This window comes from Streptomyces zhihengii, from assembly GCF_016919245.1.
Classification (GTDB): domain Bacteria; phylum Actinomycetota; class Actinomycetes; order Streptomycetales; family Streptomycetaceae; genus Streptomyces; species Streptomyces zhihengii.
The window spans coordinates 712,887-768,404 of the sequence record NZ_JAFEJA010000002.1 but is presented as its reverse complement, the minus strand read 5'-3'; the positions used below and the strand labels follow the sequence as shown (position 1 = coordinate 768,404).

The window sequence follows — 55,518 nt, the reverse complement described above, 5'->3', positions numbered from 1 at the left end:
CGCCCGCGGCGGCGAGCCGGAGCGCGCAGGCGCGGCCGATGCCGCCCGCGGCGCCGGTGACCACGGCGGTGCGCCCGCCGAGGTCGAGCGAGACGGAGTGACCGGCGGTGTCCGGCGCGGCGGCGGACGCGGGGACCGGTGCGGGACCTGATGTGGAGGGCGGGGTCATGTTCCGCACCCTAGGCAGTGATCAACCCCCGACCGATGTGGTCAGCGCCCATACTTCACTGCCGAGTGGTGGGCTGGAACCATGCCGGTCCCTCGTTCATCGCCTGCTTGATCCGGAACAGGGCGAACTCCTGGAGTTCCGGCAGCGCGTCCACCGCGAACCAGCCGACGTCGAGGGACTCCTCGTCGTTGACCCGTGCCTCGCCGCCCACCGCACGGCAGCGGAAGGTGATGTCCATGTACTGGCAGATGTCGCCGTTGGGATACGTCACCGGCCGGGGCAGCGCCTGCACGAGGACGACCCGGTCGGCGACGCAGTGGACGGCGGTCTCCTCGTACACCTCGCGCTCGGCCGTGGACGCGGGCTCCTCGCCGGGCTCGCAGATGCCGCCGACGACGGACCACAGCCCGGTGTCCGCGCGCCGCCCGAGCAGCACACGGCCCTCGTCGTCGAAGACGACGGCGCTGACCCCGGGCAGGTAGAGGAGCTGGTGGCCGGCCAGGGCCCGGATGTCGCGGATGTATTCAGGGGTGCCCATGCCCCGACCCTAACCGGCCGCGCCCGCGCCCCGTCCCGAAGACGGCCGCGACGCTCAGGAGGCCTCCGCGGCGCCTGCCGCGCGCCGCCGCCGGTCGCGCACCGCGTCCGCCGCTGCCTTGCCCAGGGCGCCCGCGGCGAGCAGCAGCAGCGCCGCCTCGGGCAGCACGCCCAGCCGGGTCGCCGGCGTCTGCGAGGAGCGCAGCGGCACCTCGGCGACGAGCGCGTCCGGCGTGAACATCGCGGTCTCCCGCACGATCCGCCCGTCGGGCATGATCACCGCGCTGACCCCGCTGGTCACCGGGACCACCACCGACCTGCTGTGCTCCACCGCCCGCACCCGGGACATGGCGAGCTGCTGGTAGGTCATCTCGCTGCGCCCGAAGGTGGCGTTGTTGCTGGGGACGGAGATCATCTGCGCGCCGTGGGTCACGGTGTCCCGGGCGGCGTCGTCGAAGGCCGCCTCGAAGCAGGTCACCAGGCCGACCCGGGTGCCGGCGAGGTCGAAGACGCCGACCTCGTCGCCCGGTCCGAAGTCGCGGCGGACCCGGTCCACGTCGGAGTTGAAGATCCGCACGAACGACCGCATCGGGATGTACTCGCCGAACGGCTGCACATGGCGCTTGTCGTAGGTGTCCACCGGCCCCCGGCCGGGCTCCCACTCGATCAGAGTGTTGCGCAGCGGCCCGGTGTCCGGGGTGAGGACGGCGCCGACGACGGTCGGGACGCCGATCGCGTCGACGGCCCGGTCGATCACGAGCCGGGCGTCGGCGTTGCGGTAGGGGTCGAGGTCGGAGGAGTTCTCCGGCCACAGCACGAAGTCGGGGCGCGGCTCCCGTCCGGCGGCCACGTCGGCGGCGAGCTGCTCGGTGCGCCGTGCGTGGTTGTCGAGGACGGCACGCCGCTGGGCGTTGAAGTCCAGGCCGAGGCGGGGCACGTTGCCCTGGATCGCGGCCACGGTCGCGGTCCCGTCCTCGGCGGAGTCGTCCACGAGCGGGCGGGCCGCGAGGGCCCCGGCGAGCGGGAGCAGGAGGGAGAGCAGGGCCACCGCGGCGGCGGCCCTCGGCAGCGTGCCGGTACGCCGGAAGGCGACCGCCCGGCGCAGCGTCTCGTACAGCCCGAAGCCGCACAGCGCGACGGCGAAGCCGAGCAGCGGGGTGCCGCCGGCGGCGGCGAGCGGCAGGAAGACGCCGTCGGCCTGTCCGAAGGCGATCTTGCCCCAGGGGAAGCCCCCGAACGGCACCCGGGCGCGGGCGGCCTCGCCGGCGATCCACAGGGCCGCGCCCCACAGCGGCCAGCCGGGCAGCCGGGACACGGCGGAGATGCCGGTGCAGGCCGCGGCGACGAACAGCGCCTCGGCGAAGGCGAGGGCCAGCCACGGGACGGGGCCGACCTCCTCCCCGGTCCACACCAGCAGCGGCAGCATGAAGCCGAGGCCGGTGAGGAGACCGAGGCCCAGCGCCGCCCGCGTCCGGCGCCCGCGCAGGGTCCAGCCGAGCAGGGCGAAGGCGGGGACCGCGAGCCACCACAGCGGCCGCGGCGGGAAGCTCAGGAAGAGCAGCACCCCCGACAGGGCCGCTGCGGCGGGCCGCGCGAACCGGCCGGCCAGGGACCGGGCGGCGCCGGAGGCGGGCCGGGGGGAGTCGACGGGGGCGATGGTGGTGCTCACCTGCCGGAGTCTACGGCGGGACGCTGTGCGCACAGCGGGCGGTCGGCCCCCGGGACCGCGGTGCGGAGCCGGAGGTCCGGTCGGCGGACCGGACCGGGTGCAGGCGGGGTCAGGTCAGCGGACCGGACCGGGCCGAACCGGGACGCGGGCGGGGTCAGGTCAGGTCAGGTCAGCGGACCGGGCCGGGCCGGTGTGCGGGCGGGGTCAGGTCAGCGGACCGGGCCGGTGTGCGGGCGCGGTCAGGCCGGCGGGACCGGGCCGTCAGGTCAGCGGGACCGAACCGGAGTGCAGGCGGCGGATGCGGTCGCGGATCACGCGCACCGCGAGCTCCGCGTCGTCCACGGTGACGGTGAAGGTCTTGCCGTCACCCAGCGTCACCACCAGGCCCTCGCCCCGGCGCACCACCACGGCGGTCCCGCGCTCGGGGCGCCAGCGGCATCCCCAGCCGCCCCACTGGCGGGGGGTCACCTTGGGGTCGAACTCCGCGGCGACCACCTGGTCGAGCGGAATGCGCCGGCGCGGCAGTCCCATGTGACCGCAGCGCACCTCGACCGCCTCGCGGTCGACGGTGACCTCGACGTGCACGAAGGCGAGCGTGCCGTAGAGCATCATCAGGCCGGCGGCCACACAGCCGACGACGGCCATCCCGAGGGCGGCGACGCCCGTGGTCCAGTTGCCGTCGACGGCGAGCTTGATGCCCAGCGCCAGGCAGGCGGCGCCGGCCGCCGCGAGCACCCACTGCATGCGGTTGGTCGCGCGGCCGGTCCAGGTCTCGGGCAGGGGCTCTGCGGCGGAGGACCCCATGTGACGGAGATGGTGCCTCATGTTGTGGAGGGTACCCAGGAAGCCCCCGGGGAGCATCGTCCGCCCGTGACGGACCGTAGTTCCGCCAGCGGTCCCGGGGTGCGCCGGGTCGGCAACCGGGCGACCCGGGCCCACGGCGGCGGGCGTCCCGCACCGCGGGCCCGGTCGGTGTCCGGAGCGCAGGGGCGCCGGCTTCTCGGAGCGCTCCGGGCGACCCGGGCCCACGGCGGCGGGCGTCCCGCACCGCGGGCCCTGTCGGTGTCCGGAGCGCAGGGGCGCCGGCTTCTCGGAGCGCGGGCCCGGCGGTTGTCCCTCGACCGCGGGGGCGGCGGTGGCTCAGAGCGCCGGGGCGGCGGCCCGCAGCAGACGGCCCTCGGCGTAGGCGAGCGCGGCGGGCGGCAGGACGGACTCCCGGCCGCTGAGCAGGACGGTGATGCGCCCGGTGGGCTCGGCGTCCGGGGCGGTGGGGATGCCGCTGCGGCGCAGGGCCTGGGCGGCGACGGCGTCCGCCGAGCCGTGGAAGACGGGTGCGGGCTTGTCGCCGGCGGGGGCGACGGCGGCGCGGATGCGTTCGGCGACGAGTTCGTAGTGGGTGCAGCCGAGGACGAGGGCGCCGAGCCCGGACGGCGTCAGGGCCGCGGCGGCGGCCACGGCCCGGGCGACGGCGTCCTCGTCGGCGTGCTGCACGGCGTCCGCGAGTCCGGGGCACGGCACCTCGGTGACGTCGACGCCGTGGGCGAAGTCCTCGATCAGGCCGCGCTGGTAGGGGCTGCCGGTGGTCGCCGGGGTCGCCCAGATGGCGACCGGGCCGCCGGCGGCGCTCGCCGGCTTGATCGCGGGGACGGTGCCGATGACGGGGAGCCCGGGCTCCAGCTCCGCACGGAGGGCGGGGAGCGCGTGCACGGAGGCGGTGTTGCAGGCGACGATCAGCGCGTCGGGCCGCCGGGCGGCGGCGGCACGCGCCACCACCAGGGCCCGCTCGGTGAGATCCTCCGGCGTGCGGGGACCCCAGGGCATGCCGTCGGGGTCGGAGGAGAGGACGAGATCCGCGTCCGGCCTCAGGCGTCGTACCGCGGCGGCGGCGGGCAGCAGTCCGATTCCGGAGTCCATGAGCGCGATCTTCACCCGGTCACCATAGTCGACCACCGCCCGGCGGCTGCCGGTGTGGGGCAGACTGCGGCGAATGAGCGCTCTTGCCTGGATTGCGACGGCATCCCTGGTCACCTGGTGTTTCCTGCTGTTCGGCCGGGGCTTCTACTGGCGCACCGACCAGCGGCTGCCCGGGTACGGGGAGCCGGCCCGGTGGCCGGACGTGGTGGTCGTGGTGCCGGCGCGCGACGAGGCGGAGGTCCTCGCGCTGAGCCTGCCGTCCCTGCTGCGGCAGGACTACCCGGGGCGGGCCGAGATCGTGCTCGTGGACGACAACAGCGGCGACGGGACGGGCGAGCTGGCGCGGTCGCTGGCCGCCCGGCACGGCGGGCTGCCGCTGACGGTGTCGGCGCCCGGCGAACCGGAGCCGGGCTGGACGGGCAAGCTGTGGGCGCTGCGGCACGGGATCGCCCTGGCCGGGGCGCGGGACCCGGAGTTCCTGCTGCTCACGGACGCCGACATCGCCCACCAGCCGGACAGCCTGCGCGCCCTGGTCGCCGCGGCCGGTCCGGCCGGGCAGGCGCCGCGCCGCGGGCACGGCGGCGACGCCTACGACATGGTCTCGCTGATGGCGCGGCTGCGGGTGGCGGGCGGCTGGGAGCGGCTGGTGGTCCCGGCCTTCGTGTACTTCTTCGCCCAGCTCTACCCGTTCCGCTGGATCAACGGATCCGCGCGGGGGACGGCGGCGGCGGCCGGCGGCTGTGTGCTGGTGCGGACGGAGGCGGCCCGGCGGGCGGGGGTGCCGGAGTCGATCCGGCAGGCGCTGATCGACGACGTCGCCCTGGCCCGCGCGGTCCGGCGGGAGGGCGGCCGGCTCTGGCTGGGGCTGGCGGACCGGGTGACGAGCGTCCGCCCGTACCCCCGGCTGCGGGACCTGTGGGCGATGGTCTCGCGCAGCGCGTACGCGCAGTTGCGGCACAGCCCGGTGCTGCTCGCCGGCACGGTCGCCGGGCTGCTGCTGGTGTACGTGGTGCCGCCGGTGGCGCTCGCGGCGGGGCTGCTGGGCGGCGATCCCGCGGCGGCCTGGGCCGGGGGGCTCGCCTGGGCCGTGATGGCGGGCACCTTCGGACCGGTGCTGCGCTACTACGGCGAGCCGCTGCGGATGGCGCCGCTGCTGCCGTTCACGGCGGTGCTGTACCTGCTGATGACCATCGACTCGGCGGTGCGGCACCACCGCGGCGCGGGCGCGGCCTGGAAGGGGCGGGTGTACACCCGCCCCGAGGCCGCGCCCGGGCGGCGCTGAGGGCCCGGGCGCCGGCCGGGCCCCGGGTCACTTCCTGCCGGGGGTCCAGTTCATGCCCCAGCCGTAGGCGTAGTCCACGGTGCGCTGGGGGCTGACGCCGCGTTCGGGCACCAGGAACCGGGCCTCGCGCTGGACGACGAGGTCGGAGCCGGTGTTGGTGATCAGCGCCAGGGCGCAGACCGTGGACGGGACGGTGCACTGGCCGAGCGAGAAGTCGATCGCGGCGCCGTGCTGCGGCTGCAGGGTGACGGTCGCGTCCAGGTCGGCGAAGCTGCGGGCGCCCTCGTAGATGGTCACGAAGATCAGCACCCGGCGCAGCGCGGCGGTGTGGTCGAGGTTGACGGTGAGGTTCTCGCCCGAGGTGCCGCCGGTGCGGTCGTCGCCGTCGAGGTGGATGTACGGGGGCTGGTCGAAGGCGCCGAAGGCGTTGCCGAGTGCCTGGACGACTCCCTTGCGGCCGTCGGTGAGTTCGTAGAGGGCGCACAGGTCGAGGTCGAGGTCGCCGTGCATGGCGACGGCGCGGCCGAGCTTGGCGCCCCAGCCCTGGAACTGCTTGCGCACCTGCCAGCTCAGGTTGACCCGCATCGCGCCCGAGGTGCCGCCCTGCTTGATGAGCGAGACGGCGGGCGCGTCCTTGGTGAGCGTGACCTTGGTGAGGCGGACCGGCGCGGCCGGCGCGGGGGCCGGCGCCGGCGGGGCGGGGGGCGCGGCCGGGACCGCGGGCCGGACCGGGGGAGCCGGCGGCGGCGGGGGCACCGCGGCGGCCGGTGCGGGCGCGGCCTGCTGGGGCTCGTCGACGGTGATGCCGAAGTCGGTGGCGAGGCCCTCCAGTCCGCTGCCGTAGCCCTGTCCGACGGCGCGGAACTTCCAGGCGCCCTGCCGCCGGTAGAGCTCGCCGAGCACGAACGCGGTCTCGACGGAGGCGTCCTGGCTGTCGTAGCGGGCCAGTTCGGCGCCGTTCGCGGCGTCGAGCACCCGGATGTGGAGGCCGGGCACCTGGCCGAAGGTGCCGCCGTCGGCGGAGGCGGCCAGCACGATGCGCTCGACGGCGCCCTCGACCCGGCCGAGGTCGACGGAGACGGTGTCGGTGCCGGCGCCCTTGCCCTCGTGGCGCACGGCGCCGGAGGCGTGGGCGGGCTGGTTGTAGAAGACGAAGTCCGCGTCGGAGCGGACCTTGCCGTCGGCGAGCAGCAGCGCCGAGGCGTCGATGTCGGGCACGCCCGGCCCCGGACGCCAGCCCAGTTCGATCCGGACCCGCTGTGCCGGTACCGGTGTATTGGCTCCCTTAAGCATCGTCATGCTCGCCCCCATCGCGGGTCCGTGGCCCCCGGGCTCGGCACGCCCGGAAGTCCCTTCGTCGTCACACTGTTCCGCATACGTCCCCCTCGTCGGGCCGACCCATCGGTAACCGTCTCTCAGCTTGCCCTTTACACGATCATGAGACGTAAAGGCGACCGTTTTTCCCTGATTCGCTCGAATTGGGGATCCACGGTCACTCAGAGCTGCTGAAACAACCCTCTTATCGGGCTCCCCAACCAGCACATCGTGGGCTTAACTTATGTGCCATGACCTCCCCCCGCGCCACCTATGGCGGCGGTTACTACTCCGCGCCGTCGTTCCCCGACACCCCGATCTACGACTCCCTGGTCGCGGAGCGGGGCACGCCTCAGATCGCCCCGATCCGAGTGCCCTCCGCGTACGACACCGGCAACAGCTACCTGCCGGCGCTCCCCGCGGCCCTGCCCGCCCTCCCGGCGGCACCCTCCCCTTCGACGCCCGCGTACGGCTACCCGCAGCCCGTGCAGCAGCCCGTGCCGCTGCAGCAGGCCCCGGCACCGTACATCCCGCAGCAGGCCGCGCCCCGCGGCTACCCGGGCACCCAGCAGCAGGGGTACCAGGGGTACCAGGGGCAGCAGCCGCCCCGGCCCGCCGGCGGCTACGAGGCGATGCGCCCCGCGGCCCGTCCGGCCCCGTCTCCGTACGAGGACCCCTACAACCGGCAGTACCAGGGCCGGGGATACTGACGCGGCCCTCCGTGCGGCCCGCCCCGTCGTCTTCCTGACGGGCCGTCACGGACGGTTCCACGGACGCGGCACGGCGGCGAGGTCCGGAGTGCGCACAGCGGTGCGCGCCGCTCCGGGCACCCGCCACGCGACCCGGAGCTCCGTCACCCCCGGTGACCGTCTCGGCACGTACCCCGGCGCGGGGGCACGGCCGCACGGCTCGCCGGGGGTCCACCTCGCACGCCCCCGCTCCCCGCGCCCCGGCCGGGAACCGTGAACGCCCGCGCGCGCGTTGGAGTACCCGGAGGGGGGTGACGCGTCGTGCGAGCAGCCGCAGGGATCCGGCGCTGGCGCCGCAATCCGCTGTGCCGTCCCACGGACATGGCCGAGGCGTGGCTCGCCCTCGTCGCCGTGCTGCTGTTCGTCACCGCGGCCCCGGCGGTCGGCTGGGTCACGGGCACGCTGACGGACGAGGCCCTGCGCGGCTCCGTCCGCCTCCAGCTCCAGCAGCGGCACCCGGTCACGGCACAGGTCACCGGACCGGCCCCCGCGGGCCCCGCCGGGTCCGGCGACGAGTCCACCGCGGCCGAGGAGCGCCGCCGGGTCCTCGCGACCTGGACGTCCCCCGACGGGCGGGTGCACACCGGCACGGTGACCACCTCGCTGCGCACGCCGCGCCCCGGCGACAGGTTCACCGTGTGGACGGACGCGTCGGGCCGCCGGGTGCCCCGCCCCATGGACCCTGCCACGGCGCGGCTGCACGCCGTCCTCGCGGGCACCGGCGCCTCGGCGCTCACCGCCCTGCTCGTGGAGTGCACCCGACGGATGGTCCTGTGGCGGTTGACGCGCCGCCGCCACGCCCGGCTGGACCGGGCCTGGGCGGCCACCGGTCCCGACTGGGGCAGAGCGGACGCGGGGAGCTGAGCCGCCGGATGCCGTCAACTCCCGCCCGCCGCGCGCGCTACGGTGGGGCGACCCCCTTCGGGGGTGCGGAGGGCGTCCTCGCGCAGGCGCCGCGGTGCACGGATCACGAGGTGGGGGCAGAGCAGCACGATGGCACAGGGCACGGTCCAGGTGACGCACACCGGCACATCGCGGTGGCGGCGCCGCACAGGTGAGTACGCCTCCCTCGCCGCCGCCCTGGAGGCGGCCGGCGACGGGGACGTCCTCACCGTCGCCCCCGGGACGTACCGCGAGAATCTGGTGCTCACCCGTGCGGTGACCCTGCGCGGCCCCGAAGGCTCGGCCGGCTCGGTGCGGATCGCGCCCGCCGACGGCGTCCCGCTCACGGTGCGCGCCTCGGCGACGGTGCTGGACCTGCACGTGGAGGGACAGGACTCGGCCGCCCCCGCCCTGCTGGTCGAGGACGGCACACCGGAGCTGTCCGACCTGAGGATCGTCACCCGCTCGGCCGCCGGCATCGAGGTGCGCGGCTCCGCCCGCCCCACGGTGCGCCGCTGCACCGTCGACAACCCGGCGGGCGTCGGGATCGCCGTACTGGACGGCGCGGGCGGCGTGTTCGAGGAGTGCGAGGTCGTCTCGGCCGGTCAGTCGGGCGTGTCGGTGCGCGGCGGGGCACACCCGCGGCTGGAGCGCTGCCGGGTGCACCACGCCTCGGGCGCCGGCCTGTCGGTGACGGGCGAGGGCAGCGGCCTGGAGGCCCTCGGCTGCGAGATCTACGAGATCAAGGGCACGGGGGTGCAGATCACCTCGCGCGCCGCGGCCCATCTGACGGACTCGTCGGTGCACCGCACCTCGTCCGACGGCGTCACCCTGGACACCGACGCCGTGCTGACGCTCTCCGACTGCGACATCCACGACATCCCGGAGAACGCGGTCGACCTGCGCTCCCGCTCGGTGCTCACCCTCACCCGGTCCACCGTGCGCCGGTTCGGCCGCAACGGCCTGTCGGTGTGGGACCCGGGCACCCGGGTCGACGCCAACCAGTGCGAGATCCACGACAGCACCGGCGACTACCCGGCCGTCTGGGTCAGCGACGGCGCGACGGCCGTGCTGGACGCCTGCCGGGTCCACGACGTGCCGGACGCGATCTTCGTCCTCGACCGCGGCTCCCGCGCCGACGTCGTCGACAGCGATCTCACCCAGGTCCGCAACACCGCCGTCTCGGTGAGCGACGGCGCGACCGCGCAGCTCGACGACTGCCGCATCCGCGAGGTGTCCACCGGCGCCTGGTTCCGCGACCACGGGAGCGGCGGCACGCTGGCCAACTGCACCGTCGACGGCGCCCAGACGGGCGTGATCGTGACCAAGGGCGCCGATCCGCTGATCGAGCGCTGCACGGTCAGCGGCCCGGCCGAGGCCGGCTTCTACGTGTCGGCCGAGGGCCGGGGCACGTTCCGCGGCTGCCGGGTCACGGGCAGCGGCGGCTACGGCTTCCATGTGATGGACGGCTGCCGCACCACGCTGACCCGTTGCCGCACCGAGCGCTGCGCGCGCGGCGGCTACGAGTTCGGCGAGGACGACGGCCCGCTGGTGGAGGAGTGCACCAGCGACGAGAGCGGCACCCTGCGCCCCGGCGCGGAGCGGGTGTCCGCGGTGCAGAGCGTCCCGGCCTCCCCCGGGCTGCTCACCGCCGTCCCGGTGCAGAGCCCGGCCGTCCCCGCGGCGCCCGCCGCCGCCCCGGTCCCCGCCCCGGCACCGGTCCGCGGGCCGGACGACGTGCTGGGCGAGCTGGACGCCCTGGTGGGGCTGGAGAGCGTCAAGCGCGAGGTCCGCACCCTGACCAACATGATCGAGGTGGGCCGGCGGCGGCAGGAGGCCGGGCTCAAGGCCGCGTCCGTGCGCCGCCACCTGGTCTTCACCGGCTCCCCCGGCACCGGCAAGACCACGGTGGCCCGGCTGTACGGCGAGATCCTCGCCTCGCTCGGGGTGCTGGAACGCGGCCACCTCGTGGAGGTCTCCCGGGTGGACCTGGTCGGCGAGCACATCGGCTCGACGGCCATCCGCACCCAGGAGGCGTTCGAACGGGCCCGCGGCGGCGTGCTGTTCATCGACGAGGCGTACGCGCTGTCCCCGGAGGACTCCGGCCGGGACTTCGGCAAGGAGGCCATCGACACCCTGGTGAAGCTGATGGAGGACCACCGGGACGCGGTCGTGGTGATCGTCGCCGGGTACACGGCGGAGATGGAGCGGTTCCTCACCGTCAACCCCGGTGTGGCCTCGCGCTTCTCACGGACCATCACCTTCCAGGACTACGCGGCGGAGGAACTGCTGCGGATCGTCGGCCAGCAGGCGGAGGAGCACGAGTACCGGCTGTCCGAGGGCACGGCGGAGGCCCTGCTGAAGTACTTCGGCGCGCTCCCGAAGGGGCCCGCCTTCGGCAACGGCCGTACCGCGCGCCAGACCTTCGAGTCGATGGTGGAGCGGCACGCGGTACGGGTGGCGGCGCTGCCGGAGCTGAGCACCGACGATCTGACCCTGCTCTACTCCGAGGACCTGCCCGAGCTGCCCTGAGCCTTGGGCCGCACCTGCCGGGGCACCGCCGGGGCGAGCCGGGCGAGGAGCTGGGCGCGCTCCTCGGCGAACGCCGGATCGGCCTGGTAGTCGGAGTGCCCGAGGATCGGTTCGGGCAGCGGGTACCGGGCCGAACGGCCGTACACCACCGGGTCCTTGAGGGCCGCGCGGTCGACGTCGGGATGGCGTCCCTCGCCCGGGATCATCAGCGGTCCGCCGATCGGGTCGGTCTGCCGCCACAGGTTGCGCCAGCAGTCGATGTCGCCGCGCAGGTCCCGCAGCGCGGCCGCCCCGAAGTATGCCGGGAACCAGCGGCCGTACAGGCGCTCCAGCGGCGAGCCGTAGGTCAGCAGCGCCACCCGGCGGCGGGTGGCGGCCGGGAGCTGCCAGACCGCCGACGCGGCCAGCACACTGCCCTGCGAATGGCCGGAGATGACGAGCCGTCCCCCGGTGCCGGCCGTCCAGGTGCAGATCCGCCAGGTGAGGTCCGGGACGGCGCGCTCGGCGTAGCAGGGCGGGGCGAACGGGTGGGCGGCGCGCGGCCAGTAGGTGCCCACGTCCCACAGGATCCCGATGGTGCGCCGCGCGGAGGCGTCCCGGTAGGCGCGGCGGCCCAGGGTGACGAACAGTATGAAGCCGAAGCCGACGAGCCAGGAGCCGAGCGCCTGCGCGGTGTCCGCGAACGACTCCAGGAGGGGGCCGGCCCCGGCGAACGCCCGGCCCGGCACCTCACCGGTGATCCAGGCTCCGGCGACGGCACCGGCGCCGAGCAGCAGCGTGGCGCCGGCGAGCACGCCGACCAGGACGGGGGCGGCGTCCGTGAGCCGGGCGCGGGCGCGGGTGCCGGCGATGCGCCGGGTGCGCACCTCGTCGGGCCGGTCCTCCCCGTACTCCGCCTCCACGACGGGCGCGAGCCGGCGCGCGGCGCGGCAGGTCCGCGCCACCAGGAACAGCGCGGGCAGCAGCAGGAGGACCAGCAGCACGGGGATGACGGACGCCTGCCAGCTCAGCAGCACGGGCGGTCCGGCGATGGTGGAGTGCCCGCCCATGCCGGGGGTGCCGGGGCCGTCGAGCCAGTCGCCCACCCGCTGGGCCACCCCGCCGGTCATCACGCCGCCCAGGGCGCAGGCGAGCATCGCGACGGCCGGTCCGCCGAGCCCCCGCAGCGCCGCGCGCGGATGCCGGGCCCGCCGGTGCAGCACCGCGGCCACCACGGCGAGCGCGACGACCAGGGCGCCCTGCGCCAGGGTGATCGCGCGGAAGGCGGCCGCCTCGCCGGGGAGCGTGGCCGAGGAGACCCAGCCGGGCCGGGACCAGCAGGCGTAGAGGACGCCCAGCCCGAGCAGGCCCAGCGAGACGCCGGGCAGCAGGCGCACGGCGACGCGGTCGGCGCGGGCGTCGGCCCGCCGCTCGCTGCGTCCGCGGCGCAGCACGACCCACACCACGGCGCCGGCGGCGAGGACGAGGGCCGCCGCCAGCACCGCGCCGAGGGCGGTGAGCAGGGTGTGTCCGGCCTCGCGGTCGTGGCGGGCGGCGGGGACGGTGACCGCGGCGGCGACGGTCAGGAAGCCGGCCGCGGTGTGCGCGGCGCGCAGCCGGGCGACCAGCCGGCGCCCGTACCAGAAGCCGGGCCTGCCGAGCGCGGGCCGCACGGCGGGCGCCCGCTCCTGCTCCGGGTCCCGGCCGTCCCCGCCGTCCCGTCCGCCGGAGAGGTCGCCCGCGGTGGGCTCGCCGGCCGGGGGCTGACTGCTCGGGAGCTCACTGCCCGGGGGCTCGCAGCCGGGGGCGGTCCGGGCGGCGGGCACGGGGGCGCCCGCCTCCTCGTCGAGGTCGTCGTCCGCGTCGTCGGGCGGGAAGCCCGCCTCGCCGGTCGGGGGCCGCTGCGACTCGTACGCGCTCCAGGTCCGGTTGGAGAGGTACCAGAGGAGGGCGACGAGCGCGGTGGGCACCGCCGCGGCGAGGGCCAGGCGGCGGCCCGGCTGCGACCACCAGCCGCCCCGGTCGGCCGAGAGGAAGCCGAGCCAGGCCCGCTCCCCCGCGCACCCGGCCGAGCCCGCGCACTGCCAGGCGACCAGGTCCAGGGCGACCGCGCAGGCCGCGGCGGTGAGCAGCACGGTGAGGCTGAGCGCGATCAGCCGCACCAGCACCCCGTAGAGCCGGGTGGTGCGCCGGCTGCCGCGGGCGCGCGGGCGCATCCAGTGCGCGAGGTTGGCGATCATGAACGGCAGGAGCAGCAGCCACAGGGCCCGGGCGCCGTTGCCCGAGGTGAGGTTGGACCAGACGTACGCCTCGGGAACGGGCCGGTCGGTGTACCGCTCGGGCTGCTGCTCGGCCTCGGCGTCGTCGGTGCGGCGGTACACCGCCGCCTTGGTGTCGCCCGTGATCCGCACCGTGCGCGGATCGCCGAGCATCTCCTCGGGAGTGGCGCCGCCGACGCCGTGGACGAGCAGTTCCAGGGCGGGACCTTCGCCGTACGGTGCCGGGTGGGCAGGGGTCACGGGCGCGGCTCGCTTTCCGTTCGGCGGCGGGACTCGGTGCGGCGTTGCGTGCACCAGAATCCCGGATCCGGGCCGGACACCGCACGGATCTCACCGAATCTCCCCGCCTCGGGGCGGCCGAAGGTTCGTGCGAGGATGGGGCACTTGTCAGCGGACGCGGTGCCTCAGGCCACGGTGTCGACACGGAAGGAGCCGGCCCGACGGTGACCGACAACCAGAATCTCCTGGCGGAGCAGCGCCGCGCCCTGATCCTCGACGAGGTCCGGCGGCGTGGCGGCGTACGCGTCAACGAGCTCACCCGCCGGCTCGGTGTCTCCGACATGACGGTGCGCCGGGACCTGGACGCGCTGGCGCGGCTCGGTGTGGTGGAGAAGGTGCACGGCGGGGCCGTGCCGGTCGTCGAGGCGAGTACCCACGAGCCGGGGTTCGAGGCCAAGTCGGCGCTGGAGCTGACCGCCAAGGAGGACATCGCGCGGGCGGCGGCGCGCTTCGCGGTCCCCGGCAGCGCGATCGCCCTGTCCGGCGGCACCACCACGTACGCGCTGGCCCACCATCTGCTGGAGGTGCCGGACCTGACGGTCGTGACCAACTCCCTGCGGGTCGCCGACGTCTTCCACGCGGCGCAGCACCCGGGCGGTGCCGCTCCCCGGCCGGGCGCGGCCACCGTGGTGCTGACGGGCGGGGTGCGCACCCCGTCGGACGCCCTGGTCGGCCCGGTGGCCGACCGGACGATCCGCGCGCTCCACTTCGACGTGCTCTTCATCGGGGTGCACGGGATCTCGGTGGAGGCCGGTCTGTCGACGCCCAACCTGGCGGAGGCCGAGACCAACCGGCGTCTGGTGGACGCCGCCCGCCGGGTCGTGGTGGTCGCCGACCACACCAAGTGGGGCACCGTGGGGCTGAGTTCGTTCGCCGGGCTGTCCGACGTGGACACCCTGGTCACGGATGCCGGGCTGCCGCCGGACGCGCGCGCCGAGGCGGCCGAGCACCTCCCCACCCTGGTCGTCGCCGGGGAACGGGCCTCGGACGGGGACACCGGGCAGGCCGGACAGGCCGGACAGGCCGCGGCGGCCGCGGACGGGGAGGGCTGAGCCGGTGGCCGTCTTCCGGATCGGGCGCACGACGGGACTGCCCGCCGCCGAGTGCTGGCGGCGTGTGACGGACTGGCCGGCGCACTCCGCCGGGGTGCCCCTGACCTCGGTGTCGGTGACGACGCCCGGGCCGGTGGGCGCGGGCACGGTGTTCGTGGCGCGCACGGGCGCGGGCCGGGCGGGGTTCGACGATCCGATGGAGATCGTCCGCTGGGAGCCCCCCGCGCCGGACCGGGCCGGGGTGTGCCGGCTGGAGAAGCGCGGCCGGGTGGTGACCGGCTGGGCGGAGATCGAGGTGCACCCCGGCGCCGCCGGCTCGGTGGTGCTGTGGACGGAGGAGCTGCGGGTGCGCGGGCTGCCCCGCGCCCTGGACCCGCTGCTGACGCGCGCGGGGCGGATCGTGTTCGGCCGCGCGCTCGACGGGCTGCTCTCCGGCCGGGCGGGCGGATAGCACCCGCCCGGCGGTCCGGGGCGGCAGCCCGGGCAGTTCGGCAGCGGGCCCGATTCAGGTCAGCGGCCCGGCATCACCGCTCTCAGCAGGGCCACTCCCCCGTGTCGAGGAACGTCTCGATCGCCGTGATGTACGGCCGGATCTCCAGCCCCTGTCCGGCGAGCCAGGCGTCCGAGTAGTACTTGTCGAGGTAGCGGTCGCCCGGGTCGCAGATCAGGGTGACGACGCTGCCCCGCTCCCCCTTGCCGAGCATCTCGGCGACGATCTTCAGCGCGCTCCACAGCCCGGTGCCCGTCGATCCGCCCGCGCGGCGCCCGATGGCCTTCTCCAGCGCCCGGACGGCGGCGATGCTGGCGGCGTCGGGGACCTTCATCATCCGGTCGATGGCGCCCGGCACGAAGCTGGGCTCCATCCGGGGGCGCCCGATGCCCTCGATGCGCGAGCCGCAGTCGCTGCCGGCGTGCGGGTCGCCGTGCGTCCAGCCGTCGAAGAAGCAGGAGTTCTCCGGGTCGGGGACGCAGATCCGGGTGTCGTACTGCATGTAGTGGACGTAGCGCGCGATGGTGGCCGACGTGCCGCCGGTGCCCGCGGTCGCCACGATCCACGCGGGCTCGGGGTAACGCTCCAGGCGCAGTTGCTGGTAGACGGACTCGGCGATGTTGTTGTTGCCGCGCCAGTCGGTGGCGCGCTCCGCGTAGGTGAACTGGTCCATGTAGTGGCCGCCGGTGCGCTCGGCCAGCAGCGCGGACTCCTCGTACATCCCGCGCGGGTCGTCGACGAAGTGGCACTGCCCGCCGTGGAATTCGATCAGCCGGATCTTCTCGGGGCTGGTGGTGCGCGGCATGACGGCGACGAAGGGAACGCCGATCAGCTTGGCGAAGTACGCCTCGGAGACGGCGGTGGAGCCGCTGGACGCCTCGATGACCGGCTTGCCCGGCCGGATCCACCCGTTGCACAGGCCGTACAGGAACAGCGAGCGCGCCAGGCGGTGCTTGAGGCTGCCCGTCGGGTGGGTGGACTCGTCCTTGAGGTAGAGGTCGATGCCCCAGTCGTCGGGGAGCGGGAAGCGCAGCAGATGCGTGTCGGCCGAGCGGTTGGCGTCCGCCTGCACCTTGCGGACGGCTTCTTTCAGCCAGCTCCGGTACCGGGCGTCGCTGCGGTCGACGTCCACGGTGGCGACGGGGCGCCCCGCGTCCGCCTCTCTCACCCGTTCGGCGGATGCGTGGTGCGGTCCGGGTGCGGTCACCGGATTCTCACTCGTGCTCATCTGTGCCGTTCCTTGCCTGTGCCACCAGAGGTCCCCTACGGCCCCCACAGCCAACAGTAAGCCCCTCACCTGGGCAAACGTTCGCTTTGGGGATCCATAGGCAGGGCTTGTGGCCGATGTCCGCCAGGCATACTGGCGCTCGGGGGTCCGCATGTGCAGACTTCCACCAGGATCGCTGTGAGGGGGGCGGACACCATGTCGACCGCTGAGCCTGATTTCAGTGCCACGGGCGTGCGCATCGAGCGCTGGCCGCGGTCGCTGACCCGTGCCGGACAGGTGCGCATCAAGGACGGCCGGCTGGCCCTGATGACCAGTTACGGCCGCATCATCGACAGCGCGCCGGTGCGCGCGGTCACCGCCGGCAGACCGTGGTTCGCCGGCGACGACAGCACGGTGGCGACGGTGAACGGCCGCCGCTACCGCCTGACGATGGGCCAGCGGGGCCGCAGGCCCGACGCGAAGCTGCTCGCGGGCCGTTTCCTCGACGCCGTGCGCGGGGCGGGCGGCGGCAAGGACTGAGGCGGGCGGCACGCCGTCCGCGGGTTGCGGCCCACCCGGCAGTGGTTCACGCTGGTTCCACATCACTCAGGGTTCACCGGCGGTCACGCTGAGATCCAGCCCCGCCGGCCTGTTTCAGCAGGCGGCCGACTGCTGGATCTCTTGTCTCGTCTTCTTCCGGACTATTTCGGGGAGTCGCAGCCGTGATCAGCCAGCCCAGCAGGCACTGCACGGTGGAGCTCCAGGCCCTGCCGTCGCGGATCGGTCAGGTCCGCAGAATCATTTCTGCGCAACTGCGCTACTGGCATCTCGATCCTCTGATCGACCATGCCGCCCTCGGTGTCACCGAGTTGCTGACCAATGTCCACCGGCACGCGTCGCCGGACAAGAGATGCACCGTGGACGTCGAGCTGCTGCTCGACCGCCTCACGGTCTCCGTCCAGGACCACGACCCGCGCCTGCCGACCGTCTTCGACGCGGACGCGTCCTCGACCCATGGGCGCGGTCTCGCCCTGATCGCCGCCGTCAGCGAGAGCTGGGGCGTGCGGCCGCGGGGCGAGGCGGGGAAGGTCGTCTGGTTCACCCTGCCGGCCGATCCGCCGGTGGTGTCCCTGTCCGCCTACCCCGCCGTGTACGGGGCGACCACGACCGGGCCGCTGACGAAGCTGCCCGAGGTGGTCGTCGAGAGAGCATCGACCGCCAGGTCGGCCGTCGCGGGCTGACCCTGCGGAAAAGGGGGGCGGCGGGCCGGACACCTTCCGGCCCGCCGCCCCCTTTTCCGGGCCCACCGGGCGTCCGTCGTGACGGACCGCCCGCGAGCCGGCTCACACGGTCGCCCCGGGGCGGTCCGTCGCACGGTCGCCCCGGGGCGGTCCGTCACCCGGCGCCCCGGGAGCGGTCGAACTGTTCGCCGAGGACGGAGAGCCTGCGCCAGTACTCCTCCTCGTCGATCTCGCCCGCGGCGAACCGGCGGCCGAGCAGGGCGATCGGCGAGCTCTCCGGGACGGCGGGACGCCCTCCCCGCCACGGCGGCCGCCCGCCCCGCAGCACACCGGTGCGGCGCAGCAGGGTGACGGCGCCGACCACCACGGCGGCCCAGACCAGGGGGAAGAACAGGACCCACGGGCCGGGCCCGTCGAAAGCAAGCGTGTTCATGGCGGTTCAGCTCCTCGGTGCTGCGCGGTACGCGGTTGCGCGGTATGTCTCGACCCTCCTCCGCGAGCGGTCCGCCGTCGTCGTACGCCCGGCGACACCTCGCGTACCTCCCCGGCAGTACGGGCTCCCGGGGGCGGGCCCGTGCGGAAATCCCGACCCTCTGTACCTACTGGTATGTACAGTGACGTCATGAGCACTCCGGAACGGCTGATCTCCGCCACGCGCGACCTGCTGTGGCAACGGGGCTACGTGGGCACCAGCCCCAAGGCGATCCAGCGGCTGGCCGGCGCGGGCCAGGGCAGCATGTACCACCACTTCAGCGGCAAGCCCGCACTCGCCCTCGCCGCGATCCGCCGCACCGCGGACGAGATGCGCGGCACGGCGGAGAGCGCGCTCGACGGGCCGGGCACGCCCTACGAGCGGATCGCGGCGTATCTGCTGCGCGAGCGGGACGTGCTGAGGGGCTGTCCGGTCGGACGGCTCACCATGGACCCCGAGGTGACGGCGGACGAGACGCTGCGCGCACCGGTGGACGAGACCCTGGACTGGCTGCGCGGCAGGCTCACCGGGATCGTCGCCGAGGGCACCGCCGGAGGCGGGCTGCGTCCGGGCCTCGACGCGTCCGCCACCGCGGCGGCCGTGGTGGCGACCGTCCAGGGCGGCTACGTCCTGGCCCGCGCCACCGGGTCGCCCGCGGCGTTCGACGCCGCCGTGCACGGACTGCTCGCCCTGCTCGCACCCGACGACCACCGCACCCCGGAGGTATGAGAGACGTGCACGCCATGCAGTACCGGATCACCCTGCCCGCCGACTACGACATGGGGATCGTCCGGCGGCGGGTGGCAACCCGCGGGCACCTCCTCGACGACTTCCCCGGCCTCGGCCTCAAGGCGTACCTGACACGCGAACGGGGCGACGACTCCCCGGTGAACCAGTACGCGCCGCTCTACCTGTGGAACGCCGCCGAGGGCATGAACGCCTTCCTGTGGGGCCCCGGCTTCCAGGGCATCGTGGACGACTTCGGCCGCCCGGCGGTGGAGCACTGGTCGGGGCTGTTCTTCGCCGACGGGCCGTCGGCGGCGGCGCCCGCGCGCACCGCCGTGCGCCGCACCACGCGGGTCCCCGCCGAGGTCTCCCCCGGGGAGGCCGTGGCCGGGGCGGTGGCGGAGACCGAACGGCTCGCGGGGCTCGACGGGGTCGTCTGCGCGGCCCTCGCCGTCGATCCGCGCCGCTGGGAGCTGATGGAGCTGACGCTCTGGGAGCACGGCGCCCCGGCCGCCGCGGGCGAGCGCTACCGCGTGCTCCATGTCTCGGCGCCCGGACGGGCCGCCCTGCGGCGCGGCCGGCACTGGTGAAGGCGCGCTCCGACAGGACGGAGCGGGAGGTCCGCGCGGGACGGGGGCGCGCCGGCGGAGGACGCGCCCGGGCCTGACGGGGCCCGTGCCGCGCGGCGGTTCCCGGGTCAGAGGGTGTGCTCGGAGAGGGCGCGCTCCAGGCGCCGGCGGGTCCGTGTCTCGTGGACGATCCGCCCGGCGATCGCGCCGCCGTAGACCACCACGCCGACACCGACGAGCCACGACTGGACGACGAGCACCGTGCCGAAGGGGCCGTAGGTCACCGCGTTCGAGGCGATCAGCGGGGAGAACACGAGCTGGGAGAAGACCCGCAGGCCGAGCATGGCGAGCGCGGTCAGCACGGCGCCGGGCAGCAGCGCGCGCCAGCGCACCCGCCCGCCGAGGAGCAGGCGCTGCGACGCCCAGAAGAACAGGAAGGTGCCGAGCAGGTCGGCGGCCGCGGCCACCGCCGACACCAGCACCGATCCCGGCTCGGGGGTGTTGACGAAGGTCATGAGGAAGAGGATCAGCAGCGCCAGCCACACCACGTGCCGCCACATGGTGTGCCAGCGCGCCGTGGGGAGGTCCCACACCTTCTCGTAGCCCGTCTGCACGGCGGACCCGAAGGTCAGGCCGAACACGGCCAGTGCGGCCAGACCGAACGCGGTGGTGCGCTGGAGCGCCTGTCCGGGCATGCCGAACAGTTCCTCGACCTCCTGCTGGGACTCCTTCGAGACACCGAGGGCCTGCACGAGCCAGCGCGCGAACCCCTGGGCGCTGACCGGGTCGGCGGCCGCGACGACGACGAGCAGCGGGACGAGGGTGAGGAAGCCGAGCGCGGCGAAGCCCATCGCCCGGTGCATCAGCTCCATCTCCCGGCCCCGGTTCCACGCGAGTCCGGCCGGTGACTCGGCCACCCTGCGGTGCAGCTCCTCGAACCGTTGCATGCGCCGCGGGCCGGACGGTGTCTCGGTCATACGGCCTCGACTACCCGGTACGGGCCCCGCGTTCCGCCGCCGCTGCGCCGGACGGGTGGCCCGCGCCGGGCGCGGGCACGTGGGGGGAGCGGTCAGGCGAGGGCGGCCAGCGGGTCGTCGAGGACCGGCTGCCAGGCCAGCTCGGCCGCGCCCACCAGGCTGTTGTGGTCGAGCGTGCAGGGCAGGATCGGCACTCCCCCGCTGCGCCCCCACAGGCTGCGGTCGGCGACGACCGCCCGCAGCCGCTCCGGGTCGGCCTCCAGCAGCTCGCGGTGGAGGCCGCCGAGGATGATGCGGTCCGGGTTGAGGATGTTCACCAGTCCGGCGAGGCCGAGGCCGAGGCGGTCGATCAGCGCCTCGGCGGCGGTGCGCACGCCCGGGTCGCCGTACTCGGCGCGCAGCATGTCCCGGGCCTGCTGGAGGAGGGACACCTCGGGGCCCGGGTCGCGTCCGGCGGCCGTGAGGAAGGCGAGCGGGTCGGCCTCGACGTCGAGGCAGCCGCGGCTGCCGCAGTGGCAGGGCCGGCCCTCGGGGCTGACGGTGAGGTGGCCGACCTCCAGCGCCAGGCCCGAACTGCCGCTGTGCAGCCGTCCGTCGAGCACGAGCGCGCCGCCGACGCCGCGGTGCCCGGTGGCGACGCAGAGCAGGTGCTGGGCGCCGCGCCCGGCGCCGTGGCGGTGCTCGGCGAGGGCGGCGAGGTTGACGTCGTTGCCGGTGAAGGCGGGGCCGGTGATGCCGGCGGCGGCGACCTGCTCGGCGAAGATGTCGCGCACGGGCGCCCCGGCCGGCCAGGCGAGGTGCAGGGGATTGAGGGCCGTGCCCTCCGGTTCGGCCACGGCCGACGGGACGGCCAGCCCGGCGCCGACACAGCGCCGTCCGCTCGCGCGCAGCAGCTCGGCCCCGGCGGTGACGACCTCGCCGAGGACCTGCGCCGGGTCGGCCTGGACGGTGGTCGCGCCGGGGGCGGTGGCCACGGTGCGGCCGCCGAGGCCGACGAGGGACGCCCGGAATCCGTCGGCGTGCACCTGGGCGGCGAGGACGACGGGCCCGTTCTCGTCGACGGCGAGCCGGTGGGAGGGCCTGCCCTGGGAGCCGGCGGCGGCCCCCGGGCGGGAGTCGACGCGGATGAGGCCGAGCGCCTCCAGTTCGGCGGCGACGGCGCCGGCGGTGGCGCGGGTGACGCCCAGTTCGGCCGTGAGCACGGCACGCGTGGGGGCGCGTCCCGTGTGAACCAGTTCCAGGGCGGGGCCGAGCGCGCTGCGGCCTCTCTCCAGTCTCGTCCGGGTGGACGTCACCTTGCCGTTCATGAAGGCGAGTCTCCCATGATCCGTCAGGCCCCTCCGCCGCCTTGTACCGGAAGGGCTCCAGCCCCTATCCTGAGTTTGTGCCGCTTCTAAACAAACTACGGACGGCCGTTCCGGGGGGCCCCGGCGGAAACACCGCCTCCACCTCCCTGTCCCGCGTCCGCATCGCCCTCACCGTCTTCTTCGCCCTCGACGGCTTCCTCTTCGCCGGCTGGGTCGTCCGGATCCCCGCCATCAAGGAGCAGACCGGCGCCTCCGCGAGCGACCTCGGTCTCGCGCTGCTCGGCGTCTCCGCCGGCGCCGTCGTCACCATGACCCTCACCGGCCGGCTGTGCCGCCGCTACGGCAGCCCCGCCGTGACGGTGTGCAGCGCCGTGCTGCTCTCGCTGAGCATGGCGCTGCCCCCGCTGACCCACTCGGCGCTCGCGCTCGGCCTGGTGCTCCTGGTCTTCGGCGCCGCCTACGGCGGCATCAACGTGGCGATGAACAGCGCGGCCGTCGACCTGGTGGCGGCGCTGCGACGGCCCGTGATGCCCGGGTTCCACGCGGCGTTCAGCCTCGGCGGCATGGTCGGCGCGGGGCTCGGCGGGCTGGTGGCGGGCGGCCTGTCCCCCACCGTCCACCTGCTGGCGCTCACCGTCGCCGGCCTCGCCGTCACCGCGCTCGCGGCCCCGGCCCTGCTGGCCCACCGCACGACCGCCCCCGAGGCGTCGCCCGGCGGCACCTCCGCACCGGCCCGGCTCACCGGGCGCACCCGCAGGCTCGTGGTGCTCTTCGGTGTGATCGCGCTGTGCACCGCGTACGGGGAGGGGGCGATGGCCGACTGGAGCGCGCTCCACCTGGAGCAGGACCTCCACGCGCACCCCGGTGTCGCCGCCGCCGGCTACTCGCTCTTCGCCCTGGCGATGACCGCCGGCCGGCTCAGCGGCACGCTGCTGCTGGAGCGGCTGGGCCAGACCCGCACCCTCGTCCTGGGCGGCGCCACCGCCGCCGCGGGCATGCTGCTCGGCGCGCTGGCCCCCACGGTGTGGGCGGCCCTCGCCGGGTTCGCCGTCGCCGGGCTCGGACTCGCCAACATCTTCCCCGTGGCCGTCGGCAGGGCGGGCGCCCTGGCCGGTCCCGCCGGTGTCGCGGCGGCGTCCACGCTCGGCTACGGCGGCATGCTGCTCGGCCCGCCCGCGATCGGCTTCCTCGCCGACTGGTTCTCCCTGCCGGCCGCGCTCACCACGGTCGCGCTGCTGGCCGGCGGCGCCGCGGTGATCGCGTACGCGGCACGGCACGCCTCCGCCCCGGGCGCCGAGGTGACCCGTCACGAGCCGCTCCCCGGCAACGCGGAGCCCGCCCGGGCGGCCGTCGGGCACGGCTGAGCACGGGCTCCGGAGCCGGCCGGCACGCGCCTGAGTAGCCGTACTCAGGCGCGTTCACCCGGACGGGCGCACCATGGAAAGCACCACGACCATGGGGGAGACGGCCATGAACGCCCGACTGACCGCGCTCGTACGACTGACCTTCGGCAACCTCGCCTCCCGGATCTATCTGGGGCTGGTCGCCGCGGCGGCCGTCTTCGTCGCCGTCGACACCGCGTTCGTCCACCACGACGACGCGTCGATGGCCGGGATCTGGCTGTTCCTGCTGGCCGCGCCGGCGATCTTCGGGCTGATGGCCCTCGGGACGCTGTTCGGCGAGGGGGTCGCGGAATCGGCGGCGTTCCTCTATCCGGCGCTGGTGGCGGCGGTGCTGATCCAGGCGTGCGCGCTGGGCATGTTCGTCCGGCTGCTCGGCGACACGGGCCGCCCCGCGCACACCGCACGACCGCACGGCGCCTGAGCCCCGGGGCCTCCGGCCCCCCGGGCCGCTCCGGCGCCGGGGGCTCAGCCGAGCCACCCCGGGCGGCTCCGGTACCAGGGGTCAGCCGAGCCACCCCGGGCGGACCAGGCCGGACTCGTAGGCCAGCACGACCAGTTGGGCGCGGTCGCGGGCGCCGAGCTTCACCATCGTCCGGCTGACGTGGGTCTTCGCGGTGAGCGGGCTGACGACCAGGCGGCGGGCGATCTCCTCGCCGACAGGCCCATGCCGACCAGCGCCATGACCTCGCGCTCGCGTTCGGTCAGACCGGCGAGGGGCGCCGCGCCGGCGGGAGCCCGGGAGCGGGCCGCGAACTCCGCGATCAACCGCCGGGTCACCCCGGGCGACAGCAGCGCGTCGCCCTCCGTCACCGCCCGCACGGCGCGCAGCAGTTCCCCGGGCTCGGTGTCCTTGACCAGGAAACCGGAGGCGCCCGAGCGGATCGCCTCGAAGACGTACTCGTCCAGCTCGAAGGTGGTGAGCATGACCACCTTCACCGCGGACAGCCGCGCGTCGCCCGTGATCCTGCGGGTCGCCTCCAGCCCGTCGAGGACCGGCATCCGGATGTCCATCAGCACCACGTCGGGGCGCAGCTCCCCGACCAGGCGCACCGCTTCGCCCCCGTCCGGCGCCTCCCCGGCGACCTCGATGTCGGGCTGGGCGCCGAGCAGTGCCCGGAATCCCGCCCGCACCAGGGCCTGGTCGTCCGCCAGCACCACCCGGATCATGTCTCCTCCTCGCTCCGCAGGGGCAGTTCGGCCCGGACCCGGAAACCGCCGTCCGGCCGGGTGCCCGCCTCGACGGTGCCGCCCAGCGCGGCGGCCCGCTCCCGCATGCCGGCGAGCCCGTTGCCGCTGCCTCCGGCGTCCGACCCGGTGGCGGGCCCCTCGTCGTCGACCCGCAGCACCAGGCGGCCGGGCGTGCGGGCGATCGCGACCCGCGCCGTCCGGGAGCCGGAATGGCGCACCACGTTGGTGAGCGCCTCCTGGACGATGCGGAACGCGGCCAGATCCGCGCCCGGCGACAGCGCGGGGGCCTCCTCGCCCGTCCGCTCGACCGTGACGGCCAGACCCGCCGCCGCTGCCTGCTCGACCAGCTCGGGCAGCCGGTCCAGCCCGGGCGCGGGAGCCCTGGGCGCCTCGCCGGGCGACCGCAGCCGGTCCAGCACCTGGCGCACCTCCCCCAGGGCCTCCTTGCTCGCCGCCCGGATGGTCGTCAGCGCGGCCCTGGCCTGCTCGGGGTCGTCGTCGAGGAGCGTCAGGCCCACGCCCGCCTGCACGTTGATCACGGCGATGGAGTGGGCGAGGACGTCGTGCAGCTCCCGGGCGATCCGCAGCCGCTCCTCGTCGGCGCGGCGGCGTTCGGCGGCCTCCCGCTCCTCGCGCTCCCGGGCGCTGACCTCCCGCCGCACGCGGGCCAGCTCGGAGGCGGCCAGCACGGCGGCCACCCAGGCGGTGACCGCGACCTCCTGGCCCCACGGCGCGGCCCGGTCCCCCGCCGGGGGCAGCCAGGCGTAGAGCCAGTGCGCGACGAGCAGATGCCCGGCCCACAGCAGCCCGACCGCCCACCAGGCGGCCCGGCGGCGTCCGGCGACGACGGCCGCGAAGCAGGCGACGGCCACCGTCAGGAACACCGGCCCGTACGGGTACCCGGCGGACAGGTACACCAGCGCGACGCCGCACACACCGAAGACCACGGGCACCGGGTACCGGTTGCGCAGCAACAGCAGCGCCGGGCCCGCCAGGAGCAGGACACGGGCGAAGACGTCGAGCGGCTCCCGGGTGGCCTCCTGGCCCTCGGCGGCGAAGCCGCTGCCGACCATCACGACGACGGCCAGCACGAGCGTCGACACCCAGGGGATCCGGCGGGGGTCGCGCCGCTCCTCCCACCGCCGCAGCAGCGGTGGCCCTTCCCGGTGGCGGGGCGGGCCACCTCCTGCGGGGCCCCGCTGCAGTTCCATACCGGCCACGCTAGACCGGCCCCCGGCCCGCGCGCGTCACCCCGCCGGGGCGGTCGCGCGTACTCCCCGGGAAGTACGCGGGGCGCGGGGCCTGCATGTTTCCGCCGGGGCTTCGCGCGGGCGCCCGTCCGCGGGGCGGGCGCCTACCCCCAGGGCCGGGCGGCGGCGGGCGGCGGGCGCAGGCCCACCTCGGCGGCGAGGCGGGCCGTCGCGTGGCCGAAGAAGACGTCACGCTCCTCCACGACCCGCTCGAACTGTCCGAACAACTCGAACGAGAGCAGCCCGAAGAGCTGCGCCCACGCGGCGACGAGCGCCGCCACCACCGGCGGCGGCAGATCGGGCGCGACGTCGTCGGCGATGCGCCGGGCCTCCGCCGTCATGCGGCCGCCCAGCGGCGGGACGGCGAGGCCCTCGGCGAGAAAGGCGTCGCGCGCGATGCCGACGAGGACCAGTCCGACCCGGGAGGCCGGGCCCACGGTGTCCTTGGGCGCGCTGTAACCGGGCACGGGCGAGCCGTAGATCAGGGCGTACTCGTGGGGGTGGGCGAGGGCCCAGGCGCGGACGGCGGCGCAGACGGCCGTCCAGCGCAGGAAGTGGGCACCGTGCGGGACCGGCTTCTCCCCGCTGGGGGTGGTGGCGCTGCCGGGGCGGGCCGCGGCCGCCTCGGCGGCGGCGCCCACGGCGTCGTAGGCGTCGATGATCAGGGCCGTCAGCAGTTCGTCGCGGCTCGGGAAGTAGCGGTAGAGCGCTGAGGAGACCATGCCGAGCTCGCGGGCGACGGCGCGCAGCGACAGTTTCGCGGCGCCCTCGGCGGCGAGCCGGCGGCGGGCCTCCTCCTTGATGGCCGCGGTGACTTCGATCCGGGCCCGTTCCCTGGCCCCGCGCACGCTTGTCATGCGGGTCAGTCTGCCACGCGCCGGAGCACCGCACTTCAAACAGATCATCGCACTGCAAACGGAGCACTGCTCTGCTCCGGGAGCGGCGCGGCGCGGGGAGAGCGGCACCGCACATCGAGAGCGGCGTGACACACGGAGAGCGGTGCCACACGTCGAGAGCGGCACACAAAACAGAGAGCAGTGCTCTTGCTTTGGTGCACCGATCCGTGCACACTGATCTCAAGCGAGAGCAGTGCTCTCGAAACCGGGCCATGCCGACCACCGGCCGACCACCGTTCCCACCGCCGACCGACCGACAAGGGACTTCCGATGCCGCAGACCCAGCCCTCCCCGAAGCAGGCGCCGAACACCCGGAACGAGGCCCGGAACACCCTGAAGCCGCCCCCGTACTACCTCCGGGGCAGCGCCCTCAACGTGCGGTTCAACCGGTTCGTCGGCTGGCTGGCACGCCACGGCGTCAGCCTGCTCGGCACGGCGGAGATGTCCGTCCGCGGACGCAGGAGCGGAACGATGCAGCGCGTCCCCGTGAACCAGCACGTCCACGAGGGCACCCGCTACCTGGTCTCCGCGCGCGGCCACTCCCAGTGGGTGCGCAACATGCGCGCGGCGGGCGGCGGCGAGCTCCGGGTCGGGCGGAAGGTGAGGACGTTCACCGCCACGGAGATCCCGGACGCGGAGAAGCCCGCCGTCCTGCGCGCCTACCTGGAGAAGTGGGGCTGGGAGGTCAACCAGTACTTCCAGGGCGTGACGGCGGCCTCCTCGGACGAGGAGCTGCTGACCGCCGCCCCCGACCACCCCGTCTTCCGTATCACCCTCACCGGCTGACCGCGCACCCGCGTCCCAACCCACCGCGCCCACCCACCGCGCACCCACCCGCGTCCCAACCCACCGCGCACCCACCCGCGTCCCAACCCACCGCGCCCACCCACCGCGCACCCACCCCACCACCGAGCACCCGCCTCCAGCCGAGCCCCCGCACACCCGCCCGGAAGCCGAACAGGGGCCGGTCCCGGGCGACGTGCGCCCGGGACCGGCCCCTGTTCGATGTGTGCGGGCCCGCCGGCTAGGAGGACGCCGCCCGCTTGTCCAGGATGTCGAGCGCCCGGCGCGCCAGCGGATGCGTCCGCACCATCCCGGCGAGGGTCGTCGAGCCGCGGGTGATGTCCGCGAAGACGTTCCAGGCGGGACGGAAACCGGTGAGGACCGCGTGGAGCAGCCCCGGGCGGCGTTCGAACACCGTGAGCATCCGCCGGCCGACGGCCATCTCGACGCCCAGCCCCGCCTTGATGGCGAAGGCGTAGTTGAGCGCCTGCCTGCGGGCGTCCACCGCGTCGTGCGACTCCGCGACGCGCACCGCCCACTCCCCCGCGAGCCGGCCCGAGCGCAGGGCGAACGAGATGCCCTCCCTCGTCCACGGCTCCAGCAGCCCGGCCGCGTCGCCGCAGACCAGGACCCGGCCGCGGGAGAGCGGCGAGTCCTCGCTGCGGCAGCGGGTCAGATGGCCCGAGGAGACGGCCGGTTCGAAGCCGGCCAGGCCCAGACGGGCGATGAAGTCCTCCAGGTACCGCTTGGTGGCCGCGCCCTCGCCGCGTGCGGAGATGACGCCGACCGTCAGCGTCCGGCCCTTGGGGAAGACCCAGCCGTAACTGCCGGGCATCGGGCCCCAGTCGATCAGGACCCGCCCCGCCCAGTCCTCGGCGACGGTCTCCGGAACCGGGATCTCCGCCTCCAGGCCGAGGTCGACCTGGTCGAGTTTCACGCCCACATGGGCGCCTATCCGGCTGGCGCTGCCGTCGGCGCCGACGACCGCCCGGGCGAGGACCGTCTCCTCGGACCCCTCGCCGGACGAGCCGGTCGGGGACAGGACGACGGCGACCGTCCGGCGGTCGGGGACCGCGGGGCCGTGCTGCTCCACGCGGGAGACCGTGACACCGGTGCGCACCACCGCGCCGGCCTTCTCCGCGTGCTCGACGAGCTGGGCGTCGAACTCGGGCCGGTTGATCAGCCCGAACAGCATCCGCCGGGACCGGCGGGTGCGCGCCATCCGGCCGCCCAGGGTGAACGTCACGGCGTGGACCTTGTCCTGCAACGGCAGTTCGAAGCCCGGGGGGAGGCTGTCGCGGGACGGCCCGATGATTCCACCGCCGCACGTCTTGTACCGGGGCAGCCCCGACTTCTCCAGGAGCAGCACCCTGCGGCCGCTCACCGCCGCCGCATACGCAGCCGACGCTCCGGCAGGTCCTGCGCCGACCACGACGACGTCCCACACCGCTTCGTCGCCAAGCTCATCTGCCGCCTCTGCTCCGGTGGCATCGTTCTCGCTGCTCACGATGTCCTTCTGCTCCCGATCCGACCTGTGGCCCATGCTCTCGCACGCATCCTACGGCGCGGGCCTCTCCCGCCCGCTGTGGGAGGATCGGCCACACATTCGCTGTACACACAACGCACAACGTCGCACCCACAAGGAGCGTGCCCATGACCGCCCATCCGATCGCCGAGACCGTCGCCTCACTCATGCCCCGCGCCAAGGCGGAGCTGACGGAGCTGGTGGCCTTCCAGTCGGTGGCGGACGAGGCGGTCGCCCCGCGCAGCGAGTGCGAGGCGGCGGCCGAATGGGTGGCCGGCGCCCTGCGTGCGGAGGGCTTCGAGGACGTCGCCCTGCTGGACACCCCCGACGGCTCCCAGTCGGTGTACGGCGTGCTGCCCGGCCCGGCCGGGGCGCCGACGGTGCTGCTGTACGCCCACTACGACGTGCAGCCCATGCTGGACGAGGCGGCCTGGCTCAGCCCGCCGTTCGAACTGACGGAGCGCGACGGCCGCTGGTACGGCAGGGGCGCGGCCGACTGCAAGGGCGGCTTCGTGATGCATCTGCTCGCGCTGCGCGCGCTCCGGGCGAACGGCGGTGTCCCGGTCACGGTCAAGATGATCGTGGAGGGCTCGGAGGAGCAGGGCACGGGCGGTCTGGAGCGGTACGCGGAGGCGCACCCGGAGCTGCTGACGGCCGACGCGATCGTCATCGGCGACACCGGCAACTTCCGGGTGGGCCTGCCGACGGTGACGGCCACCCTGCGCGGGATGACGATGATCCGGGTGCGGATCGACACCCTGGAGGGCAACCTCCACTCCGGGCAGTTCGGCGGGGCGGCCCCCGACGCGCTGGCCGCGCTGATCCGCGTGCTGGACTCGCTGCGGGCCGAGGACGGCTCGACGGTGATCGACGGCCTGCCCGCGCGGGCCGAGTGGGACGGACTCCAGTACCCGGAGGAGGAGTTCCGCAGGGACGCCCGGGTCCTGCCGGACGTGGAGCTGCCCGGCGGCGGGACGGTCGCGGACCGGATCTGGGCGCGCCCCGCGGTCACCGTGATCGGGATCGACTGCCACCCCGTGGCGGGCGCCACGCCGTCCATCCCGGCGACGGCGCGTGCCCAGATCAGCCTGCGGGTGCCGCCCGGCCAGGACGCGGCGGAGGCGACCGAGCTGCTGTTCGCGCACATCGAGAAGCACACGCCGTGGAACGCGCGGGTCTCGCTGGAACAGGTCGGCCAGGGGCAGGCGTTCAAGGCGGACGTGACGAGCCCGGCGTACACGTCGATGGCCGAGGCGATGCGCGTGGCGTACCCGGGTGAGGAGATGCAGGCGTCCGGCATGGGCGGCTCGATCCCGCTGTGCAACACCCTAGCCGCGCTCTACCCGGAGGCGGAGATCCTGCTGATCGGGCTGAGCGAGCCGGAGGCGCAGATCCACGCGGTCAACGAGAGCGTCTCGCCCGAGGAGCTGGAGCGGCTCTCCGTCGCCGAGGCGCTGTTCCTCTCCAACTACGCCGCGTCCAAGCGGGCCTGACCCGGGGGCGGCGCGTCCGGGCAGTCCTGCCCCGGGGGCTCCGCGGCCGAGCGGGCTCGGACGCGGCGGCCCCGGGAGGCCCCCGCCACCCGGCCAGCCCCGCCCGGTCGCGGCGGCCCGGGCCCCAGCGGTCCCGTTCAGCGTTCGGCGAAGATCGCGGAGGGCGGACAACCGGGCCACCGGCGGGGGCGGTTGCGTAGCGTCGCGGCATGGACTTCATCCGTGTGCTGCCGCAGCTCCACATGTTCCGCTTCCCCGTCGGCCAGGCGTACCTGTGGCGTGACGGGGACGACCTGACGCTGGTCGACGCCGGTCACCACGGCGCCGCCCCGCTGATGGAGGAGGCGATGCGGGGCGCGGGCCTCGACCCCGCCCGGATCCGCCGGATCGTGCTGACGCACTGCCACCGCGACCATGTCGGCGCGGCCGGTGAGCTGGCGGCCCGGCACGGGGCCCAGGTGCTGACGCACCGCCTCGACGCGCCGGTGGTGCGCGGCGAGGCGCCGGTGCCCGAGCCCGTACTGCTGGACTGGGAGGTCCCGCTGTACGAGCACGGGCTGACGGTGCCGCCCGCCCCGCCGACCCGGGTGGACCGGGAGCTGGAGGACGGGGAGCCGCTGGACTTCGGGGACGGCGCCCGCGTGGTCCACTCCCCCGGCCACACCGACGGGTCGATCGCCGTCCATCTGCCGCACCACGGTGTGCTGTTCACGGGCGACTGCGTGGCCGGGGTGGGCCGGGTGATGCCGGGCGTGTTCAACGTGGACCGCGCGGCCGTCCTGGTCTCCGTGCGCCGGCTCGCCTCACTGGCGCCGTCGACGGTCTGCTTCGGCCACGGGGACCCCGTCACCGAGGACGCCACCCGGCTGCTGCTGGAAGCGGCCGGTGAGGCTCCGGCCGACCGCGACACGGTGGGCGCCGCGCCCGGCCACTGGGGCGTGTTGCGAAAGTAGCTCCGTCCGCCCGAAGGGCGGGGCCTGCGGCGTCTGGTGCGTGCGATCGCAAGGCGGAGGATCATCCTCGTACCGGGCGTACTCGGATGACTCCGACAACGCGGCATGGGGGTACCTCCCAGCGGTAGCTGGGGGAGAGCGTGCCAGGCATCGCGGGCCAGGAGGGACTTTCGCAACACGCCCTAGTCTTCTGAGTCAGGAATTCTATTCAGATATGAGGCGAGGCGTTCGAGGATCTCGTCCGCGGTCTTGGTCCAGACGTAGGGCTTGGGGTCGGTGTTCCAGGCTGCGATCCAGGTCCGGATGTCCTGCTCCAGAGCCTGGACTGTCTTGTGGACGCCTCGCCGTATCTGTTTGTTCGTCAGCTCGGCAAACCATCGCTCCACCAGGTTGAGCCAGGACGACCCGGTCGGTGTGAAGTGCAGGTGGAACCGGGGGTGGGCCAGCAGCCAGGTCTTGATGGCCGGGGTCTTGTGGGTGGCGTAGTTGTCCAGCACCAAGTGGACCTCGAGACCATCGGGCACTTCACTGTCGAGCTTGATGAGGAACTTCTTGAACTCCTCAGCCCGGTGGCGCCGGTGCAGGGAACCGATCACCTTGCCGGTGGCGACCTCCAGGGCGGCGAACAGGGTGGTGGTGCCCGCGCGGACATAGTCGTGTGTGACGCGTTGCGGCACTCCGGGCATCATCGGCAGCACCGGCTGAGAGCGGTCCAGGGCCTGGATCTGTGACTTCTCGTCCACGCAGAAGACAAGGGCCCGCTCGGGCGGGTCCAGGTAGAGGCCGACGACATCGTGGACCTTGTCGACGAAGTACGGATCCGTCGACAGCTTGAAGGTCTCCGAGCGGTGCGGCTGCAGGCCGAACGCCCGCCAGACCCGTGACACCGTGGACTGCGACAGACCCGTCTGCCTCGCCATCGACCGTGTCGACCAGTGCGTCGCGTTCTTCGGGGCGGACTCCAGGGTCTTGGCGACGAGCGCGGCTACCTGTTCGTCGGTGACCGACCTGGGACCGCCCGAGCGGGGCATGTCGCCCAGGCCGGCGATCCGGTGCTCGACGAATCTCGCCCGCCAGCGGCCCACAGCATGCGGAGTCGAGTCGAGCCGGGCCGCGACGTCCTTGTTCGAAGTACCCTCCGCACAAGCCAGGATGATCCGGCACCGCAGAGCCCACGCCTGCGGCGTGGAGCGACGTCGCACCCATCCCTCGAGCGCAGCCCGTTCCTCATCGGACAGGATCAACTCGGCCTTCGGCCGCCCAGTACGCGCCACATACCAAGCTTATACATCTGAACAGAATTCCTGACTCAGAAGACTAGCCGCCGTGCGGGACGCACGGGCGGGCGGTTCAGCCGACGGGGACGCCGGCCTCCAGGTTGAGGACCGTGCCGCGCTCCCTGGCGCGCAGTGCCCAGCGCAGGCGCTCGTAGCGGTTGGGGGGCAGCAGCCCGGCGGCCTCCTGTTCGGAGACGAAGCGCCAGCTCCGCAGTTCGGGCCCGGGCAGGCGCACGGTGCGCGCCAGTTCGGCGGGCAGGGGCCCGCCGTCGAAGATCAGGCGCAGCCCGCCGAAGCCCGGCGGGCGGGCGGGTTCCCAGTCGAGGAGGAGCAGCCGGGGCACGTCGGGCAGCCGGATGCCGAGCTCCTCGGCGACCTCCCGCACCCCCGCGCGCGCGGGCGCCTCGCCGCGTTCCACCACCCCGCCGGGGAACTCCCAGCCAGGCTTGTACGTCGGGTCGACGAGGAGCACCCGGTTCTCCTCGTCGAAGAGCAGCACCCCGGCGGCGACGGTCTCGGCGGTCGGCTCCGGGGTCTGGACGATCTCGCAGGCGGGTGCCGCGCCGCTGCCGACCGCCGCCGCGACGAGCCGGGCGGTCTCCCGGGCGTCGATGTGGCCGGTGTCGATGACGTGGGCGTCCGCGGTGAGCCACGGGAGCGCCGCGCGGTAGGGCTCGATGTGGTCGTAGGACCACTGCCGTACGCGGAGTTCGCCGTCCGGCGTCCCGGGGACCTCGCGTCCGGCGATACGGGTGCGCAAAATCGTTTCAGCAGGAGCCAGCAGCACATGCCGCACGGCTATGCGGCGGGCAGCGAGCCCACCGAAGATCTCGTCGCGGTACTCCTGGCGCAGGACGGTCATGGGCACCACGAGCACCCCGCCGAGCTCGGCCAGCAGGGCGGCCGCGGTGTCCACCACCAGCCGGCGCCATATCGGCAGGTCCTGATAGTCGGTCACCTCGTCCAGCCGCTTGCGCGGCAGCAGCAACCGCAGGGTGTCGCCGATGGTCTCGGGGTCGAACAACGTGCTGTTGGGGATCAGATCGATCAGTTCGCGCGCGGTGCTGGTCTTGCCCGCTCCGAATGAACCGTTGATCCAGACGATCACGGGTCCCCCTCTTCCGTAGCCCACTGTGGATTGCCCGCAACACCCTGCCACGGAAACCAGCGGTCCGAACCGGTTGGCCGATCAGCCGCTCAACTGTGGCCGGGCCGTTGCCCGTGACACCTCGGGGGGCGGGTCGTTGGAGCGGGAGAGACAAGGGGGTACGGAGATGCGCCGTACGGTGTTGGAGAAGTTCCCCGCGGGAGATCCGCGGGGCAGCCGGCACGCCGAGCAGTACGCCCGGCACCGCAGGGACGAGGGCCTCGCGGCGGAGGTGGTGATGGACCTGGAGTCGGACGCCTTCCTGGTGGTCGTGCCCCAGCAGCAGCAGACGGGCCGCCACTGGTGAGACCGCGGCGCGGACGGCCCGGCGCGGCCCTCGCCGCCGCGCCCCGCCCTCGCGGGCGGCTCAGGCCGGGGCGCGCTCCGGACGGCGGGCGAGGAGCGCCGCGGCCGCAGCGCCCACCAGACCGGCGTCGGTGCCCATGCGCGCGGGAGCGACCGTCAGACGGCGGACGAAGGACAGCGTCGCGTAGTCCCGCAGCGACCGGCGCAGCGGGTCGAAGAGCACCTCTCCGGCGCCGGCGACCCCGCCGCCGATGACGGCGATGTCGAGGTCGGCGAGGGTCGCCGTCGCGGCGATGCCCGCCGCGAGCGCCTGCGCGGCGCGCTCGAAGGAGGCGATCGCCACCGGGTCGCCCGCGCGGGCCGACGCGGCGACCGCGGCGGCGGTGGCGTCGCCGTCGGGCCCCGGGGTCCACCCCTGCTCCAGCGCGCGGCGGGCGATGTTGGGGCCGCTGGCGATGCGCTCGACGCAGCCGCGGGCCCCGCAGGGGCAGAGGTCCCCGTCGAGGTCGACGCTGATGTGGCCGATGTGGCCGGCGTTGCCGCTCGGCCCGGTGTGCAGCCGCCCGTCGAGCACCAGGCCGCCGCCGACGCCGGTGGAGACCACCATGCAGAGCGCGTTGTCGAAGCCGCGGGCCGCGCCGCGCCAGTGCTCGGCGGCGGTGATGGCGGCGCCGTCGCCGACCAGGTCGACGGGCAGGCCGCCGACGGCCCGGGACACCCGCTCGACCAGCGGGAAGCCGCGCCAGCCGGGGACGTTGACCGGACTGACCGTGCCGGCCGCCCGGTCGACGGGACCCGCGCTGCCGATGCCGACGGCGACGGCACCCGGCCACAGCGGGGATGCGGCGAGGTCGCCGAGGACCGCGGACACGGCGCCCATCACCGTCTCGGCGTCCTCCTTGGCCGGAGTGGGTCGCTGGGCACGGAGCAGCAGGGCGCCGTCACCGTCCACCAACGCTCCGGCGATCTTGGTGCCGCCGATGTCGAGTGCGGCGACGAGGCTGGTGTGCATCGGTGTGCGATCCCCCGGGGAGATGGTCGGAGCTGAGGTTCCGTACCAGTGTCCATCGGGGATGACAACGTTGTCCAGGCCCTATGCCCGATGCCACACCTTCCCATACCATCGGACGCGTCCCCCGACCCCCGACCGAAGGCGCCTCGTGGCCGAAACGACCCGCCCCCAGCCCGTGACGGGCCCTCCCGGCGGCGCCGAGCCGCGTTATGGCAACCGGCCGACGATGAAGGACGTGGCGGCGCGTGCGGGGGTGGGGCTCAAGACCGTCTCGCGGGTGGTCAACGCAGAGCCGGGCGTCACTCCGGACACCGAGCGCCGGGTCCAGGAGGCCATCGAGTCCCTCGGTTTCCGCCGCAACGACAGCGCCCGGGTGCTCCGGAAGGGCCGCACGGCGTCGATCGGGCTGGTCCTGGAGGACCTCGCCGACCCGTTCTACGGCCCGCTGAGCCGGGCGGTCGAGGAGGTCGCCCGGGCGCACGGCGCGCTGCTGATCAACGGTTCCAGCGCGGAGGACCCGAGCCGTGAGCAGGAGCTGGTGCTGGCGCTGTGCGCGCGGCGGGTGGACGGTCTGATCGTCATCCCGGCGGGCGACGACCACCGCTACCTGGAGCCGGAGATCAAGGCCGGTGTGGCCACCGTGTTCGTGGACCGGCCGGCCGGGCGGATCGACGCGGACGCGGTGCTCTCCGACAGCTTCGGGGGCGCCCGCTCGGGAGTGGCGCATCTGATCGCCCACGGGCACCGGCGCATCGCCTTCATCGGCGACCAGCCCCGCATCCACACGGCCGCCGAGCGTCTGCGCGGCTACCGCGCGGCGATGGCGGACGCCGGCCTCACGATCGACGACTCCTGGGTCTCGCTCGGCTCCACGGCCCCGGACCGGGTCCGCGACGCGGTGGCCGCGATGCTGGCCGCGCCGGAGCCGGTGACCGCGATCCTCGCGGGCAACAACCGGGTCACCGTGACCGTCGTGCGCCACCTCGCCACCTGTGAACGGCCGGTGGCGCTGGTCGGCTTCGACGACATCGAGCTCGCGGACCTGCTCGGCATCACGGTGATAGCCCAGGACGCGGCGGCCCTCGGCCGCACCGCGGCGGAGCGGCTGTTCCGCCGCCTGGACGGCGTGAACGAGGCTCCCCGCCAGGTCACCCTCGACACCACGCTGATCCCGCGCGGCTCGGGCGAGATCCTGCCCGCCGGCTGAATCCGCCGCGCGGGCCGTGTGCTCCGGTTCCGGAGCGGAGCACACGGCGACCGCGGCTACTGGGCGGAGGCGGTCAGGTCTCCGCGCCGGGGTACGGCGAAGGCGTCGAGGTCGGCGCGGGTCAGGCCGGTGAGACGGGCGACCTCCGCGCCGTCCAGGGCGCCGCAGTCGATGCCGCGGAGCAGGTAGGAGCTGAGGGCCTTGGCGGTGGCGGGCTCGTCCATCACGTCGCCGCCCGTGTGGCCGGCGTAGGCCGCGAGGCGCGCGGCGGCCTGCTCGAAGCCGCCCCGGTAGAAGGCGAAGACGGCGGCGTAGCGGGTGGGGAGATGGCCCGGGTGCATGTCCCAGCCCTGGTAGTAGGCGCGGGCGAGGGCGCGGCGGGTGAGCCCGTAGTGCAGCCGCCAGGCGTCGTGGACCTTGGCGGTCGGTCCTACCGGGAGCACGTTGGTGGAGCCGTCCGACACCCGTACGCCGGTGCCGGCGGCGGCGACCTGCATGACGGCCTTGGCGTGGTCGGCCGCGGGGTGGTCGCTGGCCTGGTGGGCGGCGGAGACGCCGAGGCAGGCGCTGTAGTCGAAGGTGCCGTAGTGCAGTCCGGTCGCCCGGCCCTCGGCCGCGTCGATCATCCGGGCGACGGTGGCGGTGCCGTCGGGGCCGAGGATGGACTGGCTGGTCTCGATCTGGATCTCGAAGCCGATCCGGCCGGGCTCCAGGCCGCGCGCCTTCTCGAACTCCTCGACGAGGCGCACCATGGCGCCCACCTGCTCGGTGTAGGTGACCTTCGGCAGGGTGAGCACCAGCCCGTCCGGCAGGCCGCCGGCCTCCATCAGGCCCGTCAGGAAGACGTCGAGGGTGCGGATGCCCCGGTCGCGCACGGCGGCTTCCATGCACTTCATCCGGATGCCCATGTACGGGGCGGCGGTGCCCTGCGCGTACGCCTCGGAGATCAGCCGCGCGGCGCGCGCCGCGTCCGCGTCCTCGTCGGTGCCCGCGTAGCCGTCCTCGAAGTCGACGCGCAGGTCCTCCACGGGCTCGCGCTCCAGCTTGGCCCGCACCCGGTCGTACACGGGCTCGGCCAGCTCGTCGGGGAGGCCGAGGACGCCGGCGAAGGTGCGGGCGTCGGGGGCGTGTTCGTCGAGCGCGGCGAGCGCCTGGTCGCCCCAGGAACGCAGGGTGCCGGCGGCGAAGACGTCGCCGGGCACGTAGACGGTGTGGACGGGCTGGCGCGTGCCGGGATCCCCCGGATAGCGGCGGGCGAGCTCGGCGTCCACCGGTGCGAGGGAGGCGCTGATGCCCTCGCTGACCGCGCCCGCGAGGCTCGTCGCCACCTTCTCCTGCTGACCCATTCCCACACCCTCCGCACACGTCGGCGTCCGTGTTTCCGCTCCACGGAATCAACATTCTGTTGAATTAAGCTATCGGGCGGCCGTGACCTGCGTCAATGGTGCGTGACACGCGGCAGGGGCCGCGCGGTGGTGTCACCGTGCGGCCCCTGTCGGGTGTGTGCGTGCCGGGGGATCAGCCCTTGCGGGTGTTGATCTCCTCGGTGAGCTGGGGGACGACGTCGAAGAGGTCGCCGACGACGCCGTAGTCGACGAGGTCGAAGATCGGGGCCTCGGCGTCCTTGTTGATCGCGACGATGGTCTTGGAGGTCTGCATGCCGGCCCGGTGCTGGATCGCGCCGGAGATGCCGGAGGCGATGTACAGCTGCGGGGAGACCGACTTGCCGGTCTGGCCGACCTGGTTGGTGTGCGGGTACCAGCCCGCGTCGACCGCGGCACGCGAGGCGCCGACCGCCGCACCGAGGGAGTCCGCGAGCGCCTCGATGACCGCGAAGTTCTCCGCGCCGTTGACACCCCGGCCGCCGGAGACCACGATCGCGGCCTCGGTCAGCTCCGGACGCCCGGTCGACTCCCGCGGCGTACGCGCCACGACCTTCGTCCCCGTCGCCCGCTCCGAGAACGACACCGACAGCGCCTCGACCGCACCCGCGGCCTGCGCCGGCTCCACGGCGGCCGAGTTCGGCTTCACCGTGATGACCGGCACACCCTTCGAGACGCGCGACTTCGTCGTGAACGAGGCGGCGAACGCCGACTGCGTGGCGACCGGACCCTGCTCACCGGCCTCCAGGTCCACCGCGTCGGTGATCAGACCGGAACCGATCCGCACCGCCACACGCGCCGCGATCTCCTTGCCCTCCGCCGACGACGGCACCAGCACCGCCACCGGGGACACCGCCTCGACCGCCGCCTGCAGCGCCTCCACCTTCGGCACCACCAGATACTCGGCGAACTCCGGCGCGTCCACCGTCAGCACCCGCACCGCACCGTGACCGGCCAGCACCGACGCCGTCTGCTCGGCACCCGCACCCACCGCGAGCGCCACCGGCTCACCGATCCGACGCGCCAGCGTCAGCAACTCCAGCGTGGGCTTGCGGACCGCACCGTCCACGTGATCGACAAAGACGAGAACTTCAGCCATGGGACAACACTCCTGCTGTGAACGAAGAAAAGAGGGGGGACGAGAGAGACGGGGGCCTCGGACGAACCTCGGCCCGCCGGGCCGCGTCAGACGAACTTCTGACCCGCCAGGAACTCCGCGAGCTGCTTGCCGCCCTCGCCCTCGTCCTTGACGACCGTGCCCGCCGTGCGCGCCGGGCGCTCGGCCGCCGAGTCGACCGCGCTCCACGCACCCGCGAGACCGACCTCGTCCGCCTCGATCTCCAGGTCCTCCAGGTCCCAGGACTCCACCGGCTTCTTCTTCGCCGCCATGATGCCCTTGAACGACGGGTAGCGCGCCTCGCCCGACTGGTCGGTCACCGACACCACCGCCGGCAGCGACGCCTCCAGCTGCTCCGACGCCGTGTCACCGTCCCGACGGCCCCGGACCGTGCCGCCCTCGACCGACACCTCCGACAGCAGCGTCACCTGCGGCACACCCAGACGCTCCGCCAGCAGCGCCGGCACCACACCCATCGTGCCGTCCGTCGACGCCATCCCCGAGATCACCAGATCGAAACCGGCCTTCTCGACCGCCTTCGCCAGCACCAGCGACGTACCGATCACATCCGTACCGTGCAGATCGTCGTCCTCGACGTGCACCGCCTTGTCCGCACCCATCGACAGAGCCTTGCGCAGCGCGTCCTTCGCGTCCTCCGGACCCACCGTCAACACCGTCACCTCGGCGTCGTCCGCACTCTCCGCGATCTGCAGCGCCTGCTCCACCGCGTACTCGTCCAGCTCCGACAGCAGGCCGTCGACGTCGTCCCGGTCGACGGTCAGGTCATCGGCGAAGTGCCGGTCGCCGGTGGCGTCGGGCACGTACTTCACACAGACAACGATCCTCAGGCTCACGCCGGCTCTCCTACTGCATCGTCTCTACTGGAATCCCTTGTGAACGCAGCATAGGCGTCCTGTGGGGCGGATCCCGGTCGGGGCGGGCCGCGCTCCGAACGAAATATTACTCGTCAGTACACCCGCCCCGACGCCGCTAAGCAAGCGCTTTGCCGTGTGATCTGGCCAACGGCCGGCGGGCTCAGCCGCGCAGGCCGGTGAAACGCCCCTGGTGATAGAGCAACGGGCTGCCGTCGGGGCCGTGTTCGCCGTCCACGACCTCGGCGATGACGATGCTGTGGTCACCGGCGGGAACGCGCGCCACGACCCGGCCCACCAGCACGGCCAGCACACCGTCGAGCACCGGGACCCCGTGCGGGCCCGTCCGCCATCCGGTGGGCCCCGCGAAGCGGTCGATGCCGCTGCGGGCGAACCGGGCGGCGAGGTCCTCCTGGTGTTCGCCGAGTATGTGCACGCCGACGTGCTCGGCCTCGGAGAGCACCGGCCAGCTCGACGCGCCGGTGCCGATGCCGAAGGAGATCAGCGGCGGTTCGGCGGCGACGGAGGTGAGCGAGGTGGCGGTGAAGCCGACGGGCCGCTCCCCCTGCGCGGTGATCACCGCCACACCGGCGGCGTGCCGCCGGAAGACGGAACGCAGCAGCCCGGGCGTGTCCGGTGCGGCGGGAACGGGGGTCGGGGCGGGGGCGGCCGGCGCGGTCCGGGGGGCGACGACGGAGGGGGACGCGGGCCTCGGGGCGGCGGAAGCAGAGGAAAGGGGCGAAGCGGTGCCGAGATCGATCGACGCGGTCATCGAGAGGTCCTTCTGCGGGGTTGGCTACGGGCGGGCTGCGGCTACGGCGGCAGCCCGACAACGCGCGCTCGCGTTACGGGCGAGGTCGACGTGGAGCCGCCCGTGGAGAAGGAGTTCCTGATGCACATCAGCCAGCGTGGCGATGGCTGCCGTGTGCAGTCAAGTACGCGTCAGCATGTGGGACCGACCTCACGGTGGGTCACACCGCTCTGCCGAGCGCCGCGATGACGTCCGCGCGCCGGGGCGCGCCCGCCGCGCGGGTGACGATCCGGCCGCCCGCGTCCAGCACCAGCACGGTGGGGGTGGCGCGCACACCGAGGCGCCGCACGAGGTCCAGATGCGCCTCGGCGTCGATCTCCACATGGGCCACGCCCTCGACCATGGCGGCGACCTCGGCGAGGGTCCGCCGGGTGGCCCGGCAGGGCTGGCAGAAGGCGGTCGAGAACTGGACGAGGGTCGCCCGGGCGCCGAGTTCCCCGCCCAGGTCACCGGCGCCGAGCGCCCCCTCGTCCGCCGCTGTGCCGCCCGTCTCGCCCACGCCCGGAACTCCTCCGTGTCGTTCGTACGTTGTCCCCGTGTCCAGCGCTCCGCGTCACCGGTCGCATTCCCGCCGGCCGGCACGGTGCGCGGCCGGTGCCCGCACCGGTGACGCACTGACGGCGGAACGTGACGAGAATCTCGCCCACGGACCGTGCCAGGGCTGGTCAGCACGCCACGCATGGGGCACGATCGCCCCAAAGCCGAAAACCTACGGCTGCGTAACTTCCACCGGGAGAACCCTCCCCGGGTACGACGAAAGGGTCCTCCCCAGATGGCAGAGCTCGTCTATCGGCCGGTCGTCGGTGCCGCACTCACGATGTTCAAGGCGCTGGACCTGAAGATCGACACCCAGGGCTCCGAGAACATCCCCCGCTCGGGCGGCGCGGTCCTCGTCAGCAATCACATCAGCTACCTGGACTTCATCTTCACCGGGCTCGCCGCACTGCCGCAGAAGCGCCTGGTCCGCTTCATGGCCAAGGACTCGGTCTTCCGCCACAAGGTCTCCGGGCCCCTGATGCGCGGCATGAAGCACATCCCGGTGGACCGCAAGCAGGGCGAGGACGCCTACAAGCACGCGCTGGAGTCGCTGCGCTCGGGCGAGATCGTGGGTGTCTTCCCGGAGGCGACGATCTCCCAGTCGTTCACCCTGAAGTCGTTCAAGTCCGGCGCCGCCCGCCTCGCGCAGGAGGCCGGGGTGCCGCTGATCCCCATGGCGCTGTGGGGCACCCAGCGCGTGTGGACCAAGGGCCGTCCGCGGAACTTCAAGCGCGCCCACATCCCGGTGACCATACGGGTCGGCGAGCCGGTCGAGGCTCCCACCGACCAGTACGCCGGTGCGATCACCCGGCGGCTGCGCGAGCGGGTCCAGGAGCTGCTGGAGGCGGCGCAGCGCGCCTACCCGGTGCGCCCGCGCGACGCCGACGACACCTGGTGGGTGCCCGCACACCTCGGGGGCACGGCGCCGACCCCGGCCGAGGTCCGCGAGAGCCACTGAGCCGTACCCGCCGCGCCCCGTCCCTCGCCGAGGGGCGGGGCGCGCGGTGTTTCCGCGGCCCGCCGGGCGGATGCCGGGGCGCCGGGCCGTCAGAAGTCGGTGGGCAGGGTGCGCCAGAGCGTGCGGCGGTCGGGGGCGGCCCGCAGCGCCGCGAGCACCGCGGGGTGCGGCGCGTCGTGGAGCACCGGGGAGTCCGCCTCGCCGAGTTCCTCGCGCACCCTCCAGGCCAGCCGCTCGGTGTCGAGGGAGAACCGGGCGCCGATCCCCGGGATGCCGCCCCGCGCGTCCTGCCGGTCCCAGCGCGTGCGGCCCGGCAGCCTGACGGCGACGAGTCCGTGGAGCATGGGGGCCGTGCCGTCGTCCTCGGTGAGGCGCTGGTAGCAGAGCGCGGTGGGGATGTCCGCGGCGCGCAGCAGGGCGGCGAGGGCGTGGGACTTGGCGTGGCAGATGCCGTGCCCCTGGGCCAGGACGTCGGAGGCGCGCCAGGTGACCCGTTCCTCGCCGATGTCGGCGGAGTGGGCGATCCGGTCGCGGATGTGGTGGTAGGCGGCCTCGGTGTATGTGTATGCGTCGCTCGTCTGCGCCCGCAGGGCGGCCACGGTGCTCCGCACCAGCGGGTGAGAGTGGTCGACGGCGTCGCTCGCGGCGGTGTAGGCGGTGATCGAAGGATGGGCGCGGATCATGTCCATGGCGCCCGAGCGTACGAACGCGGCCGGCCGGTCGTCAATGGATTTCCGGTCGGCCGCATTTTTATGCACACTGCACTCCTGTGCGCGGCGCGGGTCAGCGCGCCATCTCCTCCTTGAGCGCCTGGACGAAGGCGTCGACGTCGTCCTCGGCGGTGTCGAAGGAGCACATCCAGCGCACGTCGCCGGCGGCCTCGTCCCAGAAGTAGAACCGGAAGCGCTCCTGGAGCCGGCGGGACACCTCGTGCGGCAGACGCGCGAAGACGGCGTTGGCCTGCACCGAGTGGAGGATCTCCACCCCGTCGACCGCGCGCACGCCCTCGGCGAGGCGCTGCGCCATCGCGTTGGAGTGGCGGGCGTTGCGCAGCCAGAGGTCCTTGGCGAGCAGCGCCTCGAACTGCACGGAGACGAAGCGCATCTTGGAGGCGAGCTGCATCGACAGCTTGCGCAGATGCTTCATGTGGCTGACGGCGTCCGGGTTCAGCACCACGACCGCCTCGCCGAAGAGCATGCCGTTCTTCGTGCCGCCGAAGGAGATCACGTCGACCCCGGCGGCGTTGGTGAAGGCGCGCATCGGCACGTCCAGCGAGGCCGCCGCGTTGGCTATCCGGGCGCCGTCGAGGTGCACCTTCATGCCGTGGCCGTGGGCGTGGGCGACGATGGCGCGGATCTCGTCCACCGTGTACACGGTGCCCAGTTCGGTGTTCTGGGTGATGGACACGACCTGGGGCATCGCCCGGTGCTCGTCGTCCCAGCCGAACGCCTGCCGGTCGATCAGCTCGGGGGTGAGCTTGCCGTCCGGCGTCGGCACGGTGAGCAGCTTCAGTCCGCCCATCCGTTCCGGGGCACCGCCCTCGTCGACGTTGATGTGCGCGGACTCCGCGCAGATGACCGCGCCCCAGCGGTCGGTCAGGGCCTGCAGCGCGGTCACGTTGGCGCCGGTGCCGTTGAAGACCGGGAACGCCTCGGCGCCCGCGCCGAAGTGGCTGTGCATGATCCGCTGGAGGTGGTCCGTGTAGTCGTCCTCGCCGTAGGCGACCTGGTGGCCGCCGTTGGCGAGGGCGAGCGCGGCCAGGATCTCGGGGTGGGCCCCCGCGTAGTTGTCGCTGGCGAATCCGCGGACGGTCGGGTCGTGACGACGCCGGGCGTCGGTCTTCACGGTGCGGGGGTCAGCCACAGACGCTGTCCATTCACTTCCTGGGCGGGCCGGTCCCAGACGCCGGCGATGGCGTCCGCCAGATCCGTCACGTCCGTGAAGCCCGCGAACTTCGCATTCGGGCGCTCGGCGCGCATGGCGTCGTGCACCAGTGCCTTGACCACCAGGATGGCAGCCGACGCCGCCGGGCCGCTGTCGCCCCCCGCCTTGCGGAAGGAGTCGGCGAGGGCGAGCGTCCACGCCTCGGCGGCGGCCTTGGCGGCGGAGTAGGCGGCGTTGCCGGCGGTGGGCTTGGTCGCGCCCGCCGCGCTGATCAGCACATAGCGTCCGCGGTCGCTGCGCAGCAGCGCGTCGTGGAAGGCGAGCGAGGTGTTCTGGACGGTGCGGATCAGGAGCTTCTCCAGCAGCGCCCAGTCGGCCGGGTCGGTGGCGGTGAAGCCGGAGCTCCCGCGCCAGCCGCCGACGAGGTGGACGACGCCGTCGATCCGGCCGAACTCCTTCTCCGTCTTGGCCGCCCATTCGCGGGTGGCGGCGAGGTCGAGCAGGTCGACCGTGTCACCGGTGACGGTGGCGCCGCCATGGGCGTAGCGGGCGGCGTCCACGGCCTCGGCGAGCCGCTCGGCGTCCGCGTCGGAGGCGACGACGGTCGCTCCGGCGTCGGCCAGTCTCAGCAGGGCTGCCCGGCCGGCGGGCCCCGCCGCGCCGGCCACCGCGACGACCGCACCCTCGAGTGCCCCGCTCGTGTCGCTGTTCATGGTCGCCTCCTGGGTCGTCGAGGTCACGCGGCAGCTCCGGAAGCCTGCCCGGCGCCGGTGGCACCGGCGCCCCGGGGAGCCGAAGCGGCGGTGATGCCCTTGGTGGAGGCGATCACGGTCTTCAGCTTCTTGGCAAGCGCCTCATAGAACATGCTGAGCGGAAACTCGTCGGGGAGCACGTCGTCGACCAGCTTGCGCGGCGGCAGCGACAGGTCCAGGGCGTCGGGACCCTTGGCCCAGCGGGAGCCGGGGTGCGGGGCGAGGTAGGTGGAGACCAGCTCGTACGCGGCGAACCAGTGGACGAGCTTGGGGCGGTCGATGCCGTCGCGGTAGAGCTTCTCGATCTCGGCGCACAGCTCGTTGGTGACCTGCGGCGCCCGGTCCCAGTCGATCTTGAGGGTGTTGTCGGTCCAGCGGACGACGTCGTGCTTGTGGAGGTAGGCGAACAGGAGCTGGCCGCCGAGCCCGTCGTAGTTGCGGACGCGGTCGCCGGTCACCGGGAAGCGGAACATCCGGTCGAAGAGCACGGCGTACTGGACGTCGCGGCCGTGGCGGTTGCCCTCGGCCTCCAGCTTCACCGCCTCCTTGAAGGCGGTGAGGTCGCAGCGCAGCTCTTCCAGGCCGTACATCCAGAACGGCTGGCGCTGCTTGATCATGAACGGGTCGAACGGCAGGTCGCCGTGGCTGTGGGTGCGGTCGTGGACCATGTCCCACAGCACGAACGCCTGCTCGCAGCGCTGCTGGTCGCCGACCATCTCGCGGATGTCGTCCGGCAGCTCCAGGCCGAGTATGCGCACCGACTCCTCGGTGACGGCGCGGAAGCGCGCGGCCTCGCGGTCGCAGAAGATGCCGCCCCAGGTGAAGCGCTCGGGGGCCTCGCGCACGGCGATGGTCTCCGGGAAGAGGACGGCCGAGTTGGTGTCGTAGCCCGCGGTGAAGTCCTCGAAGGTGATGCCGCAGAAGAGCGGGTTGTCGTAGCGGGTGCGCTCCAGCTCCGCGAGCCACTCGGGCCAGACCATCCGCAGCACGACGGCTTCGAGGTTGCGGTCCGGGTTGCCGTTCTGCGTGTACATGGGGAAGACGACGAGGTGCTGGAGGCCGTCCGCGCGGCCGGCGGCCGGGTGGAAGGCGAGCAGCGAGTCCAGGAAGTCGGGCACGGCGAAGCCGCCGGCCGCCCAGGTGCGCAGATCCGCGACGAGTGCGCGGTGGTAGGCCGCGTCGTGGGGCAGCAGCGGGGAGAGTTCCTCCACCGCGGCGGCGACCCGGGCCACCGCGTCCTCGGCGGCCTTCCTGGCGGGCGCACCCTCGGCGTCGAAGTCGATCGAGCCGTCGGCGGACTGCCAGGGGCGGATCTCCTCGACGGCGTTCTTGAGCACCGGCCAGCTCGGGTGGTCGACCACCCGGCCGGTGCCGGTCGTACCCCCGGCAGTCGCGTCCTGCACAAGAATTTCCGTCATGTCACTTCCTTCACGGGAGAACCTCGCGTCAAGACACCGTATCCATGGGGCGTTCTCCTGGACAAGGGGAACCAGGGAAATTATCCTGCCAGACCCCCCATGTCACCGAAGTATTTGCGGCATCTCACGGTTTGCGCGGTCGGTTCAAGGGAAAGTCGCTCGCTTCCCGCCCCCGGGCCGTCACCGTCCGCGACGCCCCGCACGCAGCTTCCGGAACTCCCGTCGCACCTGCCCTGCCCGGGCGGAGGAACACCTTCCGGACACCCCGCGCGGGAACGGTTCCGTCCTGGGGAGGGGCCGTTAGGCTGCGACCGAGCCGCGCGGTCGAGCCGGTCCATCGCGCGGGAGCCGCCGTCGACGGAAGCGAGAAGACCTTGACTTTCCTCACCATCGGTCACCGCGGGGTCATGGGCGTCGAGCCGGAGAACACCCTGCGCTCCTTCGTCCGGGCCGAGCAGTGCGGCATGGACGCCATCGAGCTCGACCTCCATCTCACGAAGGACGGCGCGCTGGCCGTCATGCACGACGCCGACGTGGACCGCACCACCGACGGGAGCGGCGCGGTGGCCGACAAGACGCTCGCCGAGCTGCGTCAGCTCGACGCGGGCGGGGGCGAGCGGGTGCCCGTCTTCGACGAGGTGCTGGACGCCGTGTCCGCGCCGCTCCAGGCGGAGATCAAGGACGTGGCCGCCGCGCACGCCCTGGCCCAGGTGATGCGGCGGCGCGACCTCGTGCCGCGGGTGGAGGTGTCGTCCTTCCACGACGACGCGATCGCCGAGATCGCGACCCTGGTCCCCGGGGTGCGCACGGTGCTGATCGCGAGCCGCTGGGGCTCGGACGTGGTGGACCGGGCGAAGGCCGCGGGAGCGGCGGCCCTGGCGCTGAACATCCGCAGACTCACGCTGGAGACGGTGGAGCACGCCCACGGCGAGGGCCTGCGGGTCATCGGCTGGGTGGTGAACACCCAGGAGCAGCTCCGGCTGGCACGGGCCCTGGAGCTCGACGGCGCCACCACCGACCACCCCGAGATCCGCCGGACGGGCCGGTTCACCGCCTGATCAGGGCAGCGGTCCCCGCATTGCCCGGTCGGCCGCGGTTCCTCACCGCCCGATCCGGGCCGCGGTCTCTTCACCGACCGGTCCGCACCGTGGTCCCTTCACCGCCCGGTCCGGGCCGCGGTCTCTTCACCGACCGGTCCGCACCGCGGTTCCTTCACCGCCCGGTCCGGGCCGCACGGCAGGCCGGCCTGCCGGCCGGATCAGCCGAGCCGCTTCACCAGCAGTTCGAAGGCGAGGTCGTCGCGCTGCGGGATGCCGAAGCGCTCGTCGCCGTACGGGAACGGGCTGAGGGTGCCCGTACGGCGGTAGCCCCGGCGCTCGTACCAGGCGATCAGTTCCTCGCGGACGGTGATCACCGTCATGTGCATCTCGCGCACGCCCCAGCTCAGGGCCGCGCGGCGCTCCGCCTCGGCGATCACCGTGCGGCCGAGCCCCGCGCCCTGGAGGCCCGGGCGGACGGCGAACATGCCGAAGTACGCGGCGTCGCCGCGGTGCTCCAGCTGGCAGCAGGCGACCAGCGTCCCGTCGCGCTCGGCGACCAGCAGGCGGCTGCCGGGCGCGGTGATCACCTGGGTCACGCCCTCGGTGTCGGTGCGCCGCCCGTCGAGGATGTCCGCCTCGGTGGTCCAGCCGGTCCGGCTGGACTCCCCCCGGTACGCCGACTCGATCAGCGCGACGAGCCCGGGCACGTCGGCCGGGACGGCGTCGCGGTAGGTGAGTTCGCCGCGGTCCGGGGAGGTGGCGGTGTCCATGGGCGGCTCCGTTCCTGCTGGGTGCCGGCGGCACGGGTGGTCTGCGGACGAGCGTAACGCCCCTGCCGGCACGGTCCTTCGGCCGCCCCCGGTGGTGGTGCGCGCCCGCTCGCGCTCCCCCAGTACGCCTGTGCGCTCGCGTAGGCGGCCATGGGGCGGGCATCGCTTCCCTGGTGGGCGCGGGACGCCCGTCCGGTACACGGTCGAAGGGGGAAGGCGCGTGCACCAACCGACGGTGCCCGGCTGGCTGCTGATGGTCTCGTGCCTCGCGACGGGCGCGTACTGCCTGCTGCGGATGCGCAGATGCCGGGGACCCGCGCGGGAGGCGGCCGGGGGCGAGGCGCTGATGGGGTTCGGCATGGCCGCGATGGCCGTGCCGGCCGCCGTGCTCACCCTGCCGTCATGGCACTGGGCGGTGTACGCGGCGGTCTTCGGCGCCGCGGGGGCGCGGGCGCTGTGGATGCTGCGCGGCGGCGGACACCAGCACCATCTGCATCATCTGGTGAGCTGTCTGGCCATGGTGTACATGGCCGCGGCCATGAGCGGGCCGGCCGCGGCGGGCCACACCGCACACCTCTCCGGCACCCCGGCGGGCCCGCCCCTGCTGACGGCCGTGCTCCTGCTCTACTTCGCCGGCTACGCCCTGCACGCGGGAACCAGGCTGGTGCCCGTGCACGTCGCGGGCGCCTCCGGGCCGGGCGTCCCGCAGGCTCCGGCCGGCGGCTGGGGAGGGCGGCCGGAGGTGGCCGTGGCCTGCCGGCTGTCGATGTCCCTGGCGATGCTGGCCATGCTGCTCGCCCTGTGAGACGGCCCGCGGGCAAACGTGGTGTGCGTCACTTGCGCGGCAAGGCCGTACCCCTGGGTAGTCCGCACTTCTAGGCTGGAACCCATGATGGTCTCGCTCGCGCTGCTGCTGCTCGGCGCCGTGGCCGCCGTCGTCGCCCCCCGGCTGATGATGCGCGGCGACTGGGCGGAGCGTGAGCCCGTCGTCGCCCTCTGGGTCTGGCAGTGCGTGGTGGCGGCCGTGCTGCTCTCCTTCGCCCTCTCCATGGTCTTCAGCGCCGCCGCGGCCTGGCAGCTCGTGCGGGGCCATGTCTTCGCCCCCGCGCCGCACGGCGTCGTCGAGGCGTACGCGCTCGGGGCGATCGGCCCCTGGTCGGCCGTGCTCGCCGTCGTCCTGGCCTGCGGAGGGCTGTGGACGGCCGCCATGCTCACCCGCGAGATCCTCCGCTCCGGCGCGCGGCGCCGCGCCCGGCGGCGGGACCTGCTGGTGCGCTCGCCGCTGCTGCCCGGCGAGGAGCCCGGCGACGCGCCCCTGGTGGTGCTGGAAGGCGAGCGCCCCGACGCCTGGTGGCTGCCGGGAGCCGCGCCCCAGCTCGTCGTCACCACCGCCGCGCTGCGGCGGCTCAAGGGACGCCAGCTCGACGCGGTGCTCGCTCATGAGGAGGGGCACGCGAAGGCCCGGCACGACTGGCTGCTGCACTGCTCGGCGGCGCTGGCGGGCGGCTTCCCGCAGATCCCCGTCTTCGCCGCGTTCCGCGACGAGATGCACCGGCTGGTGGAGCTCGCCGCCGACGACGTGGCCTCGCGCCGCTTCGGCCGGCTGACCATCGCCCTCGCGCTCGTCGGACTCAACGAGGAGAGCGGCGCCTTCGGCCCGTGCCCCGTCCCCGGGGGCCAGGTGCCGCAGCGGGTGAACCGGCTGCTGAGCCCGGTCCCCCGGTTCACCGCGGGCCGCCGGCTGAGGGTCACCGCGGCGGCGGCGCTGGTGCCCGTGGTCCCGCTGTTCGTCGCCTTCGTGCCGGCGCTGCACGCGCTGCGCTGACGGCCGCGCCCGGCGCCCGCCCCTCCGCGTCCGTCCCAGGACGCGGCGTCCTCCCGTCCGCGCGCGGTGAGAAGCACCGGTCCGCAGCGGGAAGCACCGGTGCCAGGAGGCCGGCGACGCGCCGGGAGAGATGACCCGCGCGCGTCCATGGCGTGACCGGCGGGCGACGGGCAAGGATCAGGACATGCCCTCCCCCGATCCCCACGAGCACCCCCGGCGTCCCCGGCACCACCGGCTCCCGGAGCACCCGGAGCACGCCGGGCCCGTCGATCCCTCCGGCACGCGGGAGTCCGAGGAACCCTGCGCCGCCGACGGCGGCGGCAGCCGGCGGATGGGCGCCGCGGCGCTCACCGGCACCGTCCTGCTGGCCGCGGCGGCGGTGCTCACCGTGCTGGTCGCCGTCTCCTGGGAGCCGCTGCTCGCCTTCGACCGCTCCGTCACCGAGGCCCTCCACCGCTCGGCGGTGGCCGAGCCGGGGCTCACCCGGGCGAACCGGATCATGACGGACTGGGTGTGGGACCCCTGGACGATGCGGCTGCTGGCCGCGGCCGTCACCGTCTGGCTCTGGCGGCGCGGCGACCGGCTGCTCGCCGTCTGGGTGGCCGGTGCCAGCGCCCTGGGCGCGGCCCTCCAGCAGGCGATGAAGGCCCTGGTCGGCCGTGACCGGCCGCAGTGGCCCGACCCGGTCGACACCGCACAGTTCGCGGCCTATCCGTCGGGGCACGCCATGACCGCGGCGCTCACCTGCGGGCTGGTCCTGTGGCTGCTGCACCGGGACGGCGTGGGCGGGCGCGGCTGGGCCTGGGCCGTGGCGCTCGCGACGGTGAGCGTGGCGGGGGTCGGCTTCACCCGCGTGTACCTCGGGGTGCACTGGCCGTCCGACGTCCTGGGCGGCTGGCTCCTGGGCGCGGCGGTCGTGGCGGTGACGGCCGCCTCGTACGAACGCCGTCTGCTCGCGCGGCGCACACTGGAGACGGGGGCCGAGAACGAGTGCCCCCGGACCGGGCGATCCCCCGCGTCGCCCGGTCCGGGTGGCAGATCCCGCTGACCGGCCCTGCGGCAGGTCGACGGGACGCGCTGAGTATATTGGCTCTGAGCCAGTCAACGCAGGAGTCCAGCATGTCCCCGCGGAGCGCAGAGGTCAATGAAGAGCTTCGGAGACGATCTCGTGAGCGTCTGCTCCAGGCGACGGTGGAGCTGGTCGACGAGCGCGGTTACGAGGCGACGAAGCTCGGCGACATCGCCGACCGGGCGGGCTCCGCGCGGGGTCTGATCTCGTACTACTTCCCCGGCAAGCGGCATCTGCTGCAGTCGGCCGTCCACCGGCTGATGCACCGCACGCTCGCCGCGGCGCTGGAGCGCGAGCCGCGCACGGAGGACGGGCGGGAGCTGCTGGCCCGGGCGATCGACGCCGTCCTGGGCCTCGCGGACGACCATCCGGTGCTGATGCGCACGCACATGGCGGGCATCCTCCAGGCCGACGGCTTCGTGCAGTGCCCGGAGCAGCAGCGGCTGGCGGCGCTGCTGCGCGACACGGTCGAGCGGTACGGGGCGGTGGACGTGGACGCCGAGTACCCGCTGCTGCGGGCCCTGCTCATGGGCGCGGTGTTCGCGGTGCTGCTGCCGGGCGCGCCGATGCCCCGCGCGCGGCTGCGCGCGGAGCTGTTCCAGCGTTACGGGCTGGACTGGGAGCTCGGAGCCCCGCCGGGAGCTGACGCGCCCGGCGGGGCTCCGGTGGCCGTACCGGGTCAGTCGTCCCAGTGGCCCCAGCCGTGTGACCTGTCGAAGTAGTCGGGCTGCGTCTGGACGTTGAGCTCGTCCATCCGCACCTTCTTACCGGGGTCGGTGCGCCGGTCGTCGATCTTCAGGACGTCGAAGCCCTTGGCCATGTCGTTGGAGTAGATGTAGCCGTTGTAGTAGTACGCGGACCACGAGCCTCCCGTGACGTTGGTGGTGGCGCTGAGCGGACCGCGCTCGAAGTAGCCGATCTCCTTCGGCCGTGCCGAGTCGGTGAAGTCCCAGACCGAGACGCCGCCCTGGTACCAGGCCTGGACCATGATGTCGCGGCCCTTGACCGGGATCAGCGAGCCGTTGTGGGCGACGCAGTTCTCGGTCGGCGCCTGGTGGCGGTCGATCTTGTAGTAGCTGCGGAAGACGAGCTTGCGCTTGTCGCCCTTGCCCTTGATGTCGTAGATGCCGTCGGCACCGCGGTTCGGGCCCACCTCGGCGTTGCAGGTGGCGCCGCCGCCGCCGCCGAGCTCGTCGGTGAAGACGACCTTGTCGGCCTTCTGGTTGAAGGTCGCCGAGTGCCAGAACGCGAAGTTGACGTTGTCCTGGACGCGGTCGATGACCTTGGGGTGCTCCGGGTCCTCGATGTCGAAGAGGATGCCGTCACCCATGCAGGCGCCGGCGGCCAGGTCCTTCGACGGGAGCACCGTGATGTCGTGGCAGCCCGTGGTCTTGGAGACGCCCGGGTTGGTGGGCGCTCCCGGGTTGCCGCCGCCGTCGGGGCCCTCGCCCGGGAAGAGCACCGGGAAGTTCACCACGCGGGCCTGCTGCGGGGCCTTGCGCGGCACCTTGATGACGGAGATGCCGTCGTGCGGGGGCTGGCAGTCGGGGAACGCGGCGTTGGGCGAGTACGAGGAGACGTACACATAAACGTTCCTGCGCTCGGGCACCAGCGTGTGGGTGTGGGAACCGCACGCGGTCTCGACGGAGGCCACGTACCGCGGGTTGCGGACGTCGCTGATGTCGAAGATCTTCATGCCCTCCCAGGACGACTTCTCACTGGCGGGCTGCGACGTGCTGCTGCACGAGTCGTCGCTGCGCGAGGAGTCGGTGGACAGGAAGAGCAGGTCGCCCGAGACGCTGATGTCGTTCTGCGAGCCGGGGCACAGGACCTGCGCCACGGTCTTCGGCGACCTCGGGTTGCGGATGTCGTAGATCGTGAAGCCGTCGTAGTTGCCGGCGAAGGCGTACCGGCCCTGGAACGCCAGGTCCGAATTGGTCCCCTGGAGCGCGTCCTTGGGGAGATTGGTGATGTGCTCGATGTTGTCGCTGTGGACGACTTCGTCCACACCCGGAATGTCACCGCTCTCGATCGCCTGCCGGGTCTCGGCCGCGACACTCGACGCGACCTTGCCCTGGGCGGGCGGATCGCCCGGATCGGGGATGGCCGCCGCCGGCCCCGCCGTGAGGAGTGTGGCCAGCAGTCCGGCCGCGGCCGCCGCCACGCCCAACTGTCTGCGCCGTGCACGGGTGGTGTGCAACAGGGTCACTGCATCCTCCCTCGTCCCCGTTCGTTGTCGAACGGTTCGTTGACCCCCGGCAGTATGTGTCCTTGCATGCACATCTCAACAGATGGAAACGCAGCCGTAATGAATTTTTTTGCTCGACACTCCTTACCTCCGAGCAAGTACGCTCCTGCCACACCACAAGTGGCTCAGGAGGTCGCCGTGTTCAAGCCCCGCAGGATCCGACGCGCCCGCACGCGATACGCGACGGCCGCGCTCGTCTGTGCCGGCCTGCTCCTCACGGCGTGCGACTCCGGACCGGACACGCCGGCGGCGGCGAAGGGCGACGGACCGTCAGTGGTGGCCCCGGGAAAGCCCGGTGAGCCCGCCAGGACCCTGTCGGCCGAGGAGGCCGCGAAGGAGCTGCCCGACGACAGCCCCAACGCGGCGGACCGCGGCTACGTCGAGATGATGATCGTCCATCACCAGCAGGCGCTGGAGATGACCTCGCTCGCCCCCGAGCGGGCCGGCTCCGACCCGGTGAAGAAGCTCGCCGAACGCATCGCGGCCGCGCAGAAGCCCGAGGTCGACGCGATGAAGGGCTGGCAGGAGACCCAGGGCGTGAAGAACGGCTCCGGCGGTCACGGCCACGACCACGGCTCGATGCCCGGCATGGCCACCGCGGCCCAGCTCACGCAGCTGAGGAACGCGAAGGGCGACGCGTTCGACGAGCTGTTCCTCACGCTGATGATCACCCATCACCAGGGCGCGGTCACCATGGCGTCCGAGGTGCTGACCGAGGGCAACAACGTCCTCGTCGAGGAGATGGCGAACGATGTGATCGCCACGCAGACCAGCGAGATCGGCCGGATGCGGGACATGTGACGGCGACCGCGCCCCGCGGTACGGGTGAGCCCGGCCCCCGGCGGGGGCCGGGCTCACCCGTACCGCGAAAGGGCCGGTTCAGGCACCGCCCAGGCGGTCCGCCTCGTGCCCGGCGGCCGCGAGGACCACGTCCAGCAGGCCGGGGAAGAGGTCGTCCAGCTCCTGGCGGCGCAGCCCGTTCATCTTCGCCGTGCCGCGGTACACCTGCCGGATCACACCGCTCTCCCGGAGCACCCGGAAGTGGTGGGTGGTCGTGGACTTGGTGACCGGCAGGTCGAAGTGGGAGCAGGAGAGCTCCTCGGAAACCGCGGCCAGCTCCCTGACCACCTTCATGCGCATGGGGTCGGCGAGCGCGTGCAGCACATTCTCCAGCCGGATCTCGTCCCGCCCGGGGTGATCGAGCACTCGGGCGCTGGTCACGGTGGTCACGTCGGCGGCTCCGCTCTTCCGGTCGTCCGGGTCCGGCGACCCGGCTCCATTGTACGAACGTCTTCGTAGTTTGACATCCACCGTACTACGATGCCTATCGTACGACTCGGCCGGCCCGCCCCGGGCGGCCGCCGCCCGCCGGGCACGCATCGCCGTGCCCGCAGCCGCGACCAGAAGCGAACGAACCGAACGGAGCCCGCTGTGAGCGCGTTGTTCGAGCCCGTCACCCTGCGGTCCCTGACCATCCCGAACCGCGTCTGGATGGCCCCGATGTGCCAGTACAGCGCCGAGACCTCCGGACCCGCCGTCGGCGTGGCGGGCGACTGGCACTTCGCCCACTACGCGGCCCGCGCCACCGGCGGCACCGGCCTCGTCATCGTGGAGGCCACCGCCGTCGCCCCCGAGGGCCGGATCAGCCCCGCCGACCTGGGCATATGGAACGACACCCAGGCCGACGCCCTGCGCCGCATCACCGGCTTCCTCCGGAGCCAGGGCACCGTCGCGGGCATCCAGCTCGCCCATGCCGGACGCAAGGCGTCCACCGACCGCCCCTGGAAGGGCGGCGCGCCGGTGGGCCCCGAGCAGGACGGCTGGCAGCCCGTCGGCCCGAGCCCGGTCCCGTTCGCCGAGGGCCACCCCGTCCCCGACGAGCTCACCCACGAGGAGATCGACACCGTCGTCGCCCGGTTCGCCGACGCGGCGCGCCGCGCGCTGGCGGCCGGCTTCGAGGTCGCGGAGGTGCACGGCGCCCACGGCTACCTGATCGGCGAGTTCCTCTCCCCGCACAGCAACCACCGCACCGACGAGTACGGCGGCTCCTTCGAGAACCGCACCCGCTTCGCGCTGCGGGTCGTCGACGCGGTGCGCGAGGTCTGGCCCGACGGACTGCCCCTGTTCTTCCGGATCTCCGCCACGGACTGGCTGGACGAGGGCGGCTGGACGGCGGACGAGACCGTCCGCCTGGCCGCCGTGCTGAAGGAGCACGGAGTCGACCTGCTGGACGTCTCCACCGGCGGCAACGCGGCCGGGGTGCGCATCCCCACGGGCCCCGGCTACCAGGTGCCGTTCGCGGCACGCGTCCGCGCGGAGACCGGCCTTCCGGTGGCCGCCGTGGGCCTGATCACCGAGGCGGCGCAGGCGGAGAAGATCCTCGCCAACGGCGAGGCGGACGCGGTGCTCCTCGGCCGTGAGCTGCTCCGCAACCCGTCCTGGGCGCGGCAGGCGGCCCGGACGCTCGGCGGCGAGGTGGCCGTGCCGCCGCAGTACAAGCGCGCGGCCTGAGCGACTGCGCGGGGGCCGGCGGCTGCTCCGGGGGGTCCCGGAGGCTGCTCCCGACGGGAGGCTTCCCGGGCGGCGCGGCGGAAGCCGCGCCGCGGGTGGGCGCCTTTCCCGAGGGCGGCGCGGCGCCGGGTGGGGGCTTCCCCGGGAGCGGCGCCGTACCGGGTGGCCGGGGAGCGATGAGTTCCGGTGCGCGCGCCGGTCACCCCTTCCGTCGGCGGGCCGACGCGCACACCACCTCACAGGTCGCTGTCGGTGGTC

General features: G+C 73.9%; 54 protein-coding genes and 1 pseudogene (1 of these 55 cut by a window edge). 25 read left to right on the top strand and 30 right to left on the bottom strand.

Features of this window, described 5'->3' with window-relative positions:
- From JE024_RS31175 to JE024_RS31155, 5 genes are all read right to left on the bottom strand, one after another.
- A protein-coding gene (locus JE024_RS31175; RefSeq protein ID WP_205377246.1) for a 3-hydroxybutyrate dehydrogenase crosses the window boundary here: on the bottom strand, nt 1-169 show its 5' end (the start). Its footprint begins 671 nt before the window's first position; only the first 169 of its 840 coding nucleotides appear in the window; its start codon is at nt 167-169; its stop codon lies beyond the left edge, outside the window.
- 55 nt (nt 170-224) lie between these two features.
- Entirely contained in the window at nt 225-707 is a 483-nt protein-coding gene (locus tag JE024_RS31170) for an NUDIX hydrolase (RefSeq protein ID WP_205377245.1), read from the bottom strand.
- A 54-nt stretch (nt 708-761) separates the two neighbouring features.
- Nucleotides 762-2,375, bottom strand: coding sequence for an apolipoprotein N-acyltransferase (lnt, locus tag JE024_RS31165; protein ID WP_205377244.1), 1,614 nt, complete (start codon nt 2,373-2,375; stop codon nt 762-764).
- A 261-nt stretch (nt 2,376-2,636) separates the two neighbouring features.
- Nucleotides 2,637-3,200: a hypothetical protein gene (locus tag JE024_RS31160; protein WP_205377243.1), complete on the bottom strand. Its 564-nt coding sequence runs from the start codon at nt 3,198-3,200 to the stop codon at nt 2,637-2,639.
- Nucleotides 3,201-3,515: 315 nt separating this feature from the next.
- Nucleotides 3,516-4,304: a glutamate racemase gene (locus JE024_RS31155; RefSeq protein WP_205377242.1), complete on the bottom strand. Its 789-nt coding sequence runs from the start codon at nt 4,302-4,304 to the stop codon at nt 3,516-3,518.
- A gap of 58 nt (nt 4,305-4,362) precedes the next feature.
- On the opposite strand from JE024_RS31155, the gene JE024_RS31150 reads away from it, so the two are divergent.
- Complete coding sequence (locus JE024_RS31150) at nt 4,363-5,571, top strand: glycosyltransferase (RefSeq protein ID WP_205377241.1); 1,209 nt, start codon at nt 4,363-4,365, stop codon at nt 5,569-5,571.
- 27 nt (nt 5,572-5,598) lie between these two features.
- Here the strand turns inward: JE024_RS31150 and JE024_RS31145 are convergent, their stop codons facing one another.
- Nucleotides 5,599-6,870, bottom strand: a complete 1,272-nt coding sequence (locus JE024_RS31145; RefSeq protein ID WP_244883279.1) for a TerD family protein — start codon at nt 6,868-6,870, stop codon at nt 5,599-5,601.
- 266 nt (nt 6,871-7,136) lie between these two features.
- Between JE024_RS31145 and JE024_RS31140 the strand changes: the two genes are divergently transcribed.
- The 3 genes from JE024_RS31140 (at nt 7,137) to JE024_RS31130 (ending at nt 11,048) form a co-directional block, all read left to right on the top strand.
- On the top strand, nt 7,137-7,595 hold the full coding sequence (locus JE024_RS31140) for a DUF6643 family protein (RefSeq protein WP_205377239.1): 459 nt from the start codon (nt 7,137-7,139) through the stop codon (nt 7,593-7,595).
- Between the two features lie 300 nt (nt 7,596-7,895).
- Entirely contained in the window at nt 7,896-8,498 is a 603-nt protein-coding gene (locus tag JE024_RS31135) for an Rv1733c family protein (RefSeq protein WP_205377238.1), read from the top strand.
- Nucleotides 8,499-8,627: 129 nt separating this feature from the next.
- The gene (locus JE024_RS31130; RefSeq protein WP_205377237.1) at nt 8,628-11,048 is read left to right on the top strand and encodes a right-handed parallel beta-helix repeat-containing protein; all 2,421 of its coding nucleotides are present in this window, start codon (nt 8,628-8,630) and stop codon (nt 11,046-11,048) included.
- Here the strand turns inward: JE024_RS31130 and JE024_RS31125 are convergent.
- On the bottom strand, nt 11,018-13,546 hold the full coding sequence (locus JE024_RS31125; RefSeq protein ID WP_205377236.1) for a hypothetical protein: 2,529 nt from the start codon (nt 13,544-13,546) through the stop codon (nt 11,018-11,020). The genes JE024_RS31130 and JE024_RS31125 overlap by 31 nt on opposite strands.
- A 203-nt stretch (nt 13,547-13,749) precedes the next feature.
- Here JE024_RS31125 and JE024_RS31120 point away from each other — a divergent pair, with 203 nt between their 5' ends.
- The gene (locus JE024_RS31120) at nt 13,750-14,637 is read left to right on the top strand and encodes a DeoR/GlpR family DNA-binding transcription regulator (protein WP_205377235.1); all 888 of its coding nucleotides are present in this window, start codon (nt 13,750-13,752) and stop codon (nt 14,635-14,637) included.
- Between the two features lie 4 nt (nt 14,638-14,641).
- Nucleotides 14,642-15,088, top strand: a complete 447-nt coding sequence (locus JE024_RS31115; RefSeq protein ID WP_205377234.1) for an SRPBCC family protein — start codon at nt 14,642-14,644, stop codon at nt 15,086-15,088.
- A gap of 82 nt (nt 15,089-15,170) precedes the next feature.
- Here the strand turns inward: JE024_RS31115 and JE024_RS31110 are convergent, their stop codons facing one another.
- A complete protein-coding gene (locus JE024_RS31110; RefSeq protein ID WP_244883278.1) occupies nt 15,171-16,355 on the bottom strand; it encodes a PLP-dependent cysteine synthase family protein in 1,185 nt (394 codons plus the stop codon).
- A 195-nt stretch (nt 16,356-16,550) separates the two neighbouring features.
- On the opposite strand from JE024_RS31110, the gene JE024_RS31105 reads away from it, so the two are divergent.
- Nucleotides 16,551-16,874: a hypothetical protein gene (locus tag JE024_RS31105; RefSeq protein WP_205377233.1), complete on the top strand. Its 324-nt coding sequence runs from the start codon at nt 16,551-16,553 to the stop codon at nt 16,872-16,874.
- Between the two features lie 182 nt (nt 16,875-17,056).
- The gene (locus JE024_RS31100) at nt 17,057-17,575 is read left to right on the top strand and encodes an ATP-binding protein (RefSeq protein ID WP_205377232.1); all 519 of its coding nucleotides are present in this window, start codon (nt 17,057-17,059) and stop codon (nt 17,573-17,575) included.
- Between the two features lie 154 nt (nt 17,576-17,729).
- Here JE024_RS31100 and JE024_RS31095 read toward each other — a convergent pair whose 3' ends face one another.
- Nucleotides 17,730-18,008 carry an SHOCT domain-containing protein gene (locus tag JE024_RS31095; protein ID WP_205377231.1) on the bottom strand — a complete coding sequence of 93 codons (279 nt, stop codon included), beginning with the start codon at nt 18,006-18,008 and terminating at the stop codon, nt 17,730-17,732.
- A gap of 189 nt (nt 18,009-18,197) precedes the next feature.
- Here JE024_RS31095 and JE024_RS31090 point away from each other — a divergent pair, with 189 nt between their 5' ends.
- Both JE024_RS31090 and JE024_RS31085 read left to right on the top strand, forming a co-directional pair.
- Nucleotides 18,198-18,776, top strand: a complete 579-nt coding sequence (locus JE024_RS31090) for a TetR/AcrR family transcriptional regulator (protein WP_244883277.1) — start codon at nt 18,198-18,200, stop codon at nt 18,774-18,776.
- Between the two features lie 5 nt (nt 18,777-18,781).
- On the top strand, nt 18,782-19,363 hold the full coding sequence (locus JE024_RS31085; protein ID WP_205378440.1) for a DUF4865 family protein: 582 nt from the start codon (nt 18,782-18,784) through the stop codon (nt 19,361-19,363).
- A gap of 107 nt (nt 19,364-19,470) precedes the next feature.
- On the opposite strand, the gene JE024_RS31080 is transcribed toward JE024_RS31085, so the two are convergent.
- Nucleotides 19,471-20,319 carry a YhjD/YihY/BrkB family envelope integrity protein gene (locus tag JE024_RS31080; protein ID WP_205377229.1) on the bottom strand — a complete coding sequence of 283 codons (849 nt, stop codon included), beginning with the start codon at nt 20,317-20,319 and terminating at the stop codon, nt 19,471-19,473.
- Nucleotides 20,320-20,411: 92 nt separating this feature from the next.
- Nucleotides 20,412-21,626, bottom strand: coding sequence for an ROK family protein (locus JE024_RS31075; RefSeq protein ID WP_205377228.1), 1,215 nt, complete (start codon nt 21,624-21,626; stop codon nt 20,412-20,414).
- A 77-nt stretch (nt 21,627-21,703) separates the two neighbouring features.
- Between JE024_RS31075 and JE024_RS31070 the strand changes: the two genes are divergently transcribed.
- Both JE024_RS31070 and JE024_RS31065 read left to right on the top strand, forming a co-directional pair.
- A complete protein-coding gene (locus tag JE024_RS31070) occupies nt 21,704-22,990 on the top strand; it encodes an MFS transporter (protein WP_205377227.1) in 1,287 nt (428 codons plus the stop codon).
- Between the two features lie 106 nt (nt 22,991-23,096).
- Nucleotides 23,097-23,450, top strand: coding sequence for an SCO4225 family membrane protein (locus JE024_RS31065; RefSeq protein WP_205377226.1), 354 nt, complete (start codon nt 23,097-23,099; stop codon nt 23,448-23,450).
- Nucleotides 23,451-23,531: 81 nt separating this feature from the next.
- Here the strand turns inward: JE024_RS31065 and JE024_RS31060 are convergent.
- The 3 genes and pseudogenes from JE024_RS31060 to JE024_RS31050 form a co-directional block, all read right to left on the bottom strand.
- Nucleotides 23,532-24,196, bottom strand: a pseudogene (locus JE024_RS31060) (response regulator).
- Nucleotides 24,193-25,428 carry a sensor histidine kinase gene (locus tag JE024_RS31055; RefSeq protein ID WP_205377225.1) on the bottom strand — a complete coding sequence of 412 codons (1,236 nt, stop codon included), beginning with the start codon at nt 25,426-25,428 and terminating at the stop codon, nt 24,193-24,195. The pseudogene JE024_RS31060 and the gene JE024_RS31055 overlap by 4 nt, the downstream one beginning before the upstream one ends.
- Before the next feature lie 143 nt (nt 25,429-25,571).
- Nucleotides 25,572-26,324 (bottom strand): TetR/AcrR family transcriptional regulator, encoded by a 753-nt coding sequence (locus JE024_RS31050; protein ID WP_205377224.1) that lies wholly within the window; start codon nt 26,322-26,324, stop codon nt 25,572-25,574.
- A 309-nt stretch (nt 26,325-26,633) separates the two neighbouring features.
- On the opposite strand from JE024_RS31050, the gene JE024_RS31045 reads away from it, so the two are divergent.
- Nucleotides 26,634-27,149: a nitroreductase family deazaflavin-dependent oxidoreductase gene (locus JE024_RS31045; protein ID WP_205377223.1), complete on the top strand. Its 516-nt coding sequence runs from the start codon at nt 26,634-26,636 to the stop codon at nt 27,147-27,149.
- Nucleotides 27,150-27,387: 238 nt separating this feature from the next.
- Here JE024_RS31045 and JE024_RS31040 read toward each other — a convergent pair whose 3' ends face one another.
- Nucleotides 27,388-28,653 carry a geranylgeranyl reductase family protein gene (locus tag JE024_RS31040; protein WP_494403211.1) on the bottom strand — a complete coding sequence of 422 codons (1,266 nt, stop codon included), beginning with the start codon at nt 28,651-28,653 and terminating at the stop codon, nt 27,388-27,390.
- A gap of 146 nt (nt 28,654-28,799) precedes the next feature.
- Between JE024_RS31040 and JE024_RS31035 the strand changes: the two genes are divergently transcribed.
- Nucleotides 28,800-30,164, top strand: coding sequence for a dipeptidase (locus JE024_RS31035; RefSeq protein ID WP_205377221.1), 1,365 nt, complete (start codon nt 28,800-28,802; stop codon nt 30,162-30,164).
- A 209-nt stretch (nt 30,165-30,373) separates the two neighbouring features.
- On the top strand, nt 30,374-31,117 hold the full coding sequence (locus tag JE024_RS31030) for an MBL fold metallo-hydrolase (protein WP_205377220.1): 744 nt from the start codon (nt 30,374-30,376) through the stop codon (nt 31,115-31,117).
- Between the two features lie 182 nt (nt 31,118-31,299).
- On the opposite strand, the gene JE024_RS31025 is transcribed toward JE024_RS31030, so the two are convergent.
- Together JE024_RS31025 and JE024_RS31020 are read right to left on the bottom strand one after the other, a co-directional pair.
- A complete protein-coding gene (locus JE024_RS31025; RefSeq protein WP_205377219.1) occupies nt 31,300-32,391 on the bottom strand; it encodes an IS630 family transposase in 1,092 nt (363 codons plus the stop codon).
- A gap of 76 nt (nt 32,392-32,467) precedes the next feature.
- Nucleotides 32,468-33,502: an NUDIX domain-containing protein gene (locus tag JE024_RS31020; protein WP_205377218.1), complete on the bottom strand. Its 1,035-nt coding sequence runs from the start codon at nt 33,500-33,502 to the stop codon at nt 32,468-32,470.
- A 166-nt stretch (nt 33,503-33,668) separates the two neighbouring features.
- On the opposite strand from JE024_RS31020, the gene JE024_RS31015 reads away from it, so the two are divergent.
- Nucleotides 33,669-33,848 (top strand): DUF8839 family protein, encoded by a 180-nt coding sequence (locus tag JE024_RS31015; protein ID WP_147991889.1) that lies wholly within the window; start codon nt 33,669-33,671, stop codon nt 33,846-33,848.
- Between the two features lie 60 nt (nt 33,849-33,908).
- Here JE024_RS31015 and JE024_RS31010 read toward each other — a convergent pair whose 3' ends face one another.
- Nucleotides 33,909-34,859 carry an ROK family protein gene (locus tag JE024_RS31010; protein WP_205377217.1) on the bottom strand — a complete coding sequence of 317 codons (951 nt, stop codon included), beginning with the start codon at nt 34,857-34,859 and terminating at the stop codon, nt 33,909-33,911.
- Nucleotides 34,860-35,085: 226 nt separating this feature from the next.
- Here JE024_RS31010 and JE024_RS31005 point away from each other — a divergent pair, with 226 nt between their 5' ends.
- Nucleotides 35,086-36,066, top strand: a complete 981-nt coding sequence (locus JE024_RS31005) for a LacI family DNA-binding transcriptional regulator (RefSeq protein ID WP_244883578.1) — start codon at nt 35,086-35,088, stop codon at nt 36,064-36,066.
- 56 nt (nt 36,067-36,122) lie between these two features.
- Here JE024_RS31005 and JE024_RS31000 read toward each other — a convergent pair whose 3' ends face one another.
- The 5 genes from JE024_RS31000 to JE024_RS30980 all read right to left on the bottom strand — a co-directional run bounded on the left by JE024_RS31000 (nt 36,123) and on the right by JE024_RS30980 (nt 40,747).
- Nucleotides 36,123-37,412, bottom strand: coding sequence for a DUF6986 family protein (locus JE024_RS31000; RefSeq protein WP_205377215.1), 1,290 nt, complete (start codon nt 37,410-37,412; stop codon nt 36,123-36,125).
- Between the two features lie 172 nt (nt 37,413-37,584).
- Nucleotides 37,585-38,547, bottom strand: coding sequence for an electron transfer flavoprotein subunit alpha/FixB family protein (locus tag JE024_RS30995; protein WP_205372291.1), 963 nt, complete (start codon nt 38,545-38,547; stop codon nt 37,585-37,587).
- 86 nt (nt 38,548-38,633) lie between these two features.
- Nucleotides 38,634-39,419 (bottom strand): electron transfer flavoprotein subunit beta/FixA family protein, encoded by a 786-nt coding sequence (locus JE024_RS30990; RefSeq protein WP_205377214.1) that lies wholly within the window; start codon nt 39,417-39,419, stop codon nt 38,634-38,636.
- A 181-nt stretch (nt 39,420-39,600) separates the two neighbouring features.
- On the bottom strand, nt 39,601-40,209 hold the full coding sequence (locus tag JE024_RS30985; RefSeq protein ID WP_205377213.1) for a flavin reductase family protein: 609 nt from the start codon (nt 40,207-40,209) through the stop codon (nt 39,601-39,603).
- A gap of 199 nt (nt 40,210-40,408) precedes the next feature.
- Nucleotides 40,409-40,747 carry a thioredoxin family protein gene (locus tag JE024_RS30980; protein WP_205377212.1) on the bottom strand — a complete coding sequence of 113 codons (339 nt, stop codon included), beginning with the start codon at nt 40,745-40,747 and terminating at the stop codon, nt 40,409-40,411.
- A 273-nt stretch (nt 40,748-41,020) separates the two neighbouring features.
- On the opposite strand from JE024_RS30980, the gene JE024_RS30975 reads away from it, so the two are divergent.
- On the top strand, nt 41,021-41,743 hold the full coding sequence (locus JE024_RS30975; protein ID WP_205377211.1) for a lysophospholipid acyltransferase family protein: 723 nt from the start codon (nt 41,021-41,023) through the stop codon (nt 41,741-41,743).
- Nucleotides 41,744-41,832: 89 nt separating this feature from the next.
- Here JE024_RS30975 and JE024_RS30970 read toward each other — a convergent pair whose 3' ends face one another.
- The 4 genes from JE024_RS30970 to JE024_RS30955 all read right to left on the bottom strand — a co-directional run bounded on the left by JE024_RS30970 (nt 41,833) and on the right by JE024_RS30955 (nt 45,797).
- The gene (locus JE024_RS30970) at nt 41,833-42,432 is read right to left on the bottom strand and encodes a transglutaminase domain-containing protein (RefSeq protein WP_205377210.1); all 600 of its coding nucleotides are present in this window, start codon (nt 42,430-42,432) and stop codon (nt 41,833-41,835) included.
- 94 nt (nt 42,433-42,526) lie between these two features.
- Nucleotides 42,527-43,588 carry a threonine aldolase family protein gene (locus JE024_RS30965; RefSeq protein WP_205378439.1) on the bottom strand — a complete coding sequence of 354 codons (1,062 nt, stop codon included), beginning with the start codon at nt 43,586-43,588 and terminating at the stop codon, nt 42,527-42,529.
- The gene (locus tag JE024_RS30960) at nt 43,585-44,340 is read right to left on the bottom strand and encodes an SDR family NAD(P)-dependent oxidoreductase (protein ID WP_205377209.1); all 756 of its coding nucleotides are present in this window, start codon (nt 44,338-44,340) and stop codon (nt 43,585-43,587) included. Before JE024_RS30960 ends, JE024_RS30965 begins: the two co-directional genes overlap by 4 nt.
- A gap of 23 nt (nt 44,341-44,363) precedes the next feature.
- Nucleotides 44,364-45,797 (bottom strand): DUF6421 family protein, encoded by a 1,434-nt coding sequence (locus tag JE024_RS30955; RefSeq protein WP_205377208.1) that lies wholly within the window; start codon nt 45,795-45,797, stop codon nt 44,364-44,366.
- Nucleotides 45,798-46,204: 407 nt separating this feature from the next.
- Here JE024_RS30955 and JE024_RS30950 point away from each other — a divergent pair, with 407 nt between their 5' ends.
- Entirely contained in the window at nt 46,205-46,855 is a 651-nt protein-coding gene (locus JE024_RS30950) for a glycerophosphodiester phosphodiesterase (RefSeq protein WP_205378438.1), read from the top strand.
- A 200-nt stretch (nt 46,856-47,055) separates the two neighbouring features.
- Here JE024_RS30950 and JE024_RS30945 read toward each other — a convergent pair whose 3' ends face one another.
- Nucleotides 47,056-47,607: a GNAT family N-acetyltransferase gene (locus tag JE024_RS30945; protein ID WP_205377207.1), complete on the bottom strand. Its 552-nt coding sequence runs from the start codon at nt 47,605-47,607 to the stop codon at nt 47,056-47,058.
- A 220-nt stretch (nt 47,608-47,827) separates the two neighbouring features.
- On the opposite strand from JE024_RS30945, the gene JE024_RS30940 reads away from it, so the two are divergent.
- From JE024_RS30940 to JE024_RS30925, 4 genes are all read left to right on the top strand, one after another.
- Nucleotides 47,828-48,412 (top strand): DUF5134 domain-containing protein, encoded by a 585-nt coding sequence (locus JE024_RS30940; RefSeq protein WP_244883276.1) that lies wholly within the window; start codon nt 47,828-47,830, stop codon nt 48,410-48,412.
- An 84-nt stretch (nt 48,413-48,496) separates the two neighbouring features.
- Nucleotides 48,497-49,432, top strand: a complete 936-nt coding sequence (locus JE024_RS30935; RefSeq protein ID WP_205377206.1) for a M56 family metallopeptidase — start codon at nt 48,497-48,499, stop codon at nt 49,430-49,432.
- A gap of 331 nt (nt 49,433-49,763) precedes the next feature.
- A complete protein-coding gene (locus tag JE024_RS30930) occupies nt 49,764-50,480 on the top strand; it encodes a phosphatase PAP2 family protein (RefSeq protein ID WP_205378436.1) in 717 nt (238 codons plus the stop codon).
- A gap of 71 nt (nt 50,481-50,551) precedes the next feature.
- Nucleotides 50,552-51,223: a TetR/AcrR family transcriptional regulator gene (locus JE024_RS30925; protein WP_205377205.1), complete on the top strand. Its 672-nt coding sequence runs from the start codon at nt 50,552-50,554 to the stop codon at nt 51,221-51,223.
- Here the strand turns inward: JE024_RS30925 and JE024_RS30920 are convergent.
- Complete coding sequence (locus JE024_RS30920; RefSeq protein ID WP_205377204.1) at nt 51,181-52,710, bottom strand: LVIVD repeat-containing protein; 1,530 nt, start codon at nt 52,708-52,710, stop codon at nt 51,181-51,183. The genes JE024_RS30925 and JE024_RS30920 overlap by 43 nt on opposite strands.
- Before the next feature lie 177 nt (nt 52,711-52,887).
- Here JE024_RS30920 and JE024_RS30915 point away from each other — a divergent pair, with 177 nt between their 5' ends.
- The gene (locus tag JE024_RS30915; protein ID WP_244883275.1) at nt 52,888-53,550 is read left to right on the top strand and encodes a DUF305 domain-containing protein; all 663 of its coding nucleotides are present in this window, start codon (nt 52,888-52,890) and stop codon (nt 53,548-53,550) included.
- A 78-nt stretch (nt 53,551-53,628) separates the two neighbouring features.
- Here the strand turns inward: JE024_RS30915 and JE024_RS30910 are convergent, their stop codons facing one another.
- A complete protein-coding gene (locus JE024_RS30910) occupies nt 53,629-53,979 on the bottom strand; it encodes an ArsR/SmtB family transcription factor (protein ID WP_244883274.1) in 351 nt (116 codons plus the stop codon).
- Nucleotides 53,980-54,180: 201 nt separating this feature from the next.
- Between JE024_RS30910 and JE024_RS30905 the strand changes: the two genes are divergently transcribed.
- Nucleotides 54,181-55,260 (top strand): NADH:flavin oxidoreductase/NADH oxidase, encoded by a 1,080-nt coding sequence (locus tag JE024_RS30905; protein WP_205377201.1) that lies wholly within the window; start codon nt 54,181-54,183, stop codon nt 55,258-55,260.
- The last annotated feature ends 258 nt before the right edge of the window (nt 55,261-55,518 follow it).

What these genes read in the sequence shown, in the direction of transcription:
- JE024_RS31170 (WP_205377245.1), bottom strand. Translation starts at nt 707, where the DNA reads ATGGGCACCCCTGAATACATCCGCGACATCCGGGCCCTGGCCGGCCAC.
- JE024_RS31160 (WP_205377243.1), bottom strand. Translation starts at nt 3,200, where the DNA reads ATGAGGCACCATCTCCGTCACATGGGGTCCTCCGCCGCAGAGCCCCTG.
- JE024_RS31150 (WP_205377241.1), top strand. Translation starts at nt 4,363, where the DNA reads ATGAGCGCTCTTGCCTGGATTGCGACGGCATCCCTGGTCACCTGGTGT.
- JE024_RS31145 (WP_244883279.1), bottom strand. Translation starts at nt 6,870, where the DNA reads ATGACGATGCTTAAGGGAGCCAATACACCGGTACCGGCACAGCGGGTC.
- JE024_RS31140 (WP_205377239.1), top strand. Translation starts at nt 7,137, where the DNA reads ATGACCTCCCCCCGCGCCACCTATGGCGGCGGTTACTACTCCGCGCCG.
- JE024_RS31130 (WP_205377237.1), top strand. Translation starts at nt 8,628, where the DNA reads ATGGCACAGGGCACGGTCCAGGTGACGCACACCGGCACATCGCGGTGG.
- JE024_RS31110 (WP_244883278.1), bottom strand. Translation starts at nt 16,355, where the DNA reads ATGAGCACGAGTGAGAATCCGGTGACCGCACCCGGACCGCACCACGCA.
- JE024_RS31105 (WP_205377233.1), top strand. Translation starts at nt 16,551, where the DNA reads ATGTCGACCGCTGAGCCTGATTTCAGTGCCACGGGCGTGCGCATCGAG.
- JE024_RS31095 (WP_205377231.1), bottom strand. Translation starts at nt 18,008, where the DNA reads ATGAACACGCTTGCTTTCGACGGGCCCGGCCCGTGGGTCCTGTTCTTC.
- JE024_RS31090 (WP_244883277.1), top strand. Translation starts at nt 18,198, where the DNA reads ATGAGCACTCCGGAACGGCTGATCTCCGCCACGCGCGACCTGCTGTGG.
- JE024_RS31080 (WP_205377229.1), bottom strand. Translation starts at nt 20,319, where the DNA reads ATGACCGAGACACCGTCCGGCCCGCGGCGCATGCAACGGTTCGAGGAG.
- JE024_RS31075 (WP_205377228.1), bottom strand. Translation starts at nt 21,626, where the DNA reads ATGAACGGCAAGGTGACGTCCACCCGGACGAGACTGGAGAGAGGCCGC.
- JE024_RS31065 (WP_205377226.1), top strand. Translation starts at nt 23,097, where the DNA reads ATGAACGCCCGACTGACCGCGCTCGTACGACTGACCTTCGGCAACCTC.
- JE024_RS31055 (WP_205377225.1), bottom strand. Translation starts at nt 25,428, where the DNA reads ATGGAACTGCAGCGGGGCCCCGCAGGAGGTGGCCCGCCCCGCCACCGG.
- JE024_RS31050 (WP_205377224.1), bottom strand. Translation starts at nt 26,324, where the DNA reads ATGACAAGCGTGCGCGGGGCCAGGGAACGGGCCCGGATCGAAGTCACC.
- JE024_RS31045 (WP_205377223.1), top strand. Translation starts at nt 26,634, where the DNA reads ATGCCGCAGACCCAGCCCTCCCCGAAGCAGGCGCCGAACACCCGGAAC.
- JE024_RS31035 (WP_205377221.1), top strand. Translation starts at nt 28,800, where the DNA reads ATGACCGCCCATCCGATCGCCGAGACCGTCGCCTCACTCATGCCCCGC.
- JE024_RS31030 (WP_205377220.1), top strand. Translation starts at nt 30,374, where the DNA reads ATGGACTTCATCCGTGTGCTGCCGCAGCTCCACATGTTCCGCTTCCCC.
- JE024_RS31015 (WP_147991889.1), top strand. Translation starts at nt 33,669, where the DNA reads ATGCGCCGTACGGTGTTGGAGAAGTTCCCCGCGGGAGATCCGCGGGGC.
- JE024_RS31010 (WP_205377217.1), bottom strand. Translation starts at nt 34,859, where the DNA reads ATGCACACCAGCCTCGTCGCCGCACTCGACATCGGCGGCACCAAGATC.
- JE024_RS31005 (WP_244883578.1), top strand. Translation starts at nt 35,086, where the DNA reads ATGAAGGACGTGGCGGCGCGTGCGGGGGTGGGGCTCAAGACCGTCTCG.
- JE024_RS31000 (WP_205377215.1), bottom strand. Translation starts at nt 37,412, where the DNA reads ATGGGTCAGCAGGAGAAGGTGGCGACGAGCCTCGCGGGCGCGGTCAGC.
- JE024_RS30995 (WP_205372291.1), bottom strand. Translation starts at nt 38,547, where the DNA reads ATGGCTGAAGTTCTCGTCTTTGTCGATCACGTGGACGGTGCGGTCCGC.
- JE024_RS30985 (WP_205377213.1), bottom strand. Translation starts at nt 40,209, where the DNA reads ATGACCGCGTCGATCGATCTCGGCACCGCTTCGCCCCTTTCCTCTGCT.
- JE024_RS30975 (WP_205377211.1), top strand. Translation starts at nt 41,021, where the DNA reads ATGGCAGAGCTCGTCTATCGGCCGGTCGTCGGTGCCGCACTCACGATG.
- JE024_RS30970 (WP_205377210.1), bottom strand. Translation starts at nt 42,432, where the DNA reads ATGGACATGATCCGCGCCCATCCTTCGATCACCGCCTACACCGCCGCG.
- JE024_RS30960 (WP_205377209.1), bottom strand. Translation starts at nt 44,340, where the DNA reads ATGAACAGCGACACGAGCGGGGCACTCGAGGGTGCGGTCGTCGCGGTG.
- JE024_RS30955 (WP_205377208.1), bottom strand. Translation starts at nt 45,797, where the DNA reads ATGACGGAAATTCTTGTGCAGGACGCGACTGCCGGGGGTACGACCGGC.
- JE024_RS30950 (WP_205378438.1), top strand. Translation starts at nt 46,205, where the DNA reads ATGGGCGTCGAGCCGGAGAACACCCTGCGCTCCTTCGTCCGGGCCGAG.
- JE024_RS30945 (WP_205377207.1), bottom strand. Translation starts at nt 47,607, where the DNA reads ATGGACACCGCCACCTCCCCGGACCGCGGCGAACTCACCTACCGCGAC.
- JE024_RS30935 (WP_205377206.1), top strand. Translation starts at nt 48,497, where the DNA reads ATGATGGTCTCGCTCGCGCTGCTGCTGCTCGGCGCCGTGGCCGCCGTC.
- JE024_RS30930 (WP_205378436.1), top strand. Translation starts at nt 49,764, where the DNA reads ATGGGCGCCGCGGCGCTCACCGGCACCGTCCTGCTGGCCGCGGCGGCG.
- JE024_RS30925 (WP_205377205.1), top strand. Translation starts at nt 50,552, where the DNA reads ATGTCCCCGCGGAGCGCAGAGGTCAATGAAGAGCTTCGGAGACGATCT.